Source organism: Pseudomonas neuropathica (assembly GCF_015461835.1).
Lineage (GTDB): Bacteria > Pseudomonadota > Gammaproteobacteria > Pseudomonadales > Pseudomonadaceae > Aquipseudomonas > Aquipseudomonas neuropathica.
In genome coordinates this window covers 228,172-283,765 of record NZ_JACOPX010000005.1, presented here as the reverse complement: position 1 = coordinate 283,765, position 55,594 = coordinate 228,172, and the positions used below count along the sequence as shown (strand labels likewise).

The window sequence follows — 55,594 nt, the reverse complement described above, 5'->3', positions numbered from 1 at the left end:
TCCGATGACGGTATGCAGCATTACCGTCTGGCGCGGGATCTGGAGCTGGTGCTGATCGACGCCGCTCGCGGTCTCGGTAACAAACGCTGCTTGCCGGCAGGGCCGTTGCGTGAGCCGATCGAGCGTCTGCAAAGCGTCGACGGTGTGCTGTTCAATGGTGCCACCGAGGATCGCGATGACGGTTTCGCTTTCCATCTGCAACCGACTGCGCTGGTCAATCTGCGCAGCGGCGAGCGCAAGTCGCTCGATCATTTTTCGCCCGGCCAGGCCGTGCACGCGGTCGCCGGGATCGGCAATCCGCAACGTTTCTTCAATACCCTCGAAGCGCTAGACTGGCGAGCAGTCCCCCATGCGTTTGCCGACCACGCCGAATACAGCGTGCAGGCGTTGAATTTCACACCGTCATTGCCGTTGGTGATGACCGAAAAGGACGCGGTGAAGTGCCGTGCCTTTGCGGCTGACGACTGGTGGTATCTGGCGGTCGATGCGCTGCCGTCACCGGCCTTTGTGGCCTGGTTCGACACGCAGCTGATGCGCCTGTTGCCGGATCGTCTTTTGCCTTAACTCTTTACTCAGGGAATGTTCATGGACACCAAATTGCTCGATATCCTCGCGTGCCCGATCTGCAAAGGCCCGCTCAAGCTCAGCGCCGACAAGACCGAACTGATCAGCAAGGGCGCCGGTCTGGCGTACCCGATCCGCGATGGCATCCCGGTCATGCTCGAAAGCGAAGCCCGCACCCTGACCACCGACGAGCGTCTGGATAAATGACCACTGCCTTCACCGTTGTCATCCCGTCGCGTTTCGCCTCGACCCGTCTGCCCGGCAAACCGCTGCTCGACATCGCCGGCAAGCCGATGATCCAGCACGTCTGGGAACAGGCGAGCAAAAGCAGCGCCAGCCGTGTGGTCGTCGCGACTGACGATGCGCGCATCGTCGAGGCCTGCAAGGCTTTTGGTGCCGAAGTGGTGCTGACCCGTGAAGATCACAATTCCGGCACTGATCGTCTGGCCGAAGTCGCGGCGAAACTGGGTCTCGAACCCGACGCGATCGTGGTCAACGTGCAAGGTGATGAACCCTTGATCCCTCCGAGCGTGATCGATCAGGTCGCCGCCAATCTGGCGGCCCACACCGAAGCGCGCATGGCCACGCTGGCCGAGCCGATTGAAGACGTGGACACCCTGTTCAATCCGAATGTGGTCAAGGTTGTCAGTGATCTCAACGGTCTGGCGCTGACCTTCAGCCGCGCGACCTTGCCGTGGGCGCGCGATGCGTTTGCCAAGAATCGCGAGCAATTGCCCGAAGGCGTACCGTACCGTCGCCATATCGGCATTTATGCCTACCGTGCCGGTTTCCTTCAGGACTTCGTGAGCTGGGGCCCATGCTGGCTGGAAAACACTGAATCCCTCGAGCAACTGCGTGCCCTGTGGCACGGTGTGCGGATTCATGTCGCCGACGCGCTGATCGCACCGCCGACTGGCGTTGACACGGCCGAAGACCTCGAGCGCGTTCGTCGCCTGCTGGAGGCCTGATGCGCGTTCTGTTTGTGTGCCTGGGCAACATTTGCCGTTCGCCCACGGCCGAAGGCGTACTGCGCCACAAACTGCGTGAAGCAGGGCTGGCGGATCAGGTCGAAGTGGCCTCCGCCGGCACCGGTGACTGGCACGTTGGCAACCCGCCGGACAAACGCAGCCAGGCCGCGGCCAAAGTGCGCGGCTATGACCTGTCGGCGCAACGCGCGCAGCAGGTCCGCCGTGCCGATTTCGCCAGTTACGACCTGATTCTGGCCATGGACAACAGCAATCTGCGCAACCTCAAGGCGTTGCGGCCGTCCACCGGCAAAGCCGAGCTGGACCTGTTTTTGCGCCGTTATGCCGGGGTGGTTGATGAAGTCCCGGATCCGTATTACGACGGCGATCAGGGTTTCGAGCAAGTGCTGGATCTGATCGAAGCAGCCTGTGACCAATTGTTGATCGAAGTGAAGGGCCGGTTATGAGTTTGCAGGTGCAACCGCAGGTTTCCCTGAAACCGTTCAACAGTTTTGGCGTGGATGTGCGCGCGCAACTGTTCGCCGAAGCCCACAGCGATGCCGATGTCCGTGAAGCGCTGGCCTACGCCACCGCGCACGATATGCCGTTGCTGGTGATTGGCGGTGGCAGCAACTTGCTGCTAACGGCAGATATTCCGGCGCTGGTGCTGCGCATGGCCACGCGCGGGATTCGTGTGATCAGCGATGACGGCAACCGTGTGGTGATCGAGGCGGAAGCGGGCGAGCCGTGGCATCCGTTTGTGCAGTACACGTTGGCGCAAGGATTCTCCGGGCTGGAAAACCTCAGCCTTATTCCCGGTACGGTTGGCGCTGCGCCGATGCAGAACATCGGTGCCTATGGTGTCGAGATCAAGGATATGTTCGCCGGACTGACTGCGCTGGATCGCCAGACCGGCGAACTGCGCGATTTCAGCCTCGAAGAATGCAACTTCGCCTACCGCGACAGCCTGTTCAAGCAGCAGCTGGGGCGTTGGCTGATTCTGCGCGTGCGTTTTGCGCTCGATCGCGTCGCTCATCTGCATCTGGAATACGGCCCGGTGCGTCAACGCCTGAGCGAGCAGGGTATCGAGCAGCCGACGCCGACCGACGTCAGTCGCGCAATTTGCAGCATCCGCAGTGAAAAACTGCCGGATCCGGCGGTGCTCGGCAATGCCGGCAGCTTCTTCAAGAATCCGCTGGTGTCGGCGGCCGTCGTTGCGCAGATCAAAGCGCAACATCCGGATCTGGTGGCGTACGCGCAACCGGACGGGCAGATGAAACTGGCCGCCGGCTGGTTGATCGAGCGGGCCGGGTGGAAAGGTTTCCGCGAGGCCGATGCCGGCGTGCATAAGTTGCAGGCGTTGGTACTGGTCAACTACGGGGCGGCAACCGGGCTGCAACTGCTCGATCTGGCGCAACGCATCCAAAAAGACATTGCCGAACGTTTCAATGTCGACCTGGAGATGGAGCCTAATCGCTATTGAGGCTACGCTCTCAAAGCGCCATCCAAAGCCCTGCACTGATAAAAAGTGCAGGGCTTTTTTGTTAACGCTGGGTTAACTTAGCGAGCTAACGATAACCGTCATTTGCTCCACCAAAGGCCCGGTGCAGACGTTCGCGTCGGCACAAGAGAGCCTGATTAGCCTGAGTCGATCTGCGTGAACCACCGCCGATTCAACGGCGGCAGATTGCTCGACCCCATAACCACTAAAAATATGCGGGCGTGCCCATGATTACCCTGAAACTCAACGGTCAAGACCATCCTCTCGATGTCACCGAAGACATGCCGCTGTTGTGGGCGATTCGTGATGTCGCCGGTTATAACGGCACCAAGTTCGGCTGCGGCATGGGTCTATGCGGCGCCTGCACTATTAATATCGACGGCTTGCCGGCGCGCAGTTGCATCACGCCGATCGGTTCGGTGGTTGGCCAGAACGTCACCACCATCGACAACCTGCACGCCGACCCGGTGGGTCAGGTGGTCCAGCAAGCCTGGCTCGACACCGCTGTAGCGCAATGCGGGTTCTGTCAGGGCGGGCAGATCATGTCGGCCACCGCGTTGCTCAAGACCAACCCGAACCCGAGCGACGAGCAGATCGAAGAAGCCATGGTCGGTAACATTTGCCGTTGCGGCACTTATAACCGAATCAAAACCGCTATTCGTCAGGCGTCCACTCACTTGAAGGAGGCCAAGGCATGAGTCGCCTTCCGAATGATTTCGCCCTGAGTAACCTCAGTCGTCGCGGTTTCCTCAAAGGCGTCGGCGCCACCGGCGCGCTGGTGTTGGCCGCCAGTTGGGGTTGGCAGGATGCGTTGGCTGAAGACAAACCGAAGCAATTCGGCGCCGATGGCATGCCCAATGGCTGGATCGACGATCCGAAGGTCTACGTCGGCATTGCCGCTGACGGCACGGTCACTGTGGTGTGCAACCGTTCCGAGATGGGCCAGGGCGTGCGCACCAGTCTGACCATGGTGGTTGCTGATGAACTGGAGGCCGATTGGGCGCGCGTCAAAGTGCAGCAGGCGCCGGGTGATGAAGTGCGCTTCGGCAACCAGGACACCGACGGTTCGCGCAGCATGCGCCATTGGTATGAGCCGATGCGACGTTGCGGCGCGGCGGCGCGGACCATGCTTGAACAGGCCGCCGCTGCGCAGTGGAAAGTGCCGCTCGGTGAATGCCACGCGCAACTGCACAAAATCATTCACAAACCGTCTGGCCGTGAGCTGGGCTATGGCGAGCTAGCCGCCGCAGCCAGTGCGTTGCCGGTACCGACGCGTGACAGCCTGCGCCTCAAGCAGCCGTCGGAGTTTCGCTACATCGGCAAGGAAGGGACGAAAGCCATCGATTGCGCAGACATCGTCAACGGTCGTGCGGTGTACGGCGCCGATGTGCATTTCGACGGCATGTTGTACGCAACTATCGCCCGTCCGGCGGTGTACGGCGGCAAGGTCAAATCGCTGGATGACAGCGCTGCGCTGAAAGTCCCCGGTGTGCTCAAAGTGATGCAGATCGAAAGCCGTCCGCTGCCTTCGGAGTTTCAGCCGTTGGGCGGAGTGGCCGTGGTCGCCAGCAACACCTGGGCCGCGATCAAGGGCCGTGAAGCGTTGAAAATCGAATGGGATGACGGCCCGAACGCCAGTTATGACTCGATCGCCTATCGCAAAGAGCTTGAAGCCGCTTCGCTGAAACCCGGCAAAGTGGTGCGCAACACCGGCGATATCGACAAGGCCCTGAGCGGCGCTGCGAGTACGCTTGAAGCATCCTACTACCTGCCGCATCTGGCCCAGGCACCGATGGAACCAATGGTTGCCATCGCTCGTTACAAGGACGGGGTTTGCGAAGCGTGGGCACCGAGTCAGGCGCCGCAAGTCACCCGCGAGCGCATTGCCGAGCGTCTTGGACTGCCGTTTGACAATGTCACGTTCAATGTCACCTTGCTTGGCGGTGGTTTTGGTCGCAAGTCGAAACCGGATTTCGTCGTCGAAGCGGCGATTCTCGCCAAAGAGTTCCCCGGCAAAGCCGTGCGGGTGCAGTGGACGCGTGAAGATGACATCCACAACTCGTATTTCCACACCGTGTCCGCCGAGTATCTGAAGGCTGGCGTGGGCAAGGACGGCATGCCGTCAGGCTGGTTGCATCGCACCGTGGCGCCGAGCATCACCGCGCTGTTCGCGCCGGGCATGAACCATGAAGCGGCGTTCGAACTGGGCATGGGTTTCACCAACATGGCCTACGCGATTCCCAACGTACGCCTGGAAAACCCGGAGGCGACCGTGCACACACGGGTTGGCTGGTATCGCTCGGTGTCGAACATTCCTCATGGTTTCGCGATTCAGAGCTTTGTCGATGAACTGGCGCACAAGGCTGGCGAGGATCCGCTCAAGTACCAGGTCAAACTGCTCGGTCCGGACCGGCAGATCGATCCGCGCACGCTGAGCGAAGAGTGGAACTACGGCGAGTCTCCCGAGCGTTATCCGATCGACACCGGACGCATGCGCACCGTGCTGGAAACTGCCGCGAAGGCTGCCGGTTGGGGACGCAAACTGCCCAAGGGCCGTGGTCTGGGGCTGGCTGTGCATTACAGCTTCGTCACCTATGTGGCAGCGGTGATCGAAGTCGAGGTCAAGGACGATGGCACGCTGATCGTGCACAAGGCTGACATCGCGGTGGATTGCGGGCCGCAGATCAACCCTGAACGTATTCGCTCGCAGTTCGAAGGCGCTTGCGTGATGGGCCTGGGCAACGCGGTGCTGGGCGAAATCAGCTTCAAGGACGGTAAGGTCCAGCAGGACAACTTCCATATGTATGAAGTGGCGCGCATGTCGCTGGCGCCGAAGGAAGTCGCCGTGCATCTGGTGACTCCGCCGGGCGACGTGCCCTTGGGCGGTGTCGGCGAACCGGGCGTGCCACCGATTGCCCCGGCCTTGTGTAACGCGATCTTCGCCGCCACCGGCAAGCGTATTCGCAACCTGCCGGTGCGTTACCAGTTGCAGGGCTGGCAGAAGGCAGAGGCGTAATGGACAGCGTCGACCTCAATGTCCTGCGCAGCGTCCTCGAATGGCGCCGCGCCGGACAGCGGGTGGTGCTGTTCAGCGTGGTGCAGACCTGGGGCACGGCGCCCAGGGCGCCTGGCGCCATGCTCGCCTTGCGTGAGGATGGCGTGGTGATCGGTTCGGTGTCGGGCGGGTGCGTCGAGGATGACTTGATCGCCCGCCTGCACGACGGCCGCATCGCCACCGATGGGCCGCCGGTGCAGTTGATTACCTATGGCGTTACACGCGAGGAGGCGGCGCGCTTTGGCTTGCCTTGTGGCGGCACGTTGCGCCTGACTGAAGAACGGATCGGCGATCCTGCGTGGGTCGCTGAATTACTGTCCCGTTGCGAAGCACACGAGATCGTCGCTCGCGAGTTGAACATTGAAACCGGTGAAGTGCTTCTGTCGCCGGCCAGCAAGTCCGACTCGCTGGAGTTCGACGGCAAAACCCTGCGCGCAATCTACGGGCCGCGCTGGCGCCTGTTGTTGATCGGTGCCGGGCAGTTGTCGCGCTACGTGGCGGATATGGCGCGGTTGCTGGATTTCGAAGTACTGATCTGCGATCCGCGCAGCGAATTCGTCTACGGCTGGGAAGAGCATCACGGGCGTTTCGTCTCGGGCATGCCGGATGAGGCGGTGTTGAGTATCCAGACCGACGAACGTACGGCGATTGTCGCGTTGACCCATGATCCGCGTCTGGACGACATGGCGCTGCTCACGGCGCTGGATTCTCCGGCCTTCTATGTCGGCGCTCTCGGCTCTCGGGTTAACAGCCAGAAGCGTCGGGAGAATCTGGCTCAGCTAGGCTTGTCGGTGCAGGCGATCGATCGGCTGCACGGGCCGATCGGTTTGCACATCGGCAGTCATTCGCCAGCGGAAATTGCTTTGTCCCTGTTGGCGGAGATCGTCGCGATCAAGAACGGCGTCGAGTTGAAGCAGAAGAAAACTTTGGAGGACGCATGAGTCGATCCATTGCAGTGATTGTGCTGGCGGCGGGTGAGGGCAGTCGTTTTCGCCAGGTGGCAGGTGCCGATAAGGACAAGTTGCTGGCGGACTGCACCGGGCGTGATGGCTCGGTGCGTTCGGTGATTGAGCAGGTGCTGTTGAATCTGCCGGTCAGTCTCGACAAGCGTGTGCTGGTGACGACTGAAGCGCGGCCGCAGGCGATGCGCATGGCCCAGGCCTATGGCTGTGACGTGGTCTCGATCGAGTCGACCGGAATGGGGGACAGCATTGCCGCTGGCGTCAAGGCGTGCCCGGAGGCGGATGGCTGGTTGATTGTGTTGGGGGATATGCCGTTTATCTTGCCGTCGAGTATTGAACGGGTCGTTGCGGCGATTGCCGACGATGCGGTGAGCGTGCCGGTGCAGGAGGGTGAGTTTGGCCATCCAGTGGGGTTTGGGCGTTCGTTTGGTGCGGGGTTGCAGGCTTTGAGTGGCGATCGAGGGGCTCGGCCGTTGTTCACGCAGGGCAGGGTGGTGGAGGTTGCCGTCGATGATCCAGGCGTTCTGTGGGACATCGATGTGCCTGAGGCTTTGGTTTTTGCCTCGTCATGAGACCTGTGTGAATTCCTTGGAGCCCTCACCCTAGCCCTCTCCCAGAGGGAGAGGGGACTGACCGAGGTGTTCTTTCGAGGTACACCGACCTGAAACTTCGAGTCGAACTCCGGTCTTGAAGCACGCGGATATCGGCTCCCTTTCCCCCTCGCCCCCTCGGGGAGAGGGCTGGGGTGAGGGGGTTGGACCTAGAGTCCACCACAAAAAATCGAGGCATAAAAAAGCCCCGCCTGAATAATCAGGCGGGGCTTTTTAACGGCTTTGGAAATTACACGAGAGGTTTAGGCTCGTGTTCTTTTTCCTCGGCCTCTTGGTGTTGCTCGACCACGTCCTGAACGGAGCGTGGTGCTTCAGCAATCACCGCTTCGACAACCGCTTCTTCAGCGACCGGGGCAGGCGCTGCCTCGACCACTTCAGCCACCGGAGCAGCAGCGGCAGCCAGTTCGGCTTCCTTCTGCAGACGCTCTTCTTCACGCTTGCGACGACGCACTTCACGTGGGTCGTTTGGCGCGCGGCCGCTTGGCGTCAGAGCGCTGACCGGTGCTGGAGCTTCAACCACCGGGGCTGGCGCTTCGGTCACCACGGGTGCTTCGACAACCGCTGCTTCAACGACAGGTGCTGGTTCGGCAGCCTTACGTTCTTCAAACACCGGGGCTTCGAACACTGGCGCTTCAACAACCGGTGCTTCCACCACTGGCGCTGGGGTTTCAGCAACAGTCGGCTCGGCAACCCAGTTGAAGGCAGTCTGCTCTTCGCGAACTTCACGCACGGTTTCGGTTACGGTTTCTGCAACGGTTTCAACCACCGGCTCCGCAGCCACAACTGGCGCTGGCTCTACCTGAGGCAGGGTCTCTTGAACCGGTGCCACTTCGACTTCCGGAGCAGCAACCACTTCCACTGGCGTGGTTGCTTCAACAACCGGGGCTTCCACTGGAGCGGTTTCCTGAACAGCCGCGGTGGCGCGTTCGGCTTGCTCGTGGGCTTGTGCTTCAGCCGGTGCACTGATCACGGTGCTGGCAACAGCGGCGGTCACAGCCAGGCCAGCAGCCAGATCGGCAGTGCTTGGCGCTTCAGCGTTTTCGCCGGCTTCGGATTCTTCTGAACCTTCGATCACGTTGCCGTTGGCATCACGCTGACGCTCACGACGGTTGCTGCGACGACGCTGACCGCGCGAACGACGACGTGGGCGATCGCCTTCGGCGTTCTCCGAACCGTCTTCCGGCAGTTGCTCTTCGTTGGTGCTCACTTCTTCTTCAGCGACGGCAGCAGCGGGCTGTTCGGCACGCGGTTGACGCTCTTCACGTGGCGGACGCGGTGCGCGTTCTTCACGTGGCTGACGGGTCGGGCGTTCTTCAGCGGTAACGGCAACGTCAGCTACAGCGGCTGGAACGGCGTCCAGTGGCTCGCGCAGTTCACGCACACGCTCTTCACGCTCGCCGCGTGGCTTGCGGTCTTCGCGCGGCGCACGTGGTGCACGTTCTTCACGCGGAGCGCGTGGTGCACGTTCTTCGCGGGCAACTGGCGCTTCGGTACGAGCTTCACGTGGTTCGCGGACTTCACGGGCTTCACGTGGCGCGCGCTCTTCGCGCGGCTCGCGTGGGGCGCGTTCTTCACGTGGAGCACGTTCTTCGCGTGGCTTGCGTTCTTCATCGCGGCGACCATTACGGTTGCGGCTCTGCTGACGACCGTTGCGACGCTCTTCGTTGCGGGCCGGACGTTCGGCGGCTGGTTTTTCAACCACAACCGGAGCGGCTGGCTCTTCTTTGGTGGCGAACAGGCTGACCAGCGATTTCACCAGACCTTTGAACAGGCTTGGCTCTGGTGCAGCGACTGGAGCTGGTGCAGCAGCGGCCGGGGCGGCGACTTCGGTCGGAACCGGAGCGTTGGCACGGGCCGGAGCAGTCTTGACCGCGGCTTCCTGGCGAACCAGGGTGCGGGTCGCAGCGGCTGGCTGAACTTCTTCGACTTCAGCAGCGGCAGCAGCGATTTCGTAGCTGGACTGGTTGGTCGCGGCTTCCGGGCTGTCATCACGCAGACGCTGAACTTCGAAATGCGGGGTTTCGAGGTGGTCGTTCGGCAGAATGATGATGCGGGCACGGGTGCGCAGTTCGATCTTGGTGATCGAGTTGCGTTTTTCGTTGAGCAGGAACGCGGCGACCGGGATCGGCACCTGGGCGCGCACTTCGGCGGTGCGGTCTTTCAGGGCTTCTTCTTCGATCAGGCGCAGGATCGCCAGCGACAGCGATTCAACGTCACGGATGATGCCGGTGCCGTTGCAACGCGGGCAAACGATGCCGCTGCTTTCGCCCAGGGATGGACGCAGGCGCTGACGGGACATTTCCAGCAGGCCGAAGCGCGAGATGCGGCCGATCTGCACGCGGGCACGGTCAGCTTCCAGGCATTCGCGGACTTTCTCTTCCACGGCGCGCTGGTTCTTGGCAGGGGTCATGTCGATGAAGTCGATGACGATCAGGCCGCCGATGTCGCGCAGGCGCAACTGACGGGCGATTTCTTCGGCGGCTTCAAGGTTGGTTTGCAGAGCGGTTTCTTCGATGTCGCTGCCTTTGGTGGCGCGCGCCGAGTTGATGTCGATCGACACCAGGGCTTCGGTCGGATCGATAACGATGGAACCACCGGAAGGCAGTTCAACGACGCGCTGGAAAGCGGTCTCGATCTGGCTTTCGATCTGGAAACGGTTGAACAGCGGAACGCTGTCTTCGTACAGCTTGATCTTGCTGGCGTACTGCGGCATCACCTGGCGGATGAAGGTCAGGGCTTCGTCCTGGGCTTCAACGCTGTCGATCAGCACTTCGCCGATGTCCTGGCGCAGGTAATCGCGGATGGCGCGGATGATCACGTTGCTTTCCTGGTAGATCAGGAATGGCGCGGAGCGATCCAGCGAGGCTTCTTTGATGGCGGTCCACAGTTGCAGCAGGTAGTCGAGGTCCCACTGCATTTCTTCGCTGCTGCGGCCCAGGCCGGCAGTGCGCACGATCAGACCCATATCGGCTGGAGCAACCAGACCGTTCAGCGCTTCACGCAGTTCATTGCGCTCTTCGCCTTCGATGCGACGGGAGATACCGCCGGCACGCGGGTTGTTCGGCATCAGCACGAGGTAACGACCGGCCAGGCTGATGAAAGTGGTCAGGGCGGCGCCCTTGTTGCCACGTTCTTCTTTTTCGACCTGAACGATGACTTCCTGGCCTTCGCTCAGGACGTCCTTGATGTTGACGCGGCCTTCAGGGGCTTTCTTGAAGTATTCGCGGGAGATTTCTTTGAGGGGCAGGAAGCCGTGGCGCTCGGAGCCGAAATCGACAAAGGCAGCCTCAAGGCTTGGTTCGATGCGAGTGATGCGGCCTTTATAGATGTTGGCCTTCTTCTGCTCGCGTGCACCGGATTCGATGTCCAGGTCGTAGAGGCGTTGGCCATCTACCAGTGCAACACGCAACTCTTCGGGTTGAGTTGCGTTAATCAGCATTCTTTTCATGTAGTACCGTCGGTTTCCGGGCTGCCGGAAACGGCGTTCGGCACACACGACTTCTCACGGTCGGTGTCAGGTGCGTCGGGAGTGGTTGGCCATTCCCGTGTCCAGCGATATGCGGCCAATTGGGCCGATATAGCGACGTACGCGTCCTGCTTGCTGTGGCTACTTAAGCACTCAGTCAGGAGGAGGAATCAACCAGCGGCTGTGGACGAGATGAAGCGTCTTGATAAAGCCTATTGCTACACAGTCCAGCGGTTGTGCATCTCCACCCTACACGTATCCCTGATAATTCGGGTGCTGCCGCGCGCAGAATCCGCAGCGGGTTGGCATTTACCGTGAGCTCCGAAAGGGGAGGTCACGCATCATGGCTAATTCAGGCGTTGTTTCCGAAACATTCGCTCGGGGTCATCTGCAGCTGACTGCACTTTGTGAACTGGCCTTGAATGTGTGCCTGCCAGGCGAGTAAAAACTCTGCTCGGCGGTGTAATTCAGGCCTCATGTCACCTGCGCTTGTTACAACTGCAAACTCCACCGTTACGTAGCGAAAGCCCCGTAGGACGGCCTCGCGTCCTGGTGAATTGCGTTGGTCAGGGCCGGTTTTTGACCGTGGTTCCTCTGTCCAGGCCGCTTTTGGCGGCGTTCGCGACTATAGCAGCAATGATTAAGTGCTTCAATTCCATAAAAATTGTTATCATCCGCGGCATGACAACTACTGCCCCTTCGACTCCAGGCGTTCAATTGCTTGAAGTCTCGCCGGAGTATGCCGGCCAACGAATCGATAATTTTCTCCTCGCCCGGCTCAAAGGCGTGCCCAAGACCTTGATTTACCGCATTTTGCGCAAAGGCGAAGTGCGCGTGAACAAAGGTCGGATCAAGCCCGAGTACAAGCTGCAGGCCGGCGATATCGTGCGCGTGCCGCCGGTCCGCGTGCCCGAACGTGATGAGCCGGTGCCGCTGGCTCAAGGCTTGTTGCAGCGTCTGGAAGCCTCGATCGTCTACGAAGACAAAGCCCTGATCGTGATCAACAAGCCCGCTGGCATTGCGGTTCACGGTGGCAGTGGCTTGAATTTCGGTGTGATCGAAGCCTTTCGTCAGTTGCGCCCCGATGCCAAGGAGCTGGAGCTGGTACACCGTCTTGACCGTGACACCTCCGGCCTGCTGATGATCGCCAAAAAACGCAGCATGCTCCGTCACTTGCACGAGCAATTGCGCGGCGATGGCGTCGACAAGCGTTACATGGCGCTGGTGCGAGGCAACTGGGCGACCTCGATCAAGAAAGTCAGCGCGCCATTGCTCAAGAGCAATCTGCGTTCCGGCGAGCGCATGGTTGAAGTCAACGAAGAAGGTAAAGAAGCCCTGACAATGTTCAAGGTGCTGCGCCGTTTCGGTGATTTTGCCACCATGGTCGAGGCTAAACCGGTTACCGGTCGTACCCACCAGATTCGCGTGCACACCCTGCATGCTGGCCATTGCATTGCTGGCGACAGCAAGTACGGCGATGAGGATTTCACCAAGGAAATCCGCGATCTGGGCGGCAAGCGCCTGTTCCTGCACGCCTACATGCTGACCGTGCCGCTGCCCGATGGCGGCAAGCTGACCTTGCAGGCGCCGGTCGATGAAATGTGGGCCAAGACCGTGGAGCGATTGAGTGCGCCCATCTGATTACAAGCTGCTGATTTTCGATTGGGACGGCACGTTGGCTGACTCCATTCACCGGATCGTCGAAGCCATGCATTCGGCGTCCGGGCGCTCCGGTTTCGAGTTGCGCGATGATTTTGCCGTCAAAGGCATCATCGGTCTGGGCTTGCCCGAGGCGATTCGCACGCTGTATCCCGAGATCAGTGATGCCGAAATGGTCGCGTTTCGCGAGTATTACGCCGATCACTACATCGCAGCAGAAGCTGTGCCTTCGCCGTTGTTCGAAGGCGTAGTCGAGTCGATGGCGTCCTTTCGCGAGCAGGGTTATCACCTCGCGGTGGCGACCGGCAAGAATCGGCGCGGACTGGATCGGGTACTCAAGGCCAATGGCTGGGAAGATTATTTCGATATCACCCGCGCCGCCGATGAAACTGCGAGCAAGCCGCACCCTCTGATGCTGGAACAGATCCTTGCTCATTGTGGTGTGCGCCCGGAGCAGGCGTTGATGGTCGGCGATTCGTCCTTCGATCTGTTGATGGCACGCAATGCCGGGATGGATTCGGTGGCGGTCAGCTATGGCGCGCAATCGATCGAGTCGCTGCAGCAGTTCGAGCCGCGCCTGTCGATCGACCGTTTTTCCGAATTGCATGCCTGGCTGGGGAAGCAGGCTTAATACGTTTTTGCTGGGGTGGATGGCATGACCGACGAATGGAAAGCACCGGCCAAGGCAAGTGCCGACGGCGGTGACGAGAAAAGCTGGAAGCTGTTGGAAAAGACCTTGCTGGCTGGGGTTCAGGAGCAGCGTCGTTCGCGGCGTTGGGGGATTTTCTTCAAGCTGCTGACGTTTGTTTATCTGTTTGTTGCGCTGATCCTGTTCACACCATTGATGGACATGGAAAAGAGCGCCACACGCGGCCCGAACTACACCGCGTTGATCGACGTCACCGGCATGATTGCCGACAAAGAGCCGGCCAGTGCCGATAACATCGTTGGCAGCCTGCGTGCGGCGTTCGAGGACAAGAAGGTCAAAGGCGTGATCCTGCGCATCAACAGTCCTGGCGGCAGTCCGGTGCAATCGGGTTATGTGTATGACGAGATCAAGCGTCTGCGCGGTCTGCATCCGGAGATCAAGCTTTACGCGGTGATTTCCGATCTGGGCGCCTCCGGTGCTTATTACATTGCCAGTGCGGCGGATCAGATCTATGCCGACAAGGCGAGTCTGGTTGGTTCGATTGGTGTGACGGCGGCCGGTTACGGCTTTGTCGGTACCATGGAGAAGCTGGGTGTCGAGCGTCGCACGTACACCTCGGGCGAGCATAAGTCGTTCCTTGACCCGTTCCAGCCGCAGAAGTCTGATGAAACGGCCTTCTGGCAAACGGTGCTGGACACCACGCACAAGCAGTTCATCAACAGCGTCAAGCAGGGTCGTGGCGATCGTCTGAAAGACAAAGAGCATCCGGAGCTGTTCTCCGGGCTGGTCTGGTCGGGTGAGCAAGCGCTGCCGCTGGGCTTGATCGATGGTCTGGGCAATGCCAGTTCGGTGGCGCGTGATGTGATTGGCGAGAAGGAGCTGGTCGACTTCACCGTTCAGGAGTCGCCGTTCGATCGCTTCTCGAAGAAGCTCGGCGCCAGCGTGGCTGAGCAGTTGGCGATGTGGATGGGTTTCCACGGGCCGTCGTTGCGTTAAAAAGTCGCGGCATAAAGAAACCGGCCTTGATGGCCGGTTTTTTGTGGGTCAGGGGATTTGCACGCCTTCAACCAATAGCATGTCGATCAGGCGAATCAGCGGCAGGCCGATCAGGCTGGTGGCGTCAGGGCCTTCGGTGGATTGAAACAGGCTCACGCCCAGTCCTTCAGCCTTGAAGCTGCCCGCACAATCGTAGGGCTGCTCCAGTCGCAGGTAGCGCTCAATGCGCGCCTGATCGAGTTGGCGCATGTGCACGGTGAACGGTACACAGTCGACCTGGCATTGGCCGGTCTGACTGTTAAGCAGAGCCAGGCCGGTGAGGAACGTTACGCTGGCACCGCTGGCGGCCATCAGTTGCTCGCGCGCCTTCTCAAAGGTGTGCGGCTTGCCGATGATCTGCTCGCCGAGCACGGCAACCTGGTCCGAGCCGATAATCAGATGGGCGGGATGACTGTCAGCCAGTGCCCGGGCTTTTTGTTCGGCGAGGCGCTTGACCAGATCGATCGCCGATTCGCCTGGACGATGACTTTCATCGATATCCGGCGAGCTGCAGACGAACGGCAGGTGCAGGCGGGCGAGCAATTCCCGACGGTAGGTCGAGCTTGAAGCGAGTAATAAAGGCAGCATTCGCGTCTCCTGAGGCAGGTGCGAATTCTAGCGGAGGCACGCAAGTGACGGACAGGGCACAATTTCCTTTGACATGGGTGGGTGCATCCCTATAATGCTGCGCCTATGTTGAATGACCCGATTCCACCTCACGTTGACCCGCGCAAATTGGCTGACCGTGGCACCACCCTCCAAGGTGAACTGCTGCTGGCCGATTTGAAGAGACTCTGCGACCCGCTTTCCGACGATGTCGGTACGGTGCAGGCGAAATTCGTTTTTGAACGAGATGAACGTAAATCTGTGGTGATCCACAGCTTTATCGACACCGAGGTCAAAATGGTTTGCCAGCGTTGTCTTGAGCTGGTCACCCTGCCGATCCACAGCGAATGCAGTTACGCTGTAGTGAAGGAGGGTGCGAATACCCAGTCGTTACCGAAAGGTTATGACGTGCTGGAACTGGGCGAAGATCCATTGGATCTGCAGTCACTGGTCGAGGAAGAGCTTTTGCTTGCCTTGCCTATTGTGCCTGCTCATCATCCGGAAGAATGCCAGCAGCCGGCGGGAGCAGATGAGCCCGAACCGAGCGAGGACGAGGTAACGCGGTCCAACCCGTTCAGTGTATTGGCGCAGTTAAAGCGTGACCCAAACGTTTAGGAGTTAATCAATTATGGCTGTTCAGCAGAACAAAAAATCCCGCTCTGCCCGTGACATGCGCCGTTCGCACGACGCTCTCGAGGCTAGCACCCTGTCTGTAGAAAAAACCACTGGTGAAGTTCACCTGCGTCACCACGTATCGCCAGAAGGCGTATACCGTGGCCGTAAAGTGATCGACAAGGGCGCTGACGAGTAATCACTTGTCCGCTCAAGTCATCGCGATTGACGCAATGGGCGGGGACTTCGGTCCCCGCAGCATTGTTCAGGCCAGCCTTGCTTGCCTGTCTGCTACGCCCTCGCTGCACCTGACCCTCGTCGGTCAACCCTCCCTTCTTGAAGAATTGATCCACGGCCAATCGGCTGCCGATCGCGCACGCCTGACAATTGTCGCGGCCAGCGAAGTCATCACCATGGACGAAAAGCCGACTCAGGCCTTGCGTGGCAAGCCGGACTCGTCGATGCGTGTCGCCCTTGAGTTGGTGCGTGACGGCAAGGCTCAGGCCTGTGTCAGCGCCGGCAATACCGGTGCGTTGATGGCGCTGTCACGATTCGTGCTGAAGACGCTGCCCGGTATTGATCGGCCGGCAATGGTGGCGGCTATCCCGACGCAGAAGGGTTATTGCCAGTTGCTCGACCTGGGTGCCAACGTCGATTGCAGTGCCGAGCATTTGCTGCAGTTTGCGGTGATGGGCTCGGTGGCGGCGCAGACGCTGGGTATCCATCGCCCGCGCGTCGCGCTGCTGAACATCGGCACCGAAGACATTAAGGGCAATCAGCAGGTCAAGCTGGCTGCGACGCTGTTGCAGGCTGCCCGTGGCATCAATTACATCGGCTTTATCGAAGGCGACGGTTTGTATCGCGGCGAGGCGGATGTTGTGGTGTGTGATGGTTTCGTCGGCAACATCCTGCTCAAGTCCAGCGAAGGTCTGGCGACGATGATTGCTGCGCGTATCGAGGCGCTGTTTAAAAAGAATCTGGCCTCCCGTGCCGTGGGGGCGTTGGCGTTGCCGCTGATGAAACGTTTACAGGCGGATCTGGCGCCGGCGCGACATAACGGCGCAAGCTTTCTCGGCTTGCAGGGTATCGTGGTGAAAAGCCACGGTTCGGCCGGTGTTCAGGGCTTTCAGAGTGCTATTTCCCGTGCGCTGATCGAGATTCAGGAAAATCTTCCCGAGCGTCTCCACGGCCGTCTGGAGGATTTGTTGTCTTAGGCGTTTTCGTCGGACAATGCTTAAATGTGACCGCCCGGTTCAAAGGGCCATCCAACTGTCAGTTTCTTGCGTCCCCAGTGGGGCGCCATTTTCCGACGACAAGATCATTAGGGGCTTGTTACATGTCTGCTTCCCTCGCATTCGTCTTTCCAGGACAAGGTTCGCAGTCCCTCGGCATGCTGGCCGAGCTGGGCGCGGAATATCCGTTGATCCTCGAAACTTTCAAAGAAGCCTCTGAGGCTCTGGGCTATGACCTGTGGGCGCTGACCCAGCAGGGCCCGGAAGAGCTGCTCAACCAAACCGATAAAACCCAACCGGCCATTCTGACCGCTTCGATCGCCCTGTGGCGTCTGTGGCTGGCAGAAGGTGGCGCGCGTCCGGCCTTTGTTGCCGGTCACAGCCTGGGTGAATACAGCGCGCTGGTTGCTGCCGGCAGCCTGACACTGGCTGATGCGGTGAAGCTCGTCGAGCGTCGCGGTCAGTTGATGCAGGAAGCTGTTCCGGCCGGGCAGGGCGGCATGGCTGCCATTCTCGGTCTGGAAGATGCCGACGTACTGGCGGCCTGTGCTGAAGCAGCGCAGGGCGAGGTGGTCAGCGCAGTCAACTTCAACTCGCCAGGCCAGGTGGTCATCGCCGGTGCCAAGGCGGCCGTTGAACGTGCCATCGAAGGCTGCAAGGCGCGTGGCGCCAAGCGTGCCATGCCGCTGCCGGTGAGCGTGCCGTCGCACTGCGAGCTGATGCGTCCGGCCGCCGAGCGCTTTGCCGAATCCATCGCCGCCATCGACTGGCAGGCGCCGCAGATCCCGGTGGTACAGAACGTCAGCGCGCAAGTGCCGGCCGATCTGGAAACCCTCAAGCGGGATCTGCTCGAACAACTGTACAAGCCAGTGCGCTGGGTCGAGTCGGTACAGACTCTGGCCGCCAAGGGCGCGACCAATCTGGTCGAATGCGGCCCGGGTAAAGTCCTGGCCGGCTTGAACAAGCGCTGCGCTGAAGGCGTGGCGACTTCCAACCTCAATACCCCAGACGCTTTCGCTGCCGCTCGCGCAGCGCAAGCCTGAATCAGGAGAAACTTGCATGAGTCTGCAAGGTAAAGTTGCACTGGTCACCGGTGCAAGCCGCGGTATCGGCCAGGCTATCGCACTGGAACTGGGCCGTCAGGGCGCCATCGTCATTGGCACCGCGACTTCCGCTTCGGGCGCCGATCGTATCGCTGCAACCCTGAAGGAAAACGGTATTCAGGGCGCCGGCTTCGAACTCAATGTCACCAGCGATGAATCGGTCAGCGCAGTGCTGGCGAGCATTCAGGAGCAGTTCGGTGCGCCGGTAGCAATCCTGGTCAATAATGCCGGCATCACCCGCGATAACCTGATGATGCGCATGAAAGACGACGAGTGGTACGACGTAATCGATACCAACCTGAACAGTCTGTATCGCCTGTCCAAGGGCGTTCTGCGCGGTATGACCAAGGCGCGCTGGGGCCGAATTATCAGTATTGGCTCGGTGGTGGGTGCCATGGGCAACGCAGGCCAAGTAAACTATGCAGCCGCCAAGGCCGGTCTGGAAGGTTTCAGCCGTGCAATGGCGCGTGAAGTCGGTTCGCGTTCGATTACGGTCAACTCGGTAACCCCAGGGTTTATCGACACCGATATGACGCGCGAGCTGCCTGAAGCACAGCGTGAAGCCTTGCAGACGCAGATTCCGCTGGGTCGTCTGGGACAAGCTCAAGAGATCGCGTCTGTGGTCGCTTTTCTTGCATCCGACGGTGCGGCATACGTCACTGGGGCTACAATCCCGGTGAACGGTGGGATGTACATGTAAGTAAAATGTGACGGATTGCTTCAAAAAAATGTCATACGAGCTGTCTAAAATCCGTTATAAAGCTGCAATCTATTTATAGGCAGAGGGCTGCAGGGTTTGAGGAGTGAAGCTTTCAGTTGAAAAACTGAAAAGTCTTTCTATACACTTACCCACTGGCCAGCTGCCTGAATTTGTCCATTAGGAGTGAAAACAAGGTATGAGCACCATCGAAGAGCGCGTCAAGAAAATCGTTGCCGAGCAACTGGGTGTTAAAGAAGAAGAAGTGGTCAACACCGCTTCCTTCGTAGAAGACCTGGGTGCCGACTCCCTTGACACCGTTGAGCTGGTGATGGCTCTGGAAGAGGAATTCGAGACCGAAATCCCTGACGAAGAAGCTGAAAAGATCACTACTGTACAAGCTGCAATCGACTACGTTACTAGCCACCAGGCGTAATAGTTTGTAATCGTTGTTTGCTGTCATGGAAAAACCGCACTGCCATCATGGCGTGCGGTTTTTTCTTTAGGCCTGATGCAAAATCGTCATTTGAAAAAGGAGAGTGCTGTGTCGCGTAGACGCGTCGTAGTCACCGGTATGGGTATGTTGTCGCCACTGGGCACGGATGTGCCGAGCAGTTGGCAGGGCATTCTGGCTGGCCGCAGTGGCATTGGTCTGATCGAACACACCGACCTTTCTGCCTATTCCACCCGCTTTGGCGGCTCGGTAAAGGGCTTCAATGTCGAGGAATACCTGTCGGTCAAGGAAGCGCGCAAGCTCGACCTGTTCATTCAGTACGGTCTCGCTGCCGGCTTTCAGGCTGTACGCAACGCTGGTCTGGAAGTCACCGACGCCAACCGTGAACGCATTGGCGTGGCCATGGGGTCGGGGATCGGCGGTCTGACCAACATCGAAGAAACCAGCCGTACCCTGCATGAGACGGGCCCGCGTCGAATCTCGCCATTCTTCGTACCTGGCTCGATCATCAATATGATTTCCGGTTTCCTGTCCATCCACCTCGGGGCACAGGGACCTAACTACGCCATCGCCACTGCATGTACCACCGGTACGCACTGCATCGGCATGGCGGCGCGCAACATCATGTACGACGAAGCCGACGTGATGATTGCCGGCGGTGCCGAAATGGCCGCATGCGGTCTGGGCATGGGTGGCTTCGGCGCGTCCCGTGCGCTGTCGACCCGCAATGACGAACCGACCCGCGCCAGCCGTCCATGGGACAAGGGCCGTGATGGCTTCGTCCTGTCCGACGGTGCCGGTGCACTGGTTCTCGAAGAGCTGGAACACGCCAAGGCGCGCGGCGCGACCATCTATGCCGAACTCATCGGCTTTGGCACCAGTGGCGACGCGTTCCACATGACCTCGCCACCTGCCGACGGCGCCGGTGCAGCACGCTGCATCACCAACGCGCTGCGCGATGCGAAGATCAACGCCGATCAAGTGCAATACATCAACGCTCACGGTACTTCGACTTCGGCCGGCGACCTCGCCGAAGCCAATGCGATCAAGACCGTGTTCGGTGATCACGCCTACAAACTGGCAGTGAGCTCGACCAAATCGATGACCGGTCACCTGTTAGGTGCGGCGGGCGCGGTTGAAGCGATCTTCAGCGTTCTTGCGATCAACAGCCAAGTGGCACCGCCGACCATCAACCTCGATGAGCCGGATGAAGGCTGCGATCTCGATTTCGTGCCGCACACTGCGCGCAACATGGACATCGATGTCGTGCTGTCCAACTCCTTCGGTTTTGGCGGCACCAACGGCACCTTGGCGTTCCGTCGGTTCGCAGGCTGATGGACAGCTGGGTCGACGGTCAACCGGCTGACGCTCTGTCGCTGAAAGATCGCGGCCTGGCTTACGGCGACGGTCTGTTCGAGACCATCGCCGTGCGTGATGGACAGCCGATCCTGCTGGATCGGCACCTGACGCGTCTGGCCGATGGCTGTTCGCGCCTGGCCATCGCCGCCGATATCGAACGGGTTCGCCACGAGCTGCTGAGTTATGCGGCAGCGATGGGCGAGGGTGTACTCAAGCTGATCCTCACCCGTGGCGACGGTCTGCGCGGTTATGCACCTGATCCGGCGGCGCCTGGCCGACGTATTCTGCAAGGCAATCCTCCGGCCGCTTATCCCGCCGTGCATGCTGAACAAGGCATTCGCCTGTTTCCGTGCAACACGCGACTCTCCAGACAGCCTTTGCTGGCTGGACTCAAACACCTCAATCGACTGGAACAAGTCATCGCCCGTGCCGAATGGCAGGACAGCGAGCACGCCGAAGGCTTGATGCTTGATCAAACCGGTCGAGTGATCGAAGGGGTGTTCAGTAATGTGTTTCTGGTGCGCGACGGTGTATTGATCACGCCGGATTTGAAACGCTGCGGCGTTGCCGGTGTGATGCGCGCAGAAATATTGTTTCAGGCCGAGTCACTGGCCATTCCCACGCAGATCGCCGACATCAGCCTCGAACAGCTGCAATGGGCCGATGAAGTGTTTGTCTGCAACAGCGTGTATGGCGTCTGGCCGGTACGCGCCTACGCTGCACTGAGCTGGCCGGTTGGCCCGCTCACCCGTAAACTGCAAACCATTGCCCGCGCCCTACTGGATGCCTGATTTGTGAGACGTAAACTTTTGCTGCTGCTGGAAACCGGACTGGTTCTGGCAGGGCTGTTGATGGGCGCCAGCGCCTGGAAGATTCACTCCGCGCTGGAACAGCCTCTGAACATCACGCAGGAAGAACTGCTGGATGTGCCGAAAGGCTCCACTCCGACCCGTACGTTCCTTTCCCTCGAAACCGATGGCGTCATCAAGGACGCATTCTGGTTGCGAGTCTATTGGCGCTTCAATCTCGCCGGTACACCGATCCATAGCGGCGAATACCGTATGCAGCCGGGCATGACCGTCAACGGTCTGATCGACTTGTGGAAGCGCGGTGAAGTGGTCCAGTACAGCCTGACGCTGGTCGAGGGCTGGAATTTCCATCAAGTGCGCGCGGCGTTGGCCAAAGACGACAAGGTCGAGCAGACCCTCAACGGTTTGAGCGACAGCGACGTCATGGCGAAGATTGGTCATAAAGGGTTGTTCCCGGAGGGTCGTTTCTTCCCAGACACTTACCGCTTTGTGCGCGGCATGTCCGATGCCGAGTTGCTGAAGAAAGCGTTTGATCGCCTCGACGAAGTGCTGGCGAAAGAGTGGGAAAGTCGTTCTGCCGATGTACCGTACAGCGAACCCTATCAAGCACTGATCATGGCGTCGCTGGTCGAGAAGGAAACCGGTGTGCCGCAGGAACGGGGGCAGATTGCCGGCGTCTTCGTACGTCGAATGGCGCTGGGCATGCAGCTGCAAACCGACCCGACCGTCATCTATGGTCTGGGCGATCGCTACACCGGCAAGCTGACTCGGGCGCATCTGAAAGAGCCGACGCCTTACAACACCTACGTAATTCCCGGCTTGCCACCGACACCGATTGCGATGGTCGGGCGTGAAGCGATTCACGCGGCATTGAATCCTGTGGACGGCACCAGCCTGTACTTCGTTGCACGTGGTGATGGCAGCCATGTCTTCTCCGACGATCTGGATGCGCACAATAACGCGGTGCGTGAGTACCAGCTCAAGCGCCGTGCCGATTACCGTTCCAGCCCGGCGCCGGCGATAACCCCTGAAGCCGTTCCGGCTGCCGAGGAGGCGATTCCTGCCGCCTCCCCGGATACCGCCCCGGAAGCGTTGCCGCAAGTTACGCCTCAGGAGCCTGCGCCGGCTCCGGAAGCCGCCGCCCCACAAAACACGCAATGACTTTGATTAAGGACTGCCTGTGACTGGCTTGTTTATTACCCTGGAAGGCCCGGAAGGCGCCGGCAAAAGCACTAACCGCGAATACCTTGCCGAGCGCCTGCGCGCCGCCGGTATCGAAGTGGTGCTGACCCGCGAGCCGGGTGGCACGCCATTGGCCGAGCGGATTCGCGACGTGCTGCTGGCGCCGGCCGACGAGGTCATGAACCCGGACGCCGAGTTGTTGCTGGTATTTGCCGCGCGCGCTCAGCACCTGGCTGAAGTGATCCGACCGGCGTTGGCTCGAGGTGCAGTGGTGCTGTGCGATCGGTTCACCGATTCCACTTACGCCTATCAGGGCGGCGGTCGCGGTTTGTCGCTGGAGCGCATCGCCACGCTGGAAACTTTCGTGCAGGGCGACCTGCGTCCGGATCTGACGCTGATTTTCGATCTGCCGGTAGAAATCGGCCTGGCCCGCGCCAGTGCCCGTGGCCGTCTGGATCGTTTCGAACTGGAAGGCCGGGCGTTTTTCGAGGCTGTACGCAATGCGTTTCTGAAGCGCGCCGAAGCCGATCCCGCGCGCTATGTGCGCATCGATGCCGGTCAGCCACTGGCCAAGGTTCAACAATCGCTGGATACCCTGATTCCGAATTTGCTGGAGCTGGCCCGTGGCTGAGGCCTATCCATGGCAGGACAGCCTCTGGCAGCAACTGGCCGGGCGTAAACAGCACGCCCACGCCTATCTGCTGCATGGCCCGGCCGGCATCGGCAAACGTGCGCTGGCCGAACGCTTGATGGCCAGCCTGTTGTGCCAGCGGCCGACGCCGGAAGCCTGCGGCGAGTGCAAATCCTGCCTGCTGCTCAAGGCCGGCAGTCACCCCGATAATTACATTCTCGAACCCGAAGAAGCCGATAAGGCGATCAAGGTCGATCAGGTCCGCGATCTGGTCAGCTTCGTGGTGCAGACCGCGCAACTGGGCGGGCGCAAAGTGGTGCTGATCGAGCCGGTCGAGTCGATGAACATCAATGCCGCCAACGCCTTGCTCAAGAGCCTTGAAGAGCCTTCCGGCGATACCGTTCTGCTGTTGGTCAGCCACCAGACCAGCCGCTTGCTGCCAACGATCAAGAGCCGTTGCGTGCAGCAGGCCTGTCCGCTGCCGGGCGAGGCGATGAGCCTGCAATGGCTGGCTCAGGCGCTGCCGGACTGCTCCGAAGACGAACGTGTCGAACTGCTGACGCTGGCCGCCGGCTCACCGTTGATGGCGGTCAGTCTGCAGTCTCAGGGCGTGCGCGAGCAGCGTGCGCAAGTGGTCGAAGGCGTGAAGAAGTTGCTCAAGCAGCAGCAATCGCCGACGCAACTGGCTGAGGAGTGGAAAAGCATTCCGATGCTGCGTCTGTTTGACTGGTTCTGCGATTGGTCGAGCCTGATCCTGCGTTATCAATTGACTCAGGATGAAGCAGGGCTCGGTCTGACCGACATGCGCAAAGTCGTGCAATACCTGGCGCAGAAAAGTGCGCAAGGCAAAGTCCTCGAGATTCAGGACTGGATTCTCGCTCAGCGGCAGAAGGTCATGAGCAAAGCCAACCTCAATCCGGCCTTGCTGCTGGAAGCGTTGTTGGTGCAATGGGCGGGATTGCCTGGTCAAAGATAAGAATGTGTACCTAGACTCTGAACATCAGCAGTGGAGGTCAACATGAATGAATCCGTCAGCCCCGGGCCGCGCAACGGCATTTTGTCCCTGAACATCAAGGACAAGTCGGTGCTCTACGCCGCTTATATGCCGTTTATCAAGAACGGTGGCTTGTTCATCCCGACCAACAAGAGTTACCGGTTGGGCGATGAGGTGTTCATGCTGCTCAACCTGATGGACGAGGCCGAGAAGATCCCGGTGGCCGGCAAGGTCGCGTGGATCACCCCCAAAGGGGCGCAAGGCAATCGCGCTGCCGGTGTCGGCGTACAGTTCAACGATGGCGACAACACGGCGCGCAGTCGCATCGAAACCCATCTGGCCGGAGCGCTTAAGTCCGACCGTCCCACTCATACGATGTAAGTAGCCGTCTTTTTATGCTTGTAGATTCCCATTGTCACCTTGATCGCCTCGACCTCGCCGCCCATGACGGCTCGCTGGATGCTGCACTGGATGCGGCCCGTGAGCGCGGAGTAGGGCACTTCTTGTGCATCGGCGTGAGTGCCGATAACGCTGCCGACGTCAAAGCCCTGGCTGAGCGTTATGACGATGTCGATTGTTCGGTCGGCGTGCATCCGCTCGATGTGCAACCCGGCGCGGCGCCAGCGCTGGACTGGCTGTTGCACGAACTCAATCACCCGAAAGTCGTGGCGATCGGTGAGACCGGCCTCGATTATCACTATGAGCCGGAAGCTGCCGAACTGCAGCAGGAGTCATTTCGTCTGCACCTGCAAGCGGCGCAGCAGACCGGCAAACCGGTGATCATCCACACCCGTGGCGCGCGTGCCGATACCCTTGAATTGCTGCGCGAAGCGGCGTTGCCTCAAGCCGGTGTGCTGCATTGCTTCACCGAAGACTGGGACATGGCCAAGGCTGCACTGGACATGGGTTATTACATTTCCCTGTCGGGTATTGTCACGTTCCGCAATGCTGATGCGTTGCGCGACGTCGCGAGCAAGGTCCCCGCGGATCGCTTGCTGGTGGAAACCGATTCACCGTATCTGGCACCGATCCCTTATCGCGGCAAGCCGAACCTGCCGCAGTACGTGCGCGAAGTGGCGGAGTTTCTGGCGATGCTGCGTGGGGAAAACTACGAGCGTTTCGCCGAGCAGACAACCGAGAACTTCAAGCGTCTGTTCCCGCTGGCCAGTGTTAAATCTGCCCTGTAGGCCTTAGCCAAATCGCAGGCAAAAAAAACCCGGGTTCTGGGGGGTGAATCCGGGTTAAGACCATTAGGAGTAAAACAAAGGCACGCGGTCCCTTGGTACCTTTATCGGCGCGACACTTGGGGGAGATGTCGCCCGACAGTTCAAGTATTGATCAGTCTGGCGTGCAGTCCAGTTAGCCGGTCGGGGTTTTTAAACAAATTTGGAATACGTTCGCTTCAGTTGAGTTCTCATTGCGCCCAAAACGTTCTCAAAATGAACATGAAACACAGATATGGTCGGATGATCCGTGCATTTTTGCGCAAGTTAGGCATAATACGCGGCTTCGAATTTTGACCCTTCAGACCTTTTCTTATGCACAAAGAACCTCGTAAGGTCCGTGAGTTTCGTCGCCGCGAGCAAGAAATTCTCGATACCGCGCTCAAGCTGTTCCTCGACCAAGGTGAAGACAGTGTCACCGTCGAGATGATTGCTGATGCCGTGGGTATCGGCAAAGGCACGATCTACAAGCACTTCAAATCCAAGGCCGAGATCTATCTGCGCCTCATGCTCGATTACGAGCGCGATTTGAACGAGCTGCTGCATTCGGCCGATGTCGACAAGGACAAGGAAGCGCTGTCCCGCGCCTACTTCGAATTCCGCATGCGCGACCCGCAGCGTTATCGCCTGTTCGACCGTCTCGAGGAGAAGGTCGTCAAAGGCAATCAGGTGCCGGAAATGGTCGAGGAGCTGCACAAGATCCGTGCCTCGAACTTCGAACGCCTGACCCTGCTGATCAAGGGCCGTATCAGCGAAGGCAAGCTCGAAGACGTGCCGCCATACTTCCACTACTGCGCCTCCTGGGCGCTGGTGCACGGCGCTGTGGCGCTGTATCACTCGCCGTTCTGGAGCAATGTGCTGGAAGATCAGGAAGGTTTCTTCCAGTTCCTGATGGACATTGGCGTGCGCATGGGCAACAAACGCAAGCGTGACCCGGAAACGCCAAGCAGCTGAGCCATTCAGCCGCCTTATTGCGCCATGATTTCGCTACATGACGCAGTAACGCAGGAATATACTCAGGCATAGGGCTTGCTAAAACTTGATTTGTGAGTCAAGTTTTAGCGGCTCGATTTTCTATCGCCGGAGTGATCATGATCGTTGACCGTCAAGGCAGGCGTTTTCGCAATTTGCGGATCAGTCTGACTTCAGCCTGCAATTACGCGTGTACCTACTGCGTGCCCAACGGCAAGCGGTTGGTGGCTGCGCAGGATGAACTGTCGGCCGAAGCCATGGCGCGTGGCGTGGCGTATCTGATCGAAGCCGCCGGCATCGAGCGGCTGCGAATTACCGGTGGCGAGCCGCTGGTCAGCCCCAAACTCGAATCGTTCATGACCGCTGTCGGCAAGATGGGCCTGGAAGACATCAGCCTCACCACCAACGGTCAACTCCTCGCAAAAAAACTGCCGCTGCTGGTGGATGCCGGTTTGCGCCGGATCAACGTGTCCCTCGATACCCTCGACGCCGGTGCTTTCCGCAGCATCGCCCGTGGCGGCGATCTGGCCACCGTGCTCAACGGCATGGATCAGGCGAAAGCCGCGGGGATGAAGATCAAGGTCAACATGGTGCCGTTGCGCGGGCAGAACCTCGACCAGGTGATGCCGTTGCTCGATTACTGCCTGGAGCGCGGTTATGAACTGCGTTTCATCGAGCTGATGCGCATGGGCCATCTGGCCAAGGACTCCAATGCCTTCCTGCAACAGTTCGTCAGCCTGCAGCAATTGCTGGCACTGATTGGCGAACGATATGAGTACGCACAAACCGACGCTCCTGTAGATGCCACTGCCGTGCGCTACGCGATTCCCGGCCTGGGCAACTTTGGCGTGATCGCTAACGAAAGCGTGCCGTTCTGCCGAACTTGCTCGCGCTTGCGCCTGTCGTCGACCGGTTGGCTGCATGGCTGCCTGTCGTCGAGCAACCGCCACTATGTCGGCGACCTGCTCGACAAGCCGCGCCATCAGGCCTTGCCGGCGCTGCAGCGTCTGTTGGTCAAGGCGTTGGGCGACAAGCAGGAGGTGGCGTTCTCAGGTGGCGCGACAGTGATGAAAATTATCGGCGGCTGATCAACCGCTTTCGCGAGCAGGCTCGCTCCCACCTTGGAACTTATTCCCCCTGTGGGAGCGAGCCTGCTCGCGAATACGATTTAACCATCAACAAATTTCTTGAGCTGGCGCAAAAGCTGCATCCTACGGCCATTCGCCGGTTTTCCGTCACCGGCCTCTGGAGGAATAGGATGCGTAGCCTGGTTTTGCTGCTGGCCGTTTTGGCGCTTGGCGGCTGTATGACTGTCAGCGATATGGCCGAAGGCACTCGCTACCAGATGAGCGACGCGGGCTTGCTGGATCATAGCGACAGCCGTCGCGTGAACAACTTCCGCATTCAGCCGGACTCGTTCATCTACATCGCCCAAGGCGCGTTCGCACCGCCGGGCGGTTCTTACCCGCGCCCGAACGTGGTGGCCGAAGAAGCCTTCAAAGGCTTCGTCGAGTACTTCCCGATGGTCCGCCGTGCTCGCGCGCCGGAAGGCCTCGATCAGGCGATGGGGGAAGCTCGTAACGCCGGTGCGCACTATCTGCTGTACACGCGTTTCGCCAAGGCTGACGACCGCATCGGCAACTCCGATGAGTGGCTCGATGAAGAAGCGGTGGATCGCCTCGGCATCGACGGCGGCGTGATTCAGATCATGTTGATCGAGACCAGCACCCAGTATTTGATTGATACTGCACGCATCAAGAGTCGTGGCGGTTTACTGACGTTCCACGACAACAAACCCGAAGACCTGATCGGCCCGCCGCTGGCCCAGTACGCGCGCAGCCTGTTGGGAGTCGGCGACCAATAATTCAAGGAGAACGCCATGAGTGGCCCGCAAAAAGCCAATGACCTGTTGGGACAGATCCCCAAAACCAAAGGCTTGCCGCCGGTGCACTTGTGGAACCCGGACTTCTGCGGCGACATCGACATGCGCATCGCCCGCGACGGCACCTGGTATTACCTGGGCACGCCGATCGGGCGCAAGCCGATGGTCAAATTGTTCTCCACGATCATGCGCCGCGACGGCGATGATTATTTCCTGATTACCCCGGTCGAGAAGGTCGGGATCAAGGTCGACGACGCGCCGTTTGTGGCGATTGCGGTTGAGGTTGAAGGCGAGGGGGAGGCGCAGCTGTTGCGCTTTACCACCAACGTTGATGAAACCACCGAGGCCGGGCCGGAACATCCGATCCGGGTTGAGATTGATCCCACGACCCAAGAGCCAGCGCCCTATGTGCATGTGCGCACCAATCTTGAAGCGCTGATCCACCGCAATGTGTTCTATCAACTGGTGGAGCTGGCGGTCAGTCGCGAAATCGATGGCCAGCGCTGGCTTGGTGTGTGGAGCGGCGGCGAGTTCTTCCGCATCGGCCTCGAACCCTAAACACAAATCCCTGTGGGAGCGAGCTTGCTCGCGAAAGCGGTATGTCAGTCAATACTTAGGGTGACTGATACACCGCTTTCGCGAGCAAGCTCGCTCCCACATTGGTTTTGTGAATCACCTTAAAATCCTGATTGACTGTTAATCATATGATGATTAGCGTGTTCACCCATCGCGACCCGCTTTGAGGTGTTCATGTCCAGCAGCTTTCATTCGTCGACCGTTGACTGGCTTGGCAGCTGGATTGCCGCTGGCCAGGTCAAGCCGGGGCAGACCATCAAGGTCGAGGCCGATCTGGGTGAACAGCTCGGCGTCAGTCGCACGGTCATTCGCGAAGCAATCAAGACCCTCGTTGCCAAAGGCATGCTCGAAGTCGGACCGAAAGTCGGCACCCGCGTGCTGCCGGTGCGGCGCTGGAACCTGTTCGATCCGCAAGTGGTCGGTTGGCTGTCGCGCAACGGCCTGCCGGAAAATTTCGTCGATGACTTGCTCGACCTGCGCCGTACCATCGAACCGATGGCCGTGCGCTGGGCGTGTGAGCGGGCGACGCTGGACCAGATCGAAGCGGTGCAACTGGCTTACAACGCCCTCGAGCGCGCGGTCGACAGCGGCACCGATTACAACCGCGCCGACCAGTTCTTCCACGAATGCATCCTCGCGGCCAGCCACAATCAATTCATTGAACAAATGGTTCCGGCCCTCGGCGCATTGCTCGCGGTGTCATTCGAAGTGTCTGCTGCCGATCCGGATGAACTGCGCCGTACCTTGCCGATCCACAAGGACATGGCCGACGCCATCGCCGCCCGGGATTCCGCGCGGGGCGTGTGGGCGTGCATGACCCTGATCGACAATGCGGACCTGGCGATCAAACGCCTCTACCCGAAAGTCATGGCCGACAAAAAAGCTGGTTAACACCCAGATCCCCTGTAGGAGTGAGCCTGCTCGCGATAGCGGTATATCAGCCGCATTGAAGTCAACTGACACTACGCCATCGCGAGCAGGCTCACTCCTACAGAAAATCACAAGAACAATGGAGACCGTTATATGCCGTGGACCGCCCTGACCCAACACCGCGCCCGACTCGGTGAAGGCCCGTTCTGGGACGCACCGACGCAGGCGTTGTACTGGGTGGACATCGCCGGCAAACAGGCCCTGCGCCTGATCGGCCAGAACGTGCAGATCTGGCAGATGCCCGAACACGTTTCCGCGTTCATCCCCTGCGCCAGCGGCGATGCACTGGTGACCCTGAGCAGCGGCGTCTATCGCCTTGACCTCGATTCCCCGGGCCTCGAACCACGCCTGACGCTGTTCTGCGTCGCCGACCCGCAACCGGGCAATCGCCCCAACGAAGCGCGTTGCGATGCTCAAGGCCGACTGTGGCTCGGCACCATGCAAAACAATATTGGCGAGCAGGGCGAGGATCTGCCGATCACCCGCCGTTCCGGTGGCCTGTTCCGGATCGATCCGGATAAACGCGTCACGCCTTTGCTGCGTGGTCTGGGCATACCCAATACGCTGCTGTGGAGTGACGATGGCACCACAGTGCTGTTCGGCGACAGCCTCGACAGCACGCTCCATCGCTATTTCATCCACACCGACGGCAATCTCGATGTTGCACAAGTCTGGTACGGCCCCGATCAGCAGGGTGGCCCGGACGGTTCGGCAATGGACGCAGAAGGCTACATCTGGAATGCCCGTTGGGACGGCAGTTGCCTGCTGCGATTAACGCCTGAAGGCAAAGTCGAGCGCAAAATCGACCTGCCAGTCAGCCGCCCAACCAGTTGTGTGTTCGGCGGTGAAGACCTGAAAACCCTGTACATCACCAGCGCCAAGAGTCCGCACAACCATCCACTGGATGGCGCGGTGCTGTCGATGCGCGTAGATGTCGCAGGAAAACTCTGTACGCGGTTTGCTAGCTAAATCCCAAAATATGGGATGCAAAATTATATATTGAGATTATTCGGCGGTCGGGTTTATAGTCGGCTCCAGCAGTAACACGCACTCACACTTAAAAAAACAAAACAGGTGAAGTGATGCAGCGAATGTCTATCGCACTCCCGTGTGGAGTACGCGTCTCGCAACGGCCCCAAGCTGTCGCGTGCGCTTGCCTGTTTCGTTCCAATCGCCTTCCAGACCGGACATCGGCAGATGCCCGGTTTTTTTGTGCTTGCGAAACAGGAGTCCTGATCCATGGCTGAACCTCTTTCCCTGCCGCCGGTGCCCGCACCGCCGAAGGGCGAGCGTCTGAAAAACAAGGTCGTGCTGCTGACCGGGGCCGCGCAAGGCATCGGCGAAGCCATTGTTGCGGCGTTCGCCTCGCAGCAAGCGAAACTGGTGATCAGTGATATTCAGGCGGAAAAAGTCGAAACGGTTGCCGTGCACTGGCGTGAGCAAGGTTTCGACGTGCAAGCGCTGAAGGCGGATGTCTCGCATCAGCCCGACCTGCATGCCATGGCCAAACGCGCCGTTGAGCTGCACGGGCGCATCGATGTGCTGGTCAATTGCGCCGGGGTCAACGTGTTCCGTGATCCGCTGGCCATGACCGAAGAAGACTGGCGTCGCTGCTTCGCCATTGATCTGGACGGCGCCTGGTTCGGCTGCAAAGCGGTGTTGCCGCAGATGATCGAGCAGGGCGTCGGCAGCATCATCAATATCGCCTCGACCCATTCCAGCCACATCATTCCCGGCTGCTTTCCGTACCCGGTGGCCAAACACGGTTTGCTCGGCCTGACCCGCGCGCTTGGCATCGAGTACGCCGCGAAGGGCATCCGCGTCAACGCTATCGCCCCGGGCTATATCGAGACGCAGTTGAACGTCGACTACTGGAACGGATTCGCCGACCCGCACGCCGAGCGTCAGCGCGCTTTCGATCTGCACCCGCCGAAACGCATCGGTCAGCCGCTCGAAGTGGCGATGACGGCGGTGTTTCTGGCCAGTGATGAAGCGCCGTTCATCAATGCGTCGTGCATCACCATCGATGGTGGTCGCTCGGTGATGTACCACGACTGAGCACAGTGGCTTTCACGGGGAGAAATCCGTGTGAAATCCAATCATCATACGATATGACTATTTTCAACAGGCATTGCAGGAACACGCTTTAACGCTTTTCAAACATTGCTCAAAAAAATAACAAGGAGTCAGCTTATGAAACGTCGTTTCGGGATTCGTACCCTGTGCAGTACCGCCCTGGCGGTCACCGCGTTCAGCCTGAGCAGTGCGCTGCTCGCTGCCGACACCGTGAAAATCGGTTTTCTGGTCAAGCAGGCGGAAGAACCGTGGTTCCAGACCGAATGGGCTTTCGCCGAGAAAGCCGCCAAGGACAAGGGCTTTGAACTGATCAAGATTGCCGTGCCGGACGGTGAGAAAACCCTCTCGGCGATCGACAGTCTTGCTGCCAACGGTGCCAAGGGCTTCGTGATTTGCCCGCCGGACGTCTCGCTCGGCCCGGCAATCATGGCCAAGGCCAAACTCAACGACCTGAAAGTGATTGCCGTCGATGACCGTTTCGTCGACGCCAACGGCAAGTTCATGGAAGACGTGCCGTACCTCGGCATGGCCGCGTTTGAAGTCGGCCAGAAACAGGGCAACGCCATGGTCGCCGAAGCGAAGAAACGTAACTGGGACTGGAAAGACACTTACGCGGTGGTCAACACCTACAACGAACTCGACACCGGCAAGAAGCGCACCGACGGTTCGGTGAAATCCCTCGAGGACGCCGGGATGCCGAAGGATCACATTCTGTTTGCCGCACTGAAAACCCTCGACGTACCGGGCAGCATGGACGCCACCAACTCGGCGCTGGTGAAACTGCCGAGCGCGGCGAAAAACCTGATCATCGGCGGCATGAACGACAACACTGTGCTCGGCGGCGTACGCGCCACTGAAGCCGCCGGTTTTGCCGCGGCCAACGTGATCGGCATCGGCATCAACGGCACCGACGCCATCGGCGAACTGAAAAAGCCGAACAGCGGCTTCTTCGGCTCGATGCTGCCAAGCCCGCACATCGAAGGCTACAAAACCGCAGAGATGATGTACGAGTGGGTCACCACCGGCAAAGAACCGCCGAAGTACACCGCAATGGACGACGTCACCCTGATCACCCGCGAGAACTTCAAGCAAGAGCTGGAAAAAATCGGCCTGTGGAACTGACGCAGTGGCGGCCCGGGCAGCCGGGCCGTTTTTCGGTGTGAAGAGGTGGCTTTATGCACGCGCAAGTACAAACACAAGAACAACACGGCGCCAGCGGCAGCCTGCGCTTCAACGGGATCGGCAAAACCTTTCCCGGGGTGAAAGCGCTGGACGCTATCAGCTTTGTCGCCCATCCCGGTCAGGTTCACGCCTTGATGGGCGAGAACGGCGCCGGCAAATCGACCCTGCTGAAAATCCTCGGCGGTGCTTACATCCCGAGCAGCGGCGAGTTGCAGATCGGCGAGCAGACCATGGCGTTCAAGTCGACCGCTGACAGCATCGGCAGCGGCGTCGCGGTGATTCACCAGGAGCTGCATCTGGTGCCGGAAATGACCGTCGCCGAAAACCTGTTCCTCGGCCATTTACCGGCCAGTTTCGGTTTGATCAATCGCGGTGTCCTGCGTCAGCAAGCGTTGAACTGCCTCAAAGGCCTGGCCGACGAAATCGATCCGCAAACCAAGGTCGGGCGCTTGTCCCTCGGTCAGCGACAACTGGTGGAAATCGCCAAAGCGTTGTCGCGCGGCGCCCACGTCATCGCTTTCGACGAGCCGACCAGCAGCCTTTCGGCCCGTGAGATCGACCGCTTGATGGCGATCATCGGACGCCTGCGTGACGAGGGCAAAGTCGTGCTCTACGTTTCCCACCGCATGGAAGAAGTGTTCCGCATCTGTGACGCCGTGACGGTGTTCAAGGACGGTCGCTACGTGCGCACCTTCGACGACATGAGCCAGTTGACCCACGATCAACTGGTGACCTGCATGGTCGGTCGCGACATTCAGGACATCTACGATTATCGCCATCGACCACGCGGTGCCGTCGCGCTGAAGGTTGATGGTTTGCTCGGCCCGGGTCTGCGCGAGCCGATCAGTTTCGAAGCGCACAAAGGTGAAATCCTTGGCCTGTTCGGACTGGTCGGGGCAGGGCGCACCGAGCTGTTTCGCCTGCTCAGTGGACTGGAGCGCAACACCGCCGGACACCTCGAATTGCGCGGTCACGAACTGAAACTGCGCTCACCGCGCGACGCGATTGCTGCGGGCATTTTGCTCTGCCCGGAGGATCGCAAGAAGGAAGGCATCATCCCGCTGGCCAGCGTCGCCGAAAACATCAACATCAGTGCACGCGGCGCCCATTCGGGCCTCGGTTGCCTGATTCGCGGTCTGTGGGAAAAGGGCAACGCCGACAAACAGATCAAAGCGCTGAAAGTGAAAACCCCGCACGCCGGCCAGCAGATCAAATTCCTCTCCGGCGGCAATCAGCAGAAGGCCATTCTCGGTCGCTGGCTGTCGATGCCGATGAAGGTTCTGCTGCTCGACGAACCGACGCGCGGCATCGATATCGGTGCCAAAGCGGAGATTTACCAGATCATCCATAACCTCGCCGCCGACGGCATTTCGGTGATCGTGGTGTCCAGCGATCTGATGGAAGTGATGGGCATTTCCGACCGCATTCTGGTGCTCTGCGAAGGCGCCCTGCGCGGCGAAATCGGCCGCGATCAGGCCAATGAATCCAACCTGCTGCAACTGGCTTTGCCGCGCCACCGCGCTGACGGCGTGGCGAACTGAGAGGTGACTATGATGACAACCCAAAACGAAACCCTGCCGACCGCGCGCAAACCTTTGGACATGCGCCGCTTCCTCGATGACTGGGTCATGCTGCTGGCGGCGATCGGCATTTTCATTGCCTGCACGCTGCTGATCGACAACTTCCTTTCGCCGCTGAACATGCGTGGCCTGGGCCTGGCGATTTCCACCACCGGGATTGCCGCCTGCACGATGTTGTACTGCCTGGCGTCGGGGCATTTCGACTTGTCGGTGGGCTCGGTGATTGCCTGCGCCGGGGTGGTTGCGGCGGTGGTGATGCGCGACACCAATAGCGTGTTTCTCGGTGTCAGCGCGGCGCTGGTGATGGGCCTGATTGTCGGGTTGATCAACGGCATCGTGATTGCCAAGTTGCGCGTCAATGCCTTGATTACAACGCTGGCGACCATGCAGATCGTTCGTGGTCTGGCTTACATTTTTGCCAACGGCAAAGCAGTGGGCGTGTCGCAGGAATCGTTCTTCGTGTTCGGCAATGGCCAGTTGTTTGGCGTGCCGGTGCCGATTCTGATCACCATTGTTTGCTTCCTGTTTTTTGGTTGGCTGTTGAATTACACCACCTACGGGCGCAACACCATGGCCATCGGTGGCAACCAGGAAGCGGCGTTGCTCGCGGGTGTGAACGTTGACCGGACCAAGATCATTATCTTTGCCGTGCACGGTGTGATCGGTGCGTTGGCCGGGGTGATTCTGGCGTCGCGGATGACTTCGGGGCAACCGATGATTGGTCAGGGTTTCGAGCTGACGGTGATCTCGGCGTGCGTGTTGGGCGGGGTGTCGCTGAGCGGCGGGATCGGCATGATCCGGCATGTGATTGCCGGGGTGTTGATTTTGGCGATTATCGAGAATGCGATGAATCTGAAGAACATTGATACCTTCTACCAATACGTTATCCGTGGTTCGATCCTTTTGCTGGCGGTGGTGATCGACCGCCTCAAACAACGCTAAAAATCAAGAGCCCCTCATCGGAACGCCGCCCGCCCAGCCCTCTCCCGGAGGGAGAGGGGGCCGACCGAGGTGTCTTGCGTAATCCGTCGACCTGAAAGTTCTCGTCGACTATGGATTCGGAAAAGCACTTTCGGGTGGATTGTGGATTCGGCAAAGCACTTTCAGGTCGACGAACCTCCTGAGCATCCCGCATTCAGTCCCCTCTCCCTCCGGGAGAGGGCTAGGGTGAGGGGCTTTTGATTCTCCCGCCTTTCGTCACTCTCCCCAAATATTCCTTGCTCGCCCGCACCCGTTTCGGGTATCAATTTGTACATGATTAGACAGGTACGATTTGACAAGAAACAACGGGTGGTCGACGAACTCGTCCGACGCATCGAAAGCGGCCTCATGGAGGACGGCTTTCTGTTGCCCGGCGAACATCAGTTGGCTCAAGAATTCCAAGTCAGCCGAGGCACGCTGCGCGAAGCGCTGGCCGAACTGAAACGGCGCAATTACATCGCCACGCAAAGCGGCGTCGGCTCCATCGTCACTTTCGACGGTGTCGCGCTCGACCAGCGCAGCGGCTGGGCGCAGGCGCTGGCCGACAGCGGCGCGCTGATCAACACCGAAGTGCTGCGTCTGGTAGCCGTGACCCGGCCCGATCTGCTCTCGCGGTTCGGCACTGACCAATTCATCACCCTCGACCGTCGCCGCCGCTCTAACGAAGGTACGCTGGTCTCCCTCGAACGCTCTTTGATGCCGGCCACCGGCGGCCTGGAAAGCCTGCCGCGTGTCGGTCTGATCGACAATTCCCTGACCATCACCCTGGCCGCCTACGGCTACATCGGCGAACGCGGCGATCAATGGATCGGCGCCGAACCGTTGAATGCCGAAGACGCCGAACTGCTCGGGCGCCCGGTCGGCACCGTTTTCCTCAAGGCGTTGCGTACCACCTACGATCGCCAGAACCGTTTCATGGAGCTGGTCGAAAGCCTGCTCGACCCGGTGCATTTCCGTCTGCACCTGCAATTTGGAGACTCGAAATGACCACGCTCAACCGTGCCCTCGGCGCTTTTTATGGCCTGGCCCTCGGTGATGCGCTGGGCATGCCGACCCAATCGCTGAACCGCGAAACGATCAAGACCCGCTTCGGCACAATCACTGATCTGCAGGATGCAGGTCCCTTGCAACCGATCGCCGCAAACATGCCCAAAGGCTCGATCACCGACGACACTGAACAAGCCATTCTGGTCGGTGAGTTGCTGGTCGAAGGCAAAGGCCGCATCGAACCGGCGATCCTCGCGCAACGCTTGATCGAGTGGGAAGCCGAGATGCAGGCCAAGGGCTCGCAGGACTTGCTCGGGCCGTCGACCAAGCGCGCCATCGAAATGATCCTCGCTGGCCATTCGCCGGAAGAGGCCGGACGCTACGGCACTACCAACGGCGCGGCCATGCGCATCACGCCGGTAGGGATCGCGGTGGATGTTGCCGATCCTCAGCGGTTTATCGCTGCGGTGGTACAGGCCTGTCAGGTCACCCACAACACTACGTTGGGGATTTCCAGTGCGGCGGCGGTGGCAGCGGTAGTGTCCGCCGGCATCAATGGCATGGACCTGGGCGAGGCGTTGAACCTCGGCCAGCACATCGCTCAGCAAGCCGAGGGGCATGGGCACTGGGTGGCCGGTGGGCGCATCGCCTCGCGCATCAGTTGGGCGCGCACCATCAGTGTCGATAGCGACAAGGCTTTGCTGGCGGATCTGCTCTACGACGTGATCGGCACGTCCGTGGCTTCGCAGGAATCGGTGGTGGTCTCGTTTGCCCTGGCGCAGCAAGTGGCCGTCGGCGAGATGAGCGCGTTTGATGCGCTGTGCATGGCGGCGAGCCTGGGCGGCGACACTGACACCATCGCCGCGATTCTTGGCGCCATGCTGGGGGCCTGCCTGGGTCTTGAGAGCTGGCCGGTGCCCATGATTGAAACGGTGAAAGCGGTCAATCATCTGGAGCTTGAGCCATTGGTGCAAGGGCTGTTGGCCTTGCGCTGATCGGGCTGACGCTTTCGCGGGCAGGCGCGCTCCCACAGGGATCACGTCGTACCTGTGGGAGCGAGCCTGCTCGCGAAAGCCGCACCGCGAATTTCGATTTTTTAACCCGCAATGGATCGCGCAGACAGGCCGAGGACGGCCGCGATGTCTTGTCGTTTTGCATCATTGCCACAACCACAAAAAAGGCAAACAGGAGCACCTTCATGAGTTCATCAAACGCCGGGCAGAGCGCCGGGCAACTGGAAACCCGCGGCATCGAACCGGTGCCGGAAGCCGAGTGCAACGGCCACCCGCTGCAACTGTTCTGGGTCTGGTTCGCGGCCAATATTTCCATCCTCGGTCTGCCGCTGGGCGCCACGCTGGTGGCGTTTCGCGGGCTGGCGATCTGGCAGGCGATCATCGTCGCAATCATCGGCGCGGCCGGTTCATTTGCGGTGGTCGGGATCATCTCGATTGCCGGTCGGCGTGGCCGCGCGCCGAGCCTGACCTTGTCGCGGGCGATCTTCGGCGTGCGCGGCAATATCGGCCCGACGCTGGTCTCATTGATGTCGCGTCTGGGTTGGGAAACGGTCAACACCACCACCGCTGCATTCGTATTGCTGTCGCTGTGCTCGATCCTGTTCGGCTCGCCAGTGGAAGCGAAAAGTGCGCCGATACTGACGTTGATCTTCATCGCGATCTTCGTTCTGCTGACCTTGTCGGTGTCCGGCCTCGGCCACGCAACGCTGCTGGTGATCCAGAAGTGGGCGACCTACGTGTTCGGCGCGCTGAACATTCTCGTCGGTGGTTTCCTCTGCGCGACCATCGACTGGAGCGCGGTGTTCAACGCTACGCCAGCACCGATCAGCGCGATGATCATCGGTATCGGCACCATGGCTGCCGGCACCGGGATCGGCTGGGCCAACGCTGGCGCCGACATGTCGCGCTATCAGCATCGCAGCGTCAAGGCTGTGCGACTGGTCGCGTCCGCTGCGTTCGGCGCGGGCATTCCGCTGGTGCTGCTGATCACCCTCGGCGGCTTGCTGTCGGTGGGCAACAACGACCTTGCTTCGGCGACTGACCCGATTGTTGCAATCCGCGACATGCTCCCAACGTGGATGGCCGTGCCGTACCTGATCACGGCGTTCGGTGGCTTGTTGCTGTCGAACAACCTGTCGGTGTACTCCGCCGGCCTGACCACGCTGACCCTCGGCCTGAAGGTCAAACGCGTCTACGCCGTGGTAGTGGATATCGTCGCGATCTTCGCCGGCTCGATCTACTTCATGCTGATCGCCGACAGTTTCTACGGCCCGTTCATCACCTTCATTTCCCTGCTGGCGGTGCCGATCACCGCGTGGGTCGGGATCTTCGTCGTTGACCTGATTCATCGTCATTACTACAGCCCGAAAGACCTGCTCGACGTCAGCTCGAGCAGTGCCTACTGGTATCACGGCGGTATCGAGTGGCGCGCGTTTGGCGCGTGGGCGATTGCCATCGTCCTTGGCTTCAGTTTCACCACCATCGGCACTACCGCTGAAAACGTCTGGTTCAAAGGCTTTTTGTCCGACTCGTGGCTGGGCCACAACGGCCTCGGCTGGATCGTGACCTTCGTGGTGGCTGGTGGCATTTACTTTGTCCTCGGCGGGGCGAAAGACCGCCGCGCCGCGCAAACCGAGAATGCTCATGCCTAAGATGTTGCACACCGGCCAAGTCATCATCGACCTGGTCATGGCCGTGGATAAGCTGCCGCAGGTTGGCGGCGACGTGCTGGCGCAGTCGGCGGGTTTCGAAGCGGGCGGCGGTTTCAACGTGATGGCGGCGGCCGTGCGCAATGGCTTGCCGGTGGTTTATCTCGGCCGCCATGGCACTGGGCGTTTCGGTGATCTGGCGCGTGAGGCGATGAATGCCGAGGGGATTCACATCGGCATTCGCCAGCCTGCGCAGCGCGACACCGGGTTGTGTGTGGCGCTGACCGATGCGTCGGCCGAGCGCAGTTTCATTTCCTACATCGGCGCTGAAGGTGAGGTGACGGCGGAGGATCTGAACAGCGTTGCGGTCGAGGCGGGCGATTACGTTTATCTCAGTGGCTACAGCCTGTTGCACGAAGGCAAAGCGCAGGCGTTGCTCGACTGGACATTGGCGTTACCGGAGTCGATCAACGTGGTGTTCGATCCGGGCCCGTTGGTGGAATCGCCTGACTCGCCGCTGATGCAGGCGCTGTTGCCGCGCATTAATGTGTGGACCAGCAACAGTGTTGAAGCGCTGCGCTTTACCGGGGCTGAAGAGATTGCGGTGGCGCTGGATCGGCTGGCTGAGCATCTGCCCAACGACGTGCTGGTGGTTGTGCGTGACGGGCCGCAAGGATGCTGGATTCATCAAGGTGACGAGCGTCGGCATGTGCCGGGGTTTGCCGTGAAAGCGGTGGACAGCAATGGCGCTGGCGATGCCCATGCCGGCGTCTTTGTCGCGGGACTGGCGCAGGGTTTGACGGCGCATGAAGCCGCGCGACGGGCGAATGCGGCAGCGGCTATTGCAGTGACACGCTGGGGGCCGGCGACTTCGCCGGGAGCGGCAGAGGTGGATGCGTTTATCATTGATTCCGGCGGCGTCTGATCTACCGCTTTCGCGAGCAAGCTTGCTCCCACAGGGGATGTGTGAACGACATCGATCCAGTGTTGGAGCGAGCCTGCTCGCGAAGGGGCTGTCAATCTCACTCAAAGTCAGCTGGCCTTGCGCAACGCCTCAATCAGCTCCTGCTTACGCATCGATGATCGTCCGGGAATCTGCTTCGCTCGAGCCTCTTTCATCAAGCTATCGACTGTCTGCGTATCCTTCGACGCCTTGCTGTTACGCGAATGCCCTTCACGACTGGCCGCCGCACGCCGCGATGACTCCTTGCGATCTTCAGACTTGGCACTCGGCGGTTTCTTGCGTCCCGAACCGCCAGCCTTTTCGCCGCCGCCCGATTGCTTGTTGACCGTCGCCCAGGCGCGCGCCTCAGCCGCATCCTTTGACAGGCCTTTTTTCTCGTAGCTGTCTTCGATGTGCTCGGCTATGCGCTTCTGTTCAGCGCTGTATTTGTCTTTGCTTCCACGAGGCATGGGACTTCTCCTCTTGTGTGCAGGTTCGACCGCTCGCCGCATCAGCAGCGAGCGGTTTCTTCACTACTGTAAATCCAGCTTGCGCGCCGCCTCAACGCCAGCCGCACTGAGCTTGATCGGCAGGTTCAACGAATGTTCGCCCGCCTCGTTGCAGGTCACATGCCCGTGGTGAATCAGTCCACGATCCTGCAAAGCGGCGAGGGCGCTGGCCACGACCTTCTCGCCCCGGTAATTGTCCAGCACCTCCTTGCCCAGTCCACTCGGATGGGCGTGCAGCAGGCGGGTGAGGACTTCTTTTTCCAGGTTTTTATCGACGTTCATGGTTACCTCTTCATTGGATTGAATAGGACGCTCGCGTCGGCGAACTACTGACCGGAGCCTTCGGAACCGGAGCCACCGGTGGTGGTTTTTGAGCCAACGCCGGGGCCCGCATTGTCAGGCGTGGCGGGGGCATCGGGGGTGTTCATGCCGCCCTGACGACCCGGGTCACTGCCCTGAGTGCGCGGATCGGTCCCCGTCGCAGGAGGCTGATTGATCAAAGGTACGCCCGAGCCATCGGTGTTCATACCGGGAGCACTGTTGATGGCGGGGGCGCGTGGTGGGGTCGGATCGGTAGGGCCGGTGCCCGCTGCGGTGGCGGATGCGGCGAAAACCGTAGGGCAGAGCAGGGCGCTGAATATAAAAGCGGTCAACCTTGACGGGATCATAGGGCTTCTCCAGTGATTGGAATCCTTACCTGTCGTTGGTCTGCGCTCTGATTGGATTGGTGCCTGATGAACGACGAACGGTCTGCGTCGCCGTCGCCGGTTTTAGGTTGAGTCGACGCCAGAGCAGGCGACCGACGGTGATCAGCCAGTTCGCAAGTGCCACGGCCAATACTGTGAGCAGCAATGCCGTCATGCCCTGCTCAACGATGATTTTCCCGGCCAGCAACGGAAAGCCGAACACGCCGATAAAATACGAGAGGCTGAACAGCAGCAACGCCTGTGAAGTGGTGCCGGTCGGCGCTTCGTTAGCCGCAAGCCCGTTGATCAACGAATACGTCAGCCCATACCCGACGCCGAGTATCAACGCCGCCAGCAAATAGGTGAATCCACTGTTTACGCTGAAGGCGAACAGCACGATCGAGCCGAGCATCAGCCCCGACAACAGGCAAGAAGCGCGCAGCGGATCACGCTTGACCACATAGCCGGCGATCAGCATGCGGCTGCTGATTGCCGCACTCATGAACCCCAGAAAGAACAGCGAATAATCCAGCGATCGCGCGGCGGCGTAACTGGTCTGGAAACTCGACAGACCGCCAAATACGCAACCGCCGAGGCCGACCATGATGATCGGAAACAGCGCTCGCGAACCGAGCACTTGAGTGGTCGCTTGCCAGGTGATTCTCGCCGCTGAAGCGGCTTGTGTGCTTTTCAAACGAGCCCCGAGCCGCCAGAACAGCAGCACACCGATCAGACTCGCCAACGCTGCCAGATAGAACGCCGAGGTCAGCGACAGGCCCAGTGCACTCGCCGCACGCCCGAGCAACGGGCCGCTGCCAATGCCGGTCATCATGCTGCCGGACAGCAAGGCGAAATATTTCGCCCGCTGCGCCGGAGTCACCAGACTGGCGACGATGATCGGCCCCAAGGTATAGAAAACGCCCCAGCCCAAACCCAGTAGCAAACCGAAAAACAGCAGCAGATGGCCGACCCCCGGCGTCATCGCAAAGCCCAGACTCGCCGCGACCAGCAACAACCCGAACACTGCAATCGAGCGCGCCGCCCCGAGCCAGTCCGACAGATGCCCGGACACCAGCACCGCCACAAACGTACTGAGCATCGCCGCCGAAATCACACTGCCGGCATCGTGCTCATTGCCGCCGCGAGAACTGATCAACAGCGACAATAAAAACGTCGAGCCGTACGAAAGCGACAGCAGATAACTGGCGAGGCAGAACAGGCCGAACAACTTGCCTGAGACCTTGGGTGTTGCTGGCGACATGACGCGGTTCCTTGAGCGGAAAATTCAGCGTCATCTGTTTAACACGCCCGCCACGCGGGTTAGGTCTGAGGTTGGCGAAGTCAGGTTCAGCGCACGCCGGAGTAACGCGTCAAACGATGCCGATCTCTTCCTTGAATTGCTCCATGAAACCCTTCAGACGTTGATGACGGACCTGCGCCAGACGCTGGCCGGCGGTGGTTCGGAAACCGTCAGCGAGATGCAGCAGTTTGGTCTGGAAATGATCGAGGCAAAAACGCGTGTCATCGTAATCGCGCGCTTTCGCCTCGGGATCCTGCGGGTCGTACAGCGCCGAACCCATGCGCCCGGCGATGTAGAAAGTGCGGGCGACGCCAAGCATGCCGAGTGAGTCGAGCCGATCGGCGTCCTGGACGATTTTCGCTTCGAGGGTGAGCGGGGTGATGTTGGCGGAGAAACTGTGGGCTTCGATGGCGTGGGCGACGGCGGAGATTTTTTCTTCGGACCAGTTCAGATCGGCCAGCACTGACGAAGCTTTGTCCGCCGCTAACCGCGAAGCCTGAGCGCGCAGTGGCGAGTTTTTTTCGACGGCCACGCAATCGTGCAAGAGCACGGCGGCCAACAACACCTCAAGATCACCGCCTTCTTCTTCATGCAGCGTACGCACGTTGTGCCAGACCCGTTGCAGGTGGGCGAGGTCGTGAGCACCGTCGTCGGACGGCTCCAGGGCGTGCGGCAGTAACTCTGCTGCCAGTGCCGCCACGGGTGTAAAAAACTCAAGGTTCATAAGCATCCTTTCAGATTGTCGAAGTCCCTGTGGGAGCGAGCTTGCTCGCGAAGGCGTCCTTACAGTCACCTGCATTGTTTAATGACAGAATGTATTCGCGAGCAAGCTCGCTCCCACATGGAGTGGCGGCGTTTGAAGCATCGCGGGAGGGTATCCTCTGTTTTGCCATGTGACGAGCGCTATTCGTGGCCTTAGTATGGCGTTTTCCTTTTCCGACAAGGCCCGTCCATGACGATCGAAATCCGCCCGGCGACCCCCAGCGATGCTCCGCAAATCCTCGCCTTCATCACTGAACTCGCCGATTTCGAAAAGGCCCGCCACGAAGTCATCGCCAGCGTTGCCGACATCGAGCGCAGCCTGTTCGGCGAAGGCGCCACCGCCCACGGCCTGATCTGTCTGCGCGATGGGCTGCCGATCGGTTTCGCGGTGTTCTTCTTCAGCTATTCGACATGGCTCGGCAGCAATTGCCTTTACCTCGAAGACCTCTACATCACCCCCGAACAACGCGGCGGCGGTGCCGGCAAAACCCTGTTGCGTCACCTGGCGAAAATCGCCTGCGACAACGACTGCGGCCGCTTCGAATGGAGCGTGCTGGACTGGAACACGCCGGCCATCGATTTCTACAAGTCCCTCGGCGCGCAACCGCAGGAAGAATGGGTGCGTTACCGCATGGACGGCAAAGTCCTGCGTGAGTTTGCTGAGGGCTGATCACAATGATGGCATTGCGCTGCTAATTCGATTGTCGCCAACGCTCTAGTCCGGCATTCTACGCGCCATTTTTGCGCGCTCACGGACGATACCTGCAATGCCTCTGGCACAATTTCTCCACGCCCGTGGAGTCTTCGCTGCGTCAACGAGTGACCAGCGATGAGCGGACTACGGGCGTCAATGCGTCTGTATGGCCTGGTGAAAAATTCAGGCTCGACCGACAACCTCCAACGTCAATCGGTAGACATTCTCTGCACCGTCAATCGTACGGGCGGCGAAGCCATCCGCGCGTTCGTGTCACGCCTTGATGCCGAGTTGATGACCCGCAGCGCCGGGCTCGCCGAGTACCGCGTGATACCGCTGCGCACCTTCGATCCGACGGCGTTTATCGACGCCCATCAAGGTTGGCTGATGCTGCACATTTGCTGTGGTTTCGTCGCCCCTGCCGGGCATTCGCTGCTCAAGGACGGCGGGTTGATGCCGATGGGCTGGTACGTCTATTCCGAGATCGGCCAGTGGACGGCCCAGCATCATCTCGACCTCGGCGCACAAATGGCTGAACTGCTGCAATCGACTTACGAGCGTAATCAGCTGCGCCACTACAACGCCTGGCTCAACGAACTCGACGACGCCTCGCCGGCCGAACTGGCCTGGCAAACCGACGAAGCCTGGCGGCACCTGCAAACTGCCGCATCACCCGACAGCCGTGAGCATTGCCACGCCCTGTTCGACCCCGTCGACAACCGCTGGCGCTTCGCCGCGACCGACATCGATATTCATCAGCCGCAACCGGAACCTCTGAAGCAAGGAGCTTTGAATTGAGTGGTAAACCCGCTGCACGCGTCACCGACCCGACCGCTTGCCCATTGCCAGGCCATGGCACCAACCCGATTGCTTCCGGCTCGCCCGACGTGTTCTTCGACGGCCTCGCCGCCGCGCGCATGACCGATAAATCGGCGTGCGGCAGTCCGATTACCGGGGCCGTTTCCGGCACGGTTTTCATCAACGGCCTGAATGCCGCCACGCTCGATAGCACTGGAGGTCACGGCAATGTCGTGGTCGGTGGTTCGGGGACGGTAATTATTGGCCAGAGCGGCGGCGGGGCGGCGGTTAGCGGGCTGTTGCCGATGCCGGTGCATTTTACAGACAGGTTGCAAGTAGTGAATGAGGCAACTGGAGAGCCTGTGCCTTATCACCCCTATACGATTCAGCGCGGTAACGGCAGTGAAGAAAACGGCGTTACCGATGCGTCGGGATTTACGCATACCGTCAGCTCGCATTTACCTGAAACTATTAAATTATTTGTTGAGTGACTGATATGGCAGGAGAGAATGCGGCAAGCCTGGAACCTTTGGCTAAAAGAGACGCGGGGAGCGTTGAATTAACCAAGCCAGAAGATAAGTGCGCAAAAATCATTGCGATCAGCATGAAGAAAGTCTTCATTTTGTTTGTCGGTGGTGCGGGAGATCAGGAAAGTTACTACCTCAGTGGGCCGAACTGGAACGTGAGTCATGTTCGAACTAAAGTAGAGGCTGATGCTGCAGCGCTATGCTATTTGTCGAAGTGCGACATGAAAGCACTGGCTTATAATAAATTCCTGACCGATGAGGACCTGGTCAAAAATGTATTGGTTGAAGTTCCTGATAAATCCACGCCTGTTTATATCATAGGACACAGTTTGGGCGGTTGGAACGGCGCACACCTCTCCAGTGTTTTGACCGATAAGGGTTACAAGATCAAAATGCTGATAACGATAGATCCCGTGGGGCAGGGAAAGATCGTATATGGTATTTCAACCATTTACAGGCGAAAACCTGAGCCAAAGGCTGAGTTCTGGGTAAATATCCGTGCGGATAAAATCAAGAATCGAGACATATCTGATACTGTCGCGGACTTTGGTGAGCAATGGGAAATAACTTCAGGTCCTGATGTCAGTGGCCGAGTTGATGTCAATCACGCAGATGCGGATGTAATGTTCGATAAAAAACTGGATGGGGGTAAGTCCGCTCGTCAGCTGTTGGCAGACTCTATACTTGGCTATCTAAGGGAGAAATAGACTTTGAATAGATTTTTGTTGGCGCTTGCCCTATTGCTTTGTTGCTCATGTTCCTCGAATCATGGCAGGCCAATTGCCGCTCTTGATTACAGAGCGGTTTCACTTAGCTCGAGCGGAAGTTCGTTCTTCATCGGTTTTTCAAGTCATACCGATTTGTTGGGGTTGTTCCAGTCTAAAATTGGCGAGGAACTGGTTTGCACCTTGGGCGCTGATCTGGATTTTTCTATAGGTCATTATCAGAAGCTCTACGGCAACGGTATCGTTGAGGTGAGTGAAAACCCGTCGAAAGGAAAATATATCGCCAGAGTTATTTTTAAAGAGACCGGAGAAGTGCAGGGTAAGGAGCGTATTCTTGATGGTAATGGGTTGCGCGGAGCTTTAATGGCGAATGATTTCGTTGTGTGTACATTCAGAGTGCATACGACAAAATATAAAACCTACTTTTCCGAATTTATGCGTATTCCTTCCGAAGATTTTTTAAAGGAACTCGATGGCTTGGAGTGATGGGTCAGTTGTTTTGTGCTTTGGATAGATAAGCCGAATTATTGTTCCGGGGTCAAGCTTTATATTGGGCGGGTGATCTTGAATATTCATTTCAACAGTTGCAACCGTGTGTGATTCAGGAGGAACACCGCTAATGAATCGAAAAATCTACAAGGTTTTATTGATTACCGTTTTTTTATTGTGTTCATCTTGCCTGCACCTCAATGTCCCACCCGCCAGGCTTGAATTTGTCTCGATCAATCACGAGATATCTTCCTCTTACGACCTGCGTTTCACCTCAGACCGAAACCTGATTGACCTGTATGAGGATCATGGGCGACGGGGGCAGATTGGTACCTGGATCCATTGCTCGTTGAATGGCGATCCGGATTTTTCCATCGAACATGAAATCGTCCTGGAAGCCTCGGGAATCGTCAGCGGCATGCGCTTGATCGAAGGCGATCGTCGCTACGAGATGTTCGCGAATATCAGTGTCGAGAATCACGCCGTCAATGACGGCCGTAACCACATCCGACCGGTTGAGTTGGTGCAGATCCTCAAACCGCAGGAATACATTCCGTGCAAGGTGGTAATAACCGCGTTCCCGTTCGTGGCGTATTACTCGAAAGTCATGTACATGCCCACGTCGCGGTTCATTGCCGCAATAGAAAATCCTCGCGTGGCACCCGCGCGTATTTCGCTCAAACAGCCCGACCAACCAAGGTCGTTGTTGCCTTTTGCCTCAGTGTGCATCGTGCGCTGGCGCTATGACCTGGCGCTGGGATATGACCAGATTGACAGCCTCGGACTCTGTAGCGACGTGCCCTATGCCGGCATGTTGGCTTCGTTTGCACCGAACAACACGAAGCTGAAGGTTGTTTCAGGTTCAGAGGAAAACCCGGCTCCCTTCGCGGCGTACACCATTATTCGCGCTGACGGACGCCGGGAGCCTGGAATAACTGACGACAAGGGCCACACGCATGAGGTGGGATCCAGCGAGTACGAAACAGTGAGGATCCTGATCAACAATAATCTGGATGTCGTTCAGCGTTGGACAAAATGGATTGATAGCGTCCCATAATATGGGATGCAAAATTACATATTGAGATTTAGCGCCTGAGAGGTCTATAGTCCGTCGCACTCACTGCCAAAAACAAAACAGGTGAAGCGATGCTGGCGCAATTGATCGCGCTCGACTGGGGGACGACCTCATTACGTGCTTACAAACTCGCGGCGGGCGGCGTGGTGCTGGAGCAGCGCGCGCTGTCGTCCGGGATCATGCAACTGCCCAAGACGCCGCGAGTCATCAACGGTCGCGAATGTGCCGACGGTTTTGAATTGGCCTTCGATGAGGCCTGCGGCGACTGGCTCGAGGCGCAGCCGGATCTGCCGGTGATTGCCTGCGGCATGGTCGGCAGTGCGCAGGGCTGGCGTGAAGCGGCCTACTGCGAGACGCCGGCGAACGTCGCCAATCTCGGAAAATCCCTACAAACAGTTGTCAGCCTGCGCGGCACGGTCGTGCATATCGTGCCGGGCGTGATCCAGCGTTCGCGTCTGCCGAATGTGATGCGTGGCGAAGAAACCCAAGTGCTCGGCGTGCTGCAGAATCTGCCGATTGAGGCAGGTGCCGATCTGTTGATCGGTCTGCCGGGCAGTCACTCGAAATGGGTCGATGTTGTCGATGGCCGCATCACCCATTTCGATACGTTCATGACCGGCGAAGTGTTCGCCGTGCTCAGCGAGCACAGCATTCTTGGCCGAACCCAACAACACAGCGTGACGTTCGATGCTCAGGCGTTTGACCGTGGTGTGCAGATCGCGCAATCGGCGGACGGCGAACTCGGCGTGCTGTCGACCTTGTTCAGTGCCCGCACGCTGGGCCTGACCGGCGAACTCAGCCCGACCGCGCAGGCGGATTATCTGTCCGGCCTGATGATCGGCCATGAACTGGCGGCACTCGCCACGGTTCAGCGGCGTCGCCGCGACAAGCCGAATCTCCCTTCGATCATCCTCATTGGCAATGCACAACTCTGTGCGCGCTACGGCCGCGCGCTCGATGCCTGTGGTTTCGCCAACGTGACGCTGGCCGAGCAGGCCACCGAGCGTGGTTTGTGGCAACTGGCGCTGGCCGCCGGACTGATTGATTCCTCATCCCGTTAACCCTGACTGGAGGCCTGACATGCTCAAGCAAGCACTGGCGCAAAACGGTCTGATCGCGATCCTGCGGGGCCTGCATCCGCAGGAAGCCGCCGCTGTCGGAGAAGTCCTGTATGCGGCCGGATTTCGCGTCATCGAAGTACCGCTCAATTCCCCTTCGCCGTACGAAAGTATCCGCATCCTGCGCAAGACATTGCCCGCCGATTGCCTGATCGGTGCGGGCACGGTGCTGACGCCGGAGCAGGTCGAGTTGGTGAAAGAGGCCGGCGGCCAAGTGATCGTCATGCCGCACAGCGATGCCAAGGTCTTGCGCGCGGCAAAAGCGGCGGGGCTGTTTCTGTCGCCGGGTGTTGCGACGCCGACAGAAGCGTTCGCGGCGCTGGAGGAGGGCGCGGACATTCTCAAGCTGTTCCCGGCCGAGCAGATGGGCCCGGCGGTCGTCAAAGCCTGGCTCGCGGTGTTGCCGTCCGGGACGGTGCTGGCGCCGGTCGGCGGCATCACGCCGGACAACATGCAGGCGTTTATCGACGCTGGCGTGAAAGGTTTCGGTCTCGGTTCCGGCCTGTTCAAACCGGGCATGACGCCGGAGCAAGTGGCGCTGAACGCCAAGGCCTACGTGGCTGCGTGGAAGGCCCTTCGCTAAGACTTTTTGGCGCTGTGTGCGCTGCATCTACAAGAGAGACAAAAAGATGAAAATCACCAAACTCACCACCTTTATCGTCCCGCCGCGTTGGTGCTTCCTAAAGGTCGAAACCGATGAAGGCGTGACCGGTTGGGGCGAACCCGTGGTTGAAGGGCGCGCGCATACCGTCGCGGCTGCCGTTGAAGAATTGTCCGACTACCTGATCGGCAAAGACCCACGCAATATCGAAGACATCTGGACCGTGCTCTATCGCGGCGGTTTCTACCGTGGCGGCGCGATTCACATGAGCGCGCTGGCGGGTATCGATCAGGCGTTGTGGGACATCAAGGGCAAGGCCCTCGGGGTGTCGGTCAGCGATCTGCTCGGTGGCCAGGTGCGTGACAAGATTCGCGTGTATTCATGGATTGGCGGCGACCGTCCAGCGGACACCGCGCGTGCGGCGAAAGAGGCGGTGAGCCGTGGTTTTACTGCGGTGAAAATGAACGGCACCGAAGAGCTGCAGTTCCTCGATACCTTCGAAAAAGTCGATCTGGCGCTGGCCAACGTCGCCGCCGTGCGTGATGCGGTCGGGCCCAACGTCGGCATCGGTGTCGACTTCCATGGCCGCGTGCACAAGCCGATGGCCAAGGTGCTGATGAAGGAACTCGATCCGTACAAACTGATGTTTATCGAAGAGCCGGTGCTCAGCGAAAACTATGAAGCGTTGAAAGAGCTGGCGCCGTTGACCAGCACGCCGATTGCACTCGGTGAGCGGCTGTTTTCGCGTTGGGACTTTAAACGCGTGTTAAGCGAAGGTTACGTCGACATCATCCAGCCGGATGCCTCCCACGCGGGCGGCATCACCGAAACCCGCAAGATCGCCAACATGGCCGAGGCCTACGACGTGGCACTGGCGCTGCACTGCCCGCTGGGGCCGATTGCGCTGGCGGCGTGTTTGCAACTGGACGCGGTTTGTTACAACGCGTTTATCCAGGAGCAGAGCCTGGGCATCCATTACAACGAGAGCAACGACTTGCTCGACTATGTGAAGGATCCACGCGTCTTCGATTACGACAAAGGCTTCGTGAAGATCCCCAACGGCCCGGGCCTGGGTATCGAGATCAACGAGGAATACGTGATCGAGCGTGCGGCCGTTGGCCACCGCTGGCGCAACCCGATCTGGCGCCATGCCGATGGCAGTTTTGCCGAGTGGTAAGTACTGCCTGATTCAACTCAGTTCAAATGTAGGAGTGAGCCTGCTCGCGATTCGGTGTGTCATCCAGCATTGATGGGACAGACAAGACGCTATCGCGAGCAGGCTCACTCCTACAGGGATTTGTGCAAGGCCTCAGGCCGACCTCAATAAACATAAAAAGAGGCTCTCCCCATGCAACCGCAAACCCTCACCGGGCAGGCGTCTTTAGTCACGCCTAGCCGCAAGCGGTTTTTCATCATGGTGTTGCTGTTTATCACCGTGGTCATCAACTACCTCGACCGCAGCAACCTGTCGATTGCCGCGCCAGCGCTGACCAGTGAGCTGGGCATCGACCCGATTCACGTCGGTCTGATCTTTTCCGCATTCGGCTGGACCTACGCTGCCATGCAGATCCCCGGCGGCTGGCTGGTCGATCGCGTGCCGCCGCGCATTCTTTACAGCGTTGCGCTGCTGTTGTGGTCGATTGCCACGGTGATGCTCGGTTTTGCTGCGAGTTTCATCGCGTTGTTTGTATTGCGCATGGCGGTCGGTGCGCTGGAAGCGCCGGCGTATCCGATCAACAGCCGTGTGGTCACCACCTGGTTCCCCGAGCGTGAGCGCGCCACGGCCATCGGCTTCTACACCTCCGGGCAGTTCGTCGGCCTGGCATTTCTCACTCCGGTACTCGCTTGGCTGCAACATGAGTTCGGCTGGCACATGGTGTTCGTCGCCACCGGCGCCGTCGGCATTATCTGGGCAGCAATCTGGTACGCGGTTTATCGTGAGCCGCGGGATTTCAAAGGCGCCAACGAAGCCGAAATCGACTTGATCCGCGAGGGCGGTGGTCTGGTCGATATTCAGCAAGAGTCCGCCAAGGTCAAAGCCAAATTCAGCTGGACCGATTTGGGCATCGTCCTGACCAAGCGCAAATTGTGGGGTATCTACCTCGGCCAGTTCTGCCTGAACTCGACGCTGTGGTTTTTCCTGACGTGGTTCCCGACCTATCTGGTGAAATATCGCGGCATGGACTTCATCAAGTCCGGCCTGCTGGCGTCGCTACCGTTTCTCGCCGCATTCGTCGGCGTGCTGTGTTCGGGGTTCTTTTCCGACTTGCTGATTCGTCGCGGCTACACCGTTGGTTTCGCGCGCAAGCTGCCGATCATTGGCGGTTTGCTGATTTCCACCTCGATCATCGGTGCCAACTTCGTTGAATCGACGCCGCTGGTGATTGCCTTTCTGGCGCTGGCATTTTTCGGCAACGGTCTGGCCTCGATCACCTGGTCGCTGGTGTCGACGCTGGCGCCGGCACGGTTGCTCGGGCTGACCGGGGGGGTGTTCAACTTCATCGGCAACCTGTCGGCGATTGCCACGCCGATCGTGATTGGCTTCCTTGCCAGCGGCGATTCGTTCGCGCCGGCGATCACCTACATCGCGGTGCTCGCCTTGGTCGGTGCGTTGTCCTATGTGCTGCTGGTCGGCAAGGTCGAGCGTATCGAGTTGTAGTGGTCTGCGTCGGGCGACCATAATGCCGCCCGTTCCCTCGCTCAACGGTAAAGGCTGGATATGCAGGAAGACGCTCCGGAAAAAACCAAGGACGCCGCGCCCACTGGCACACAGACGCTGTTGCGTGGCTTGGGTGTGGTGCAAGCCGTCGCCAGTGGCGCTCGCGATCTCAAGGAGATCGCCCGGCTGATCGGCACCACGCGCAGCACCACCCATCGTCTGGCCAGTTGCCTGGTCGACGAGCGCTATCTGCGCGTGGTGCCGCAAGTCGGTTATCTGCTCGGACCGAAGCTGATCGAATTGGGTTTCCAGGCGCGTGAAGAGTTGCCGCTGGTGACCTTGGCCGGGCCGTATCTGGATGAGTTATCCGCGCTGACTGGTGACACCGTGCACTTGGGCATTCGCGAAGGTGATGAAGTGTTGTATCTGCTGAAAAATCCGGGGCGCAACGGCCCGGAAATGCGTTCGCGGGTCGGCCATCGCATGCCGCTGGCGCGCACCGGTATCGGTAAGGCGTTGATGCTCGATGACTCACCGCAGGATTGGCAACGTCTGTACGACATCAGTCTGCCGGCAGGTGGGAAGAGTCAGTTCTGGCCGCAGCATCCTCAGCAGTCGTGGGAGCAGCTTGAGCAGCGCATGACCGAGTACGTCGCCGGGGGCTACGCCTTCGATCTGGAGGACAACGAACCGTCGATCCGCTGTGTGGCGGCGCCGATTCGTGATGCGAGCAAGGGCATCGTGGCGGCGATCAGTATCGCCAGCACTGTGCCGTACATGCCGCTGGAAAAAATGGCCGAGCTGATTCCTCTGATCAAAGGGGTCACAGCCCGGCTTTCGGCGGAACTCGGTCTGAAGATTTAAACCTTGAGCGTTGCCATGTCGATCACGAAGCGGTACTTCACGTCACCGGCAATCATCCGGGCGTAAGCCTCGTTGATCTGGCGGATGTCGAGCATTTCGATGTCGCAGGTGATGTTGTGCTCGGCGCAGAAATCCAGGACTTCCTGGGTTTCGGCGACGCCACCGATCAACGAGCCGGCCAGCACGCGACGGCTCATCACCAGTTTGCCGGCGTGCACAGGTGGATCGATCGGTTCGATCAGGCCAACCAGAATATGCACACCATCGAAACGCAGGGTGTCGAGGTACGGGTTGAGGTCGTGCTGCACCGGAATGGTGTCGAGCAGGAAGTCGAAGTAACCGGCAGCGGCTTTCATCTGCTCGGCGTCGGTGGAAACGATCACATGATCGGCGCCCTGACGACGGCCTTCTTCGGCCTTGCTCGCCGAGCGGGTGAACAGCGTGACTTCGGCGCCCATGGCCTTGGCGAACTTGATGCCCATGTGGCCCAGACCGCCCATGCCGAGAATCCCGACCTTGTCGCCGGCCTTGACGCCGTAGTGCTTGAGCGGCGAGTAGGTGGTGATGCCGGCACAGAGAATCGGCGCGGCGCTGGCTAACGCCAGTTTTTCCGGAATGCGTACGACGAAGTGTTCGCTGACGACGATGCTGTCCGAATAACCGCCCATGGTGTTGCTGCCATCGACCCGGTCCGGGGTGGCATAGGTCATGGTCGGACCTTCGAGGCAATATTGCTCAAGGTTCGACTGGCACGCTTCACAGGTGCGGCACGAGTCGACCATGCAGCCAACGCCGACCAGATCGCCTACTTTGTGTTGGGTGACATTCGCACCGATCGCGGTGACTTTTCCGACGATCTCGTGGCCGGGCATCAACGGGTAAACGGCGATACCCCATTCGTTGCGCGCCTGGTGGATGTCGGAGTGGCATACGCCGCAGTAAAGGATTTCGATCGCGACGTCATCGGCGCGCGGGCTGCGGCGTTCGAATTTCATCGGGGCGAGGGGGGTGGTGGCCGATTGGGCGGCATAACCGATGGCGGTATACATGTGAAACCTCGCAAAAGCAGGAACAAGTGAGGCGGCGCATTCTGGGCGCCGACTCTCGGTCCGGCCATGACGATTCCTCCGGGTCTCATGCCTAATCCTCCGGCATACGGGTTTGATCGGTCGCATTGGCAAAAGGATCTGCGATGATGCTTTCATCCCTTATTTTCGTGATTTTTTGTGAAGAACAATTCGATGCAGTTGACCCGTCATCTTGATGCCAATGCCCGGCTGGTTTCGCTGATCGAACCGCTGGCGCTGCGCGATGGTTACAGCCAGACCGGGCTGCCGGGTGTGCAGGTGCTGCGTGCCAGTTGCGACGTTGCCCGTGGCCCGCACATTTACGAACCGAGCCTGATGATCATCGCCCAGGGCAGCAAACTGGCGTTTCTCGGGCCGCGCACCATGGAGTACGGCGCCGGGCATTATCTGATTCAGGCGCTGCCGGTGCCGTTCGAATGCGAGACGTTTGCCTTGCCTGATGCGCCGTTGCTCGGTGTTTCGGTGGCGATCGACCGGGTCTTGCTCGGTGAGCTGGTGCTGGCCATGGGTCTGGCGCCGGGCCGGCATATCCCGGCGCAGACACCGGAGTCGATGACCTCGGTGGTGCTCGACGATGCCATGCGCGGTTGCGTCGAGCGTTTGCTCAGTTGCCTGCATGATCCGCTGGAATGTCAGATTCTCGGGCCGGCGCGGGTAAGGGAATTATTGTTTGTCGCGTTGCGCGGGCCGCAGGCTGATGTATTGCGCGCGTTGGTCGAGCAGCAGGGGCAGTTCGCGCGGGTGGCGGCGTCGATCAGTCATCTGCATGCGCATTACACCGAGCCGTTGAACGTGGAAACGCTGGCCGGTTGCGCGAACATGAGCGTGTCGACCTTTCATGAGCATTTCAAGCGCAGCACGTTGTTGTCGCCGGTGCAGTATTTGAAGCGTTTGCGCTTGTTGAAGGCGCAGACGTTGTTGGTCGCCGAAGGCCTGGGTGTGGCGCAGGTGGCGCATCGGGTGGGGTATCAGAGCACGTCGCAGTTCAGCCGCGAGTACAAGCGTTACTTTGAGCGCAGCCCGGGTGACGAGCGCGCTGCCTGATTCTGCACAGATCCCTTGTAGGAGTGAGCCTGCTCGCGATAGCGGTGTATCAGTTAACGATTATGCTGACTGAAACACCGCTATCGCGAGCAGGCTCACTCCTACAGGGTTCGGTGGTGTTGCAGGAATTTTGGGCAACAAAAAGGCCCCCAAATCGGGAGCCTTGATGTTCAGCGGTTCGACTTACATGTTTGGATAAGTCGGGCCGCCAGCGCCTTCCGGCGTGACCCAGGTGATGTTCTGCGAAGGGTCCTTGATGTCACAGGTCTTGCAGTGCACGCAGTTCTGCGCATTGATCTGGAAGCGCTTCTCGCCGTCTTCCTTGGTGATCACTTCGTACACACCGGCCGGGCAGTAGCGCTGCGCCGGTTCGTCGTACAGCGGCAGGTTCTTGCTGATCGGGATGCTCGGGTCGGTCAGCTTCAGGTGGCACGGCTGCTCTTCTTCGTGGTTGGTACCGGAGATGAACACCGAGCTGAGTTTGTCGAAGCTGAGTTTGCCGTCCGGCTTCGGAT

General features: G+C 59.5%; 60 protein-coding genes (2 of these 60 running past the window's edge). 51 read left to right on the top strand and 9 right to left on the bottom strand.

Going from position 1 to position 55,594, the window contains the following annotated elements; genetic code table 11:
• The 9 genes from lpxK to H8F23_RS09040 all read left to right on the top strand — a co-directional run.
• Positions 1-564, top strand: the 3' portion of a protein-coding gene (gene lpxK / locus H8F23_RS09080; RefSeq protein WP_194934098.1) for a tetraacyldisaccharide 4'-kinase. Its footprint begins 447 nt before the window's first position; the window shows 564 of its 1,011 coding nt (coding positions 448-1,011); its start codon lies beyond the left edge, outside the window; the stop codon is at positions 562-564.
• A gap of 21 nt (positions 565-585) precedes the next feature.
• Positions 586-771: a Trm112 family protein gene (locus H8F23_RS09075; protein ID WP_003174668.1), complete on the top strand. Its 186-nt coding sequence runs from the start codon at positions 586-588 to the stop codon at positions 769-771.
• Positions 768-1,532 (top strand): 3-deoxy-manno-octulosonate cytidylyltransferase, encoded by a 765-nt coding sequence (gene kdsB, locus H8F23_RS09070; protein WP_194934096.1) that lies wholly within the window; start codon positions 768-770, stop codon positions 1,530-1,532. Before H8F23_RS09075 ends, kdsB begins: the two co-directional genes overlap by 4 nt.
• Positions 1,532-1,996: a low molecular weight protein-tyrosine-phosphatase gene (locus tag H8F23_RS09065; RefSeq protein WP_194934095.1), complete on the top strand. Its 465-nt coding sequence runs from the start codon at positions 1,532-1,534 to the stop codon at positions 1,994-1,996. The genes kdsB and H8F23_RS09065 overlap by 1 nt, the downstream gene beginning before the upstream one ends.
• Positions 1,993-3,012 (top strand): UDP-N-acetylmuramate dehydrogenase, encoded by a 1,020-nt coding sequence (murB, locus tag H8F23_RS09060; RefSeq protein ID WP_194934093.1) that lies wholly within the window; start codon positions 1,993-1,995, stop codon positions 3,010-3,012. The genes H8F23_RS09065 and murB overlap by 4 nt, the downstream gene beginning before the upstream one ends.
• A gap of 245 nt (positions 3,013-3,257) precedes the next feature.
• Positions 3,258-3,728 (top strand): (2Fe-2S)-binding protein, encoded by a 471-nt coding sequence (locus H8F23_RS09055; RefSeq protein ID WP_194934091.1) that lies wholly within the window; start codon positions 3,258-3,260, stop codon positions 3,726-3,728.
• On the top strand, positions 3,725-6,046 hold the full coding sequence (locus H8F23_RS09050) for a xanthine dehydrogenase family protein molybdopterin-binding subunit (RefSeq protein ID WP_194934090.1): 2,322 nt from the start codon (positions 3,725-3,727) through the stop codon (positions 6,044-6,046). Before H8F23_RS09055 ends, H8F23_RS09050 begins: the two co-directional genes overlap by 4 nt.
• Positions 6,046-7,026 carry an XdhC family protein gene (locus tag H8F23_RS09045; RefSeq protein ID WP_194934089.1) on the top strand — a complete coding sequence of 327 codons (981 nt, stop codon included), beginning with the start codon at positions 6,046-6,048 and terminating at the stop codon, positions 7,024-7,026. The genes H8F23_RS09050 and H8F23_RS09045 overlap by 1 nt, the downstream gene beginning before the upstream one ends.
• The gene (locus tag H8F23_RS09040) at positions 7,023-7,619 is read left to right on the top strand and encodes a nucleotidyltransferase family protein (protein ID WP_194934088.1); all 597 of its coding nucleotides are present in this window, start codon (positions 7,023-7,025) and stop codon (positions 7,617-7,619) included. Before H8F23_RS09045 ends, H8F23_RS09040 begins: the two co-directional genes overlap by 4 nt.
• 268 nt (positions 7,620-7,887) lie before the next feature.
• Here the strand turns inward: H8F23_RS09040 and rne are convergent, their stop codons facing one another.
• A complete protein-coding gene (gene rne, locus H8F23_RS09035) occupies positions 7,888-11,106 on the bottom strand; it encodes a ribonuclease E (RefSeq protein ID WP_194934087.1) in 3,219 nt (1,072 codons plus the stop codon).
• A 699-nt stretch (positions 11,107-11,805) separates the two neighbouring features.
• Between rne and rluC the strand changes: the two genes are divergently transcribed.
• From rluC to H8F23_RS09020, 3 genes are read left to right on the top strand one after another with little or no spacing between them, the layout of a single operon-like run.
• The gene (gene rluC / locus H8F23_RS09030) at positions 11,806-12,765 is read left to right on the top strand and encodes a 23S rRNA pseudouridine(955/2504/2580) synthase RluC (RefSeq protein ID WP_194934086.1); all 960 of its coding nucleotides are present in this window, start codon (positions 11,806-11,808) and stop codon (positions 12,763-12,765) included.
• Positions 12,752-13,414: an HAD-IA family hydrolase gene (locus tag H8F23_RS09025; protein ID WP_194934085.1), complete on the top strand. Its 663-nt coding sequence runs from the start codon at positions 12,752-12,754 to the stop codon at positions 13,412-13,414. Before rluC ends, H8F23_RS09025 begins: the two co-directional genes overlap by 14 nt.
• Positions 13,415-13,438: 24 nt before the next feature.
• The gene (locus H8F23_RS09020) at positions 13,439-14,428 is read left to right on the top strand and encodes a S49 family peptidase (RefSeq protein WP_095048615.1); all 990 of its coding nucleotides are present in this window, start codon (positions 13,439-13,441) and stop codon (positions 14,426-14,428) included.
• Between the two features lie 48 nt (positions 14,429-14,476).
• Here H8F23_RS09020 and H8F23_RS09015 read toward each other — a convergent pair whose 3' ends face one another.
• On the bottom strand, positions 14,477-15,055 hold the full coding sequence (locus H8F23_RS09015; RefSeq protein ID WP_194934084.1) for a Maf family protein: 579 nt from the start codon (positions 15,053-15,055) through the stop codon (positions 14,477-14,479).
• Positions 15,056-15,160: 105 nt separating this feature from the next.
• On the opposite strand from H8F23_RS09015, the gene H8F23_RS09010 reads away from it, so the two are divergent.
• The 27 genes from H8F23_RS09010 to H8F23_RS08880 all read left to right on the top strand — a co-directional run bounded on the left by H8F23_RS09010 (position 15,161) and on the right by H8F23_RS08880 (position 40,122).
• Entirely contained in the window at positions 15,161-15,688 is a 528-nt protein-coding gene (locus H8F23_RS09010) for a YceD family protein (RefSeq protein WP_038364482.1), read from the top strand.
• A gap of 13 nt (positions 15,689-15,701) precedes the next feature.
• The gene (gene rpmF, locus H8F23_RS09005; RefSeq protein WP_003179396.1) at positions 15,702-15,884 is read left to right on the top strand and encodes a 50S ribosomal protein L32; all 183 of its coding nucleotides are present in this window, start codon (positions 15,702-15,704) and stop codon (positions 15,882-15,884) included.
• Between the two features lie 4 nt (positions 15,885-15,888).
• A complete protein-coding gene (plsX, locus tag H8F23_RS09000; protein WP_093435433.1) occupies positions 15,889-16,899 on the top strand; it encodes a phosphate acyltransferase PlsX in 1,011 nt (336 codons plus the stop codon).
• Between the two features lie 122 nt (positions 16,900-17,021).
• Positions 17,022-17,960 (top strand): ACP S-malonyltransferase, encoded by a 939-nt coding sequence (fabD, locus tag H8F23_RS08995; RefSeq protein ID WP_034155355.1) that lies wholly within the window; start codon positions 17,022-17,024, stop codon positions 17,958-17,960.
• Between the two features lie 16 nt (positions 17,961-17,976).
• Positions 17,977-18,720, top strand: coding sequence for a 3-oxoacyl-ACP reductase FabG (gene fabG / locus H8F23_RS08990; protein WP_194934083.1), 744 nt, complete (start codon positions 17,977-17,979; stop codon positions 18,718-18,720).
• A gap of 196 nt (positions 18,721-18,916) precedes the next feature.
• Positions 18,917-19,153, top strand: coding sequence for an acyl carrier protein (gene acpP, locus H8F23_RS08985; RefSeq protein WP_003175607.1), 237 nt, complete (start codon positions 18,917-18,919; stop codon positions 19,151-19,153).
• A 108-nt stretch (positions 19,154-19,261) separates the two neighbouring features.
• Entirely contained in the window at positions 19,262-20,506 is a 1,245-nt protein-coding gene (gene fabF, locus H8F23_RS08980; RefSeq protein WP_093435430.1) for a beta-ketoacyl-ACP synthase II, read from the top strand.
• Complete coding sequence (gene pabC, locus H8F23_RS08975; protein WP_194934082.1) at positions 20,506-21,321, top strand: aminodeoxychorismate lyase; 816 nt, start codon at positions 20,506-20,508, stop codon at positions 21,319-21,321. The genes fabF and pabC overlap by 1 nt, the downstream gene beginning before the upstream one ends.
• Positions 21,322-21,324: 3 nt before the next feature.
• Positions 21,325-22,500 (top strand): endolytic transglycosylase MltG, encoded by a 1,176-nt coding sequence (gene mltG, locus H8F23_RS08970; protein WP_194934081.1) that lies wholly within the window; start codon positions 21,325-21,327, stop codon positions 22,498-22,500.
• 19 nt (positions 22,501-22,519) lie between these two features.
• Positions 22,520-23,152: a dTMP kinase gene (gene tmk / locus H8F23_RS08965; protein WP_095048609.1), complete on the top strand. Its 633-nt coding sequence runs from the start codon at positions 22,520-22,522 to the stop codon at positions 23,150-23,152.
• Positions 23,145-24,128, top strand: a complete 984-nt coding sequence (locus tag H8F23_RS08960; protein ID WP_095048608.1) for a DNA polymerase III subunit delta' — start codon at positions 23,145-23,147, stop codon at positions 24,126-24,128. The genes tmk and H8F23_RS08960 overlap by 8 nt, the downstream gene beginning before the upstream one ends.
• A 42-nt stretch (positions 24,129-24,170) precedes the next feature.
• Positions 24,171-24,527, top strand: a complete 357-nt coding sequence (locus H8F23_RS08955) for a PilZ domain-containing protein (RefSeq protein ID WP_093435417.1) — start codon at positions 24,171-24,173, stop codon at positions 24,525-24,527.
• A gap of 14 nt (positions 24,528-24,541) precedes the next feature.
• Positions 24,542-25,333 carry a TatD family hydrolase gene (locus tag H8F23_RS08950; protein WP_077574069.1) on the top strand — a complete coding sequence of 264 codons (792 nt, stop codon included), beginning with the start codon at positions 24,542-24,544 and terminating at the stop codon, positions 25,331-25,333.
• A gap of 351 nt (positions 25,334-25,684) precedes the next feature.
• Positions 25,685-26,323: a TetR/AcrR family transcriptional regulator gene (locus H8F23_RS08945; RefSeq protein WP_007908276.1), complete on the top strand. Its 639-nt coding sequence runs from the start codon at positions 25,685-25,687 to the stop codon at positions 26,321-26,323.
• A gap of 137 nt (positions 26,324-26,460) precedes the next feature.
• Positions 26,461-27,429 carry a GTP 3',8-cyclase MoaA gene (locus H8F23_RS08940; RefSeq protein WP_194934080.1) on the top strand — a complete coding sequence of 323 codons (969 nt, stop codon included), beginning with the start codon at positions 26,461-26,463 and terminating at the stop codon, positions 27,427-27,429.
• Positions 27,430-27,599: 170 nt separating this feature from the next.
• Positions 27,600-28,205 (top strand): DUF4823 domain-containing protein, encoded by a 606-nt coding sequence (locus H8F23_RS08935; RefSeq protein WP_194934079.1) that lies wholly within the window; start codon positions 27,600-27,602, stop codon positions 28,203-28,205.
• Positions 28,206-28,220: 15 nt separating this feature from the next.
• Positions 28,221-28,781, top strand: coding sequence for a DUF1285 domain-containing protein (locus H8F23_RS08930; protein WP_194934078.1), 561 nt, complete (start codon positions 28,221-28,223; stop codon positions 28,779-28,781).
• 192 nt (positions 28,782-28,973) lie between these two features.
• On the top strand, positions 28,974-29,690 hold the full coding sequence (locus tag H8F23_RS08925) for a FadR/GntR family transcriptional regulator (protein WP_194934077.1): 717 nt from the start codon (positions 28,974-28,976) through the stop codon (positions 29,688-29,690).
• A 132-nt stretch (positions 29,691-29,822) separates the two neighbouring features.
• Positions 29,823-30,698 (top strand): SMP-30/gluconolactonase/LRE family protein, encoded by an 876-nt coding sequence (locus H8F23_RS08920; protein WP_194934076.1) that lies wholly within the window; start codon positions 29,823-29,825, stop codon positions 30,696-30,698.
• A gap of 270 nt (positions 30,699-30,968) precedes the next feature.
• Entirely contained in the window at positions 30,969-31,787 is an 819-nt protein-coding gene (locus tag H8F23_RS08915; RefSeq protein ID WP_194934075.1) for an SDR family oxidoreductase, read from the top strand.
• Between the two features lie 135 nt (positions 31,788-31,922).
• Positions 31,923-32,927: a substrate-binding domain-containing protein gene (locus tag H8F23_RS08910; RefSeq protein ID WP_064120360.1), complete on the top strand. Its 1,005-nt coding sequence runs from the start codon at positions 31,923-31,925 to the stop codon at positions 32,925-32,927.
• A 53-nt stretch (positions 32,928-32,980) separates the two neighbouring features.
• Positions 32,981-34,528 carry an L-arabinose ABC transporter ATP-binding protein AraG gene (gene araG / locus H8F23_RS08905; protein WP_194934074.1) on the top strand — a complete coding sequence of 516 codons (1,548 nt, stop codon included), beginning with the start codon at positions 32,981-32,983 and terminating at the stop codon, positions 34,526-34,528.
• A gap of 12 nt (positions 34,529-34,540) precedes the next feature.
• On the top strand, positions 34,541-35,509 hold the full coding sequence (gene araH / locus H8F23_RS08900; RefSeq protein WP_034155398.1) for an L-arabinose ABC transporter permease AraH: 969 nt from the start codon (positions 34,541-34,543) through the stop codon (positions 35,507-35,509).
• A 312-nt stretch (positions 35,510-35,821) separates the two neighbouring features.
• Positions 35,822-36,535 carry a GntR family transcriptional regulator gene (locus H8F23_RS08895; RefSeq protein ID WP_194934073.1) on the top strand — a complete coding sequence of 238 codons (714 nt, stop codon included), beginning with the start codon at positions 35,822-35,824 and terminating at the stop codon, positions 36,533-36,535.
• Entirely contained in the window at positions 36,532-37,530 is a 999-nt protein-coding gene (locus H8F23_RS08890) for an ADP-ribosylglycohydrolase family protein (RefSeq protein ID WP_194934072.1), read from the top strand. The genes H8F23_RS08895 and H8F23_RS08890 overlap by 4 nt, the downstream gene beginning before the upstream one ends.
• A 203-nt stretch (positions 37,531-37,733) precedes the next feature.
• Positions 37,734-39,200, top strand: a complete 1,467-nt coding sequence (locus H8F23_RS08885) for a purine-cytosine permease family protein (protein ID WP_194934071.1) — start codon at positions 37,734-37,736, stop codon at positions 39,198-39,200.
• Entirely contained in the window at positions 39,193-40,122 is a 930-nt protein-coding gene (locus H8F23_RS08880) for a PfkB family carbohydrate kinase (RefSeq protein WP_194934070.1), read from the top strand. Before H8F23_RS08885 ends, H8F23_RS08880 begins: the two co-directional genes overlap by 8 nt.
• 107 nt (positions 40,123-40,229) lie before the next feature.
• Here H8F23_RS08880 and H8F23_RS08875 read toward each other — a convergent pair whose 3' ends face one another.
• The 5 genes from H8F23_RS08875 to H8F23_RS08855 all read right to left on the bottom strand — a co-directional run bounded on the left by H8F23_RS08875 (position 40,230) and on the right by H8F23_RS08855 (position 43,359).
• A complete protein-coding gene (locus H8F23_RS08875) occupies positions 40,230-40,610 on the bottom strand; it encodes a Rho termination factor N-terminal domain-containing protein (protein WP_194934069.1) in 381 nt (126 codons plus the stop codon).
• Positions 40,611-40,673: 63 nt separating this feature from the next.
• Positions 40,674-40,931, bottom strand: coding sequence for a hypothetical protein (locus tag H8F23_RS08870; RefSeq protein ID WP_016986009.1), 258 nt, complete (start codon positions 40,929-40,931; stop codon positions 40,674-40,676).
• A 44-nt stretch (positions 40,932-40,975) separates the two neighbouring features.
• Positions 40,976-41,317 carry a hypothetical protein gene (locus H8F23_RS08865; RefSeq protein WP_194934068.1) on the bottom strand — a complete coding sequence of 114 codons (342 nt, stop codon included), beginning with the start codon at positions 41,315-41,317 and terminating at the stop codon, positions 40,976-40,978.
• 25 nt (positions 41,318-41,342) lie between these two features.
• Positions 41,343-42,596 (bottom strand): MFS transporter, encoded by a 1,254-nt coding sequence (locus H8F23_RS08860; RefSeq protein ID WP_194934067.1) that lies wholly within the window; start codon positions 42,594-42,596, stop codon positions 41,343-41,345.
• A gap of 109 nt (positions 42,597-42,705) precedes the next feature.
• Positions 42,706-43,359: an HD domain-containing protein gene (locus H8F23_RS08855; RefSeq protein ID WP_194934066.1), complete on the bottom strand. Its 654-nt coding sequence runs from the start codon at positions 43,357-43,359 to the stop codon at positions 42,706-42,708.
• 228 nt (positions 43,360-43,587) lie between these two features.
• On the opposite strand from H8F23_RS08855, the gene H8F23_RS08850 reads away from it, so the two are divergent.
• The 11 genes from H8F23_RS08850 (at position 43,588) to H8F23_RS08800 (ending at position 52,947) form a co-directional block, all read left to right on the top strand.
• Positions 43,588-44,067, top strand: coding sequence for a GNAT family N-acetyltransferase (locus H8F23_RS08850; RefSeq protein ID WP_053122551.1), 480 nt, complete (start codon positions 43,588-43,590; stop codon positions 44,065-44,067).
• Between the two features lie 159 nt (positions 44,068-44,226).
• Positions 44,227-44,889, top strand: coding sequence for a hypothetical protein (locus H8F23_RS08845; RefSeq protein ID WP_194934065.1), 663 nt, complete (start codon positions 44,227-44,229; stop codon positions 44,887-44,889).
• Positions 44,886-45,380, top strand: a complete 495-nt coding sequence (locus tag H8F23_RS08840) for a PAAR domain-containing protein (RefSeq protein ID WP_194934064.1) — start codon at positions 44,886-44,888, stop codon at positions 45,378-45,380. Before H8F23_RS08845 ends, H8F23_RS08840 begins: the two co-directional genes overlap by 4 nt.
• 5 nt (positions 45,381-45,385) lie before the next feature.
• The gene (locus H8F23_RS08835) at positions 45,386-46,123 is read left to right on the top strand and encodes an alpha/beta hydrolase (RefSeq protein WP_194934063.1); all 738 of its coding nucleotides are present in this window, start codon (positions 45,386-45,388) and stop codon (positions 46,121-46,123) included.
• Between the two features lie 3 nt (positions 46,124-46,126).
• Positions 46,127-46,627 (top strand): hypothetical protein, encoded by a 501-nt coding sequence (locus H8F23_RS08830; RefSeq protein WP_194934062.1) that lies wholly within the window; start codon positions 46,127-46,129, stop codon positions 46,625-46,627.
• Positions 46,628-46,760: 133 nt separating this feature from the next.
• A complete protein-coding gene (locus H8F23_RS08825; RefSeq protein ID WP_194934061.1) occupies positions 46,761-47,687 on the top strand; it encodes a hypothetical protein in 927 nt (308 codons plus the stop codon).
• An 89-nt stretch (positions 47,688-47,776) separates the two neighbouring features.
• Complete coding sequence (locus tag H8F23_RS08820; RefSeq protein WP_194934060.1) at positions 47,777-48,766, top strand: 2-dehydro-3-deoxygalactonokinase; 990 nt, start codon at positions 47,777-47,779, stop codon at positions 48,764-48,766.
• A 19-nt stretch (positions 48,767-48,785) separates the two neighbouring features.
• Positions 48,786-49,406, top strand: a complete 621-nt coding sequence (locus H8F23_RS08815) for a 2-dehydro-3-deoxy-6-phosphogalactonate aldolase (RefSeq protein WP_123453190.1) — start codon at positions 48,786-48,788, stop codon at positions 49,404-49,406.
• A gap of 46 nt (positions 49,407-49,452) precedes the next feature.
• Positions 49,453-50,601, top strand: a complete 1,149-nt coding sequence (gene dgoD / locus H8F23_RS08810; RefSeq protein ID WP_008085519.1) for a galactonate dehydratase — start codon at positions 49,453-49,455, stop codon at positions 50,599-50,601.
• 171 nt (positions 50,602-50,772) lie between these two features.
• On the top strand, positions 50,773-52,083 hold the full coding sequence (locus H8F23_RS08805; RefSeq protein WP_194934059.1) for an MFS transporter: 1,311 nt from the start codon (positions 50,773-50,775) through the stop codon (positions 52,081-52,083).
• 60 nt (positions 52,084-52,143) lie between these two features.
• Positions 52,144-52,947 carry an IclR family transcriptional regulator gene (locus H8F23_RS08800; RefSeq protein ID WP_194934058.1) on the top strand — a complete coding sequence of 268 codons (804 nt, stop codon included), beginning with the start codon at positions 52,144-52,146 and terminating at the stop codon, positions 52,945-52,947.
• On the opposite strand, the gene H8F23_RS08795 is transcribed toward H8F23_RS08800, so the two are convergent.
• On the bottom strand, positions 52,944-53,996 hold the full coding sequence (locus H8F23_RS08795) for an NAD(P)-dependent alcohol dehydrogenase (protein WP_007908332.1): 1,053 nt from the start codon (positions 53,994-53,996) through the stop codon (positions 52,944-52,946). The genes H8F23_RS08800 and H8F23_RS08795 overlap by 4 nt on opposite strands.
• Before the next feature lie 192 nt (positions 53,997-54,188).
• On the opposite strand from H8F23_RS08795, the gene H8F23_RS08790 reads away from it, so the two are divergent.
• Positions 54,189-55,079, top strand: coding sequence for an AraC family transcriptional regulator (locus H8F23_RS08790; protein WP_099756894.1), 891 nt, complete (start codon positions 54,189-54,191; stop codon positions 55,077-55,079).
• Positions 55,080-55,262: 183 nt separating this feature from the next.
• On the opposite strand, the gene H8F23_RS08785 is transcribed toward H8F23_RS08790, so the two are convergent.
• Positions 55,263-55,594, bottom strand: partial view of an electron transfer flavoprotein-ubiquinone oxidoreductase gene (locus H8F23_RS08785; protein WP_016985998.1) — the 3' end only. It continues 1,333 nt past the right edge of the window; the window shows 332 of its 1,665 coding nt (coding positions 1,334-1,665); its start codon lies beyond the right edge, outside the window — the gene reads right to left on this strand; the stop codon is at positions 55,263-55,265.

Excerpts from the sequence above, each read along its gene's own strand:
- H8F23_RS08945 (WP_007908276.1), top strand. The coding sequence starts at position 25,685 with ATGCACAAAGAACCTCGTAAGGTCCGTGAGTTTCGTCGCCGCGAGCAA.
- H8F23_RS09015 (WP_194934084.1), bottom strand. The coding sequence starts at position 15,055 with ATGCTGCCTTTATTACTCGCTTCAAGCTCGACCTACCGTCGGGAATTG.
- H8F23_RS08825 (WP_194934061.1), top strand. The coding sequence starts at position 46,761 with ATGAATCGAAAAATCTACAAGGTTTTATTGATTACCGTTTTTTTATTG.
- H8F23_RS08835 (WP_194934063.1), top strand. The coding sequence starts at position 45,386 with ATGGCAGGAGAGAATGCGGCAAGCCTGGAACCTTTGGCTAAAAGAGAC.
- H8F23_RS08880 (WP_194934070.1), top strand. The coding sequence starts at position 39,193 with ATGCCTAAGATGTTGCACACCGGCCAAGTCATCATCGACCTGGTCATG.
- H8F23_RS08875 (WP_194934069.1), bottom strand. The coding sequence starts at position 40,610 with ATGCCTCGTGGAAGCAAAGACAAATACAGCGCTGAACAGAAGCGCATA.
- rne (WP_194934087.1), bottom strand. The coding sequence starts at position 11,106 with ATGAAAAGAATGCTGATTAACGCAACTCAACCCGAAGAGTTGCGTGTT.
- H8F23_RS08940 (WP_194934080.1), top strand. The coding sequence starts at position 26,461 with ATGATCGTTGACCGTCAAGGCAGGCGTTTTCGCAATTTGCGGATCAGT.
- H8F23_RS09010 (WP_038364482.1), top strand. The coding sequence starts at position 15,161 with ATGTTGAATGACCCGATTCCACCTCACGTTGACCCGCGCAAATTGGCT.
- H8F23_RS08915 (WP_194934075.1), top strand. The coding sequence starts at position 30,969 with ATGGCTGAACCTCTTTCCCTGCCGCCGGTGCCCGCACCGCCGAAGGGC.
- H8F23_RS09040 (WP_194934088.1), top strand. The coding sequence starts at position 7,023 with ATGAGTCGATCCATTGCAGTGATTGTGCTGGCGGCGGGTGAGGGCAGT.
- H8F23_RS09065 (WP_194934095.1), top strand. The coding sequence starts at position 1,532 with ATGCGCGTTCTGTTTGTGTGCCTGGGCAACATTTGCCGTTCGCCCACG.
- H8F23_RS08920 (WP_194934076.1), top strand. The coding sequence starts at position 29,823 with ATGCCGTGGACCGCCCTGACCCAACACCGCGCCCGACTCGGTGAAGGC.
- H8F23_RS09055 (WP_194934091.1), top strand. The coding sequence starts at position 3,258 with ATGATTACCCTGAAACTCAACGGTCAAGACCATCCTCTCGATGTCACC.
- pabC (WP_194934082.1), top strand. The coding sequence starts at position 20,506 with ATGGACAGCTGGGTCGACGGTCAACCGGCTGACGCTCTGTCGCTGAAA.
- H8F23_RS08890 (WP_194934072.1), top strand. The coding sequence starts at position 36,532 with ATGACCACGCTCAACCGTGCCCTCGGCGCTTTTTATGGCCTGGCCCTC.
- H8F23_RS08845 (WP_194934065.1), top strand. The coding sequence starts at position 44,227 with ATGAGCGGACTACGGGCGTCAATGCGTCTGTATGGCCTGGTGAAAAAT.
- H8F23_RS08885 (WP_194934071.1), top strand. The coding sequence starts at position 37,734 with ATGAGTTCATCAAACGCCGGGCAGAGCGCCGGGCAACTGGAAACCCGC.
- murB (WP_194934093.1), top strand. The coding sequence starts at position 1,993 with ATGAGTTTGCAGGTGCAACCGCAGGTTTCCCTGAAACCGTTCAACAGT.
- fabG (WP_194934083.1), top strand. The coding sequence starts at position 17,977 with ATGAGTCTGCAAGGTAAAGTTGCACTGGTCACCGGTGCAAGCCGCGGT.
- fabD (WP_034155355.1), top strand. The coding sequence starts at position 17,022 with ATGTCTGCTTCCCTCGCATTCGTCTTTCCAGGACAAGGTTCGCAGTCC.
- H8F23_RS08860 (WP_194934067.1), bottom strand. The coding sequence starts at position 42,596 with ATGTCGCCAGCAACACCCAAGGTCTCAGGCAAGTTGTTCGGCCTGTTC.
- rluC (WP_194934086.1), top strand. The coding sequence starts at position 11,806 with ATGACAACTACTGCCCCTTCGACTCCAGGCGTTCAATTGCTTGAAGTC.
- H8F23_RS08930 (WP_194934078.1), top strand. The coding sequence starts at position 28,221 with ATGAGTGGCCCGCAAAAAGCCAATGACCTGTTGGGACAGATCCCCAAA.
- H8F23_RS08955 (WP_093435417.1), top strand. The coding sequence starts at position 24,171 with ATGAATGAATCCGTCAGCCCCGGGCCGCGCAACGGCATTTTGTCCCTG.
- H8F23_RS09020 (WP_095048615.1), top strand. The coding sequence starts at position 13,439 with ATGACCGACGAATGGAAAGCACCGGCCAAGGCAAGTGCCGACGGCGGT.
- araG (WP_194934074.1), top strand. The coding sequence starts at position 32,981 with ATGCACGCGCAAGTACAAACACAAGAACAACACGGCGCCAGCGGCAGC.
- H8F23_RS08800 (WP_194934058.1), top strand. The coding sequence starts at position 52,144 with ATGCAGGAAGACGCTCCGGAAAAAACCAAGGACGCCGCGCCCACTGGC.
- H8F23_RS08870 (WP_016986009.1), bottom strand. The coding sequence starts at position 40,931 with ATGAACGTCGATAAAAACCTGGAAAAAGAAGTCCTCACCCGCCTGCTG.
- H8F23_RS09050 (WP_194934090.1), top strand. The coding sequence starts at position 3,725 with ATGAGTCGCCTTCCGAATGATTTCGCCCTGAGTAACCTCAGTCGTCGC.
- H8F23_RS08855 (WP_194934066.1), bottom strand. The coding sequence starts at position 43,359 with ATGAACCTTGAGTTTTTTACACCCGTGGCGGCACTGGCAGCAGAGTTA.
- H8F23_RS08790 (WP_099756894.1), top strand. The coding sequence starts at position 54,189 with ATGCAGTTGACCCGTCATCTTGATGCCAATGCCCGGCTGGTTTCGCTG.
- H8F23_RS08850 (WP_053122551.1), top strand. The coding sequence starts at position 43,588 with ATGACGATCGAAATCCGCCCGGCGACCCCCAGCGATGCTCCGCAAATC.
- H8F23_RS09045 (WP_194934089.1), top strand. The coding sequence starts at position 6,046 with ATGGACAGCGTCGACCTCAATGTCCTGCGCAGCGTCCTCGAATGGCGC.
- H8F23_RS08950 (WP_077574069.1), top strand. The coding sequence starts at position 24,542 with ATGCTTGTAGATTCCCATTGTCACCTTGATCGCCTCGACCTCGCCGCC.
- H8F23_RS08865 (WP_194934068.1), bottom strand. The coding sequence starts at position 41,317 with ATGATCCCGTCAAGGTTGACCGCTTTTATATTCAGCGCCCTGCTCTGC.
- H8F23_RS09075 (WP_003174668.1), top strand. The coding sequence starts at position 586 with ATGGACACCAAATTGCTCGATATCCTCGCGTGCCCGATCTGCAAAGGC.
- rpmF (WP_003179396.1), top strand. The coding sequence starts at position 15,702 with ATGGCTGTTCAGCAGAACAAAAAATCCCGCTCTGCCCGTGACATGCGC.
- H8F23_RS08795 (WP_007908332.1), bottom strand. The coding sequence starts at position 53,996 with ATGTATACCGCCATCGGTTATGCCGCCCAATCGGCCACCACCCCCCTC.
- H8F23_RS08815 (WP_123453190.1), top strand. The coding sequence starts at position 48,786 with ATGCTCAAGCAAGCACTGGCGCAAAACGGTCTGATCGCGATCCTGCGG.
- acpP (WP_003175607.1), top strand. The coding sequence starts at position 18,917 with ATGAGCACCATCGAAGAGCGCGTCAAGAAAATCGTTGCCGAGCAACTG.
- H8F23_RS08910 (WP_064120360.1), top strand. The coding sequence starts at position 31,923 with ATGAAACGTCGTTTCGGGATTCGTACCCTGTGCAGTACCGCCCTGGCG.
- araH (WP_034155398.1), top strand. The coding sequence starts at position 34,541 with ATGACAACCCAAAACGAAACCCTGCCGACCGCGCGCAAACCTTTGGAC.
- dgoD (WP_008085519.1), top strand. The coding sequence starts at position 49,453 with ATGAAAATCACCAAACTCACCACCTTTATCGTCCCGCCGCGTTGGTGC.
- H8F23_RS08925 (WP_194934077.1), top strand. The coding sequence starts at position 28,974 with ATGTCCAGCAGCTTTCATTCGTCGACCGTTGACTGGCTTGGCAGCTGG.
- H8F23_RS08935 (WP_194934079.1), top strand. The coding sequence starts at position 27,600 with ATGCGTAGCCTGGTTTTGCTGCTGGCCGTTTTGGCGCTTGGCGGCTGT.
- H8F23_RS08895 (WP_194934073.1), top strand. The coding sequence starts at position 35,822 with ATGATTAGACAGGTACGATTTGACAAGAAACAACGGGTGGTCGACGAA.
- kdsB (WP_194934096.1), top strand. The coding sequence starts at position 768 with ATGACCACTGCCTTCACCGTTGTCATCCCGTCGCGTTTCGCCTCGACC.
- H8F23_RS08820 (WP_194934060.1), top strand. The coding sequence starts at position 47,777 with ATGCTGGCGCAATTGATCGCGCTCGACTGGGGGACGACCTCATTACGT.
- H8F23_RS08805 (WP_194934059.1), top strand. The coding sequence starts at position 50,773 with ATGCAACCGCAAACCCTCACCGGGCAGGCGTCTTTAGTCACGCCTAGC.